The organism is Streptantibioticus silvisoli (assembly GCF_027947535.2).
Classification (GTDB): domain Bacteria; phylum Actinomycetota; class Actinomycetes; order Streptomycetales; family Streptomycetaceae; genus Streptantibioticus_C; species Streptantibioticus_C silvisoli.
Genome location: NZ_JAAGKO020000014.1, coordinates 1 through 57257, shown reverse-complemented (window position 1 = coordinate 57257; position 57257 = coordinate 1). Strand labels below are relative to the sequence as shown.

At 71.7% G+C, this 57257-nt stretch carries 48 protein-coding genes (1 of these 48 running past the window's edge); 18 read left to right on the top strand and 30 right to left on the bottom strand.

Features of this window, described 5'->3' with window-relative positions; all coding sequences use genetic code 11:
- Positions 1-485 carry the final stretch of a ParB/RepB/Spo0J family partition protein gene (locus POF43_RS12260; protein ID WP_271322320.1) on the top strand. Its footprint begins 595 nt before the window's first position, so 485 of the gene's 1080 nt are visible here — the last part of the coding sequence; its start codon lies off the left edge, out of view; its stop codon occupies positions 483-485.
- Between the two features lie 13 nt (positions 486-498).
- Here POF43_RS12260 and POF43_RS12255 read toward each other — a convergent pair whose 3' ends face one another.
- The 3 genes from POF43_RS12255 to POF43_RS12245 form a co-directional block, all read right to left on the bottom strand.
- A complete protein-coding gene (locus POF43_RS12255; RefSeq protein ID WP_271322319.1) occupies positions 499-1902 on the bottom strand; it encodes an MmgE/PrpD family protein in 1404 nt (467 codons plus the stop codon).
- Positions 1899-2723, bottom strand: coding sequence for a cyclase family protein (locus POF43_RS12250; RefSeq protein WP_271322318.1), 825 nt, complete (start codon positions 2721-2723; stop codon positions 1899-1901). The genes POF43_RS12255 and POF43_RS12250 overlap by 4 nt, the downstream gene beginning before the upstream one ends.
- Positions 2724-2784: 61 nt before the next feature.
- Positions 2785-3558 carry a thioesterase II family protein gene (locus tag POF43_RS12245; RefSeq protein WP_271322317.1) on the bottom strand — a complete coding sequence of 258 codons (774 nt, stop codon included), beginning with the start codon at positions 3556-3558 and terminating at the stop codon, positions 2785-2787.
- A 745-nt stretch (positions 3559-4303) separates the two neighbouring features.
- Between POF43_RS12245 and POF43_RS12240 the strand changes: the two genes are divergently transcribed.
- On the top strand, positions 4304-4774 hold the full coding sequence (locus POF43_RS12240) for a nuclear transport factor 2 family protein (RefSeq protein WP_271322316.1): 471 nt from the start codon (positions 4304-4306) through the stop codon (positions 4772-4774).
- Between the two features lie 327 nt (positions 4775-5101).
- Here the strand turns inward: POF43_RS12240 and POF43_RS12235 are convergent, their stop codons facing one another.
- Positions 5102-7324 (bottom strand): WD40 repeat domain-containing protein, encoded by a 2223-nt coding sequence (locus POF43_RS12235; RefSeq protein ID WP_271322315.1) that lies wholly within the window; start codon positions 7322-7324, stop codon positions 5102-5104.
- Between the two features lie 203 nt (positions 7325-7527).
- Between POF43_RS12235 and POF43_RS12230 the strand changes: the two genes are divergently transcribed.
- Both POF43_RS12230 and POF43_RS12225 read left to right on the top strand, forming a co-directional pair.
- A complete protein-coding gene (locus POF43_RS12230) occupies positions 7528-7773 on the top strand; it encodes an antitoxin MazE7 (protein WP_271322314.1) in 246 nt (81 codons plus the stop codon).
- Positions 7774-7775: 2 nt separating this feature from the next.
- Positions 7776-8165, top strand: coding sequence for a toxin Doc (locus tag POF43_RS12225; protein WP_271312200.1), 390 nt, complete (start codon positions 7776-7778; stop codon positions 8163-8165).
- Positions 8166-8179: 14 nt separating this feature from the next.
- Here POF43_RS12225 and POF43_RS12220 read toward each other — a convergent pair whose 3' ends face one another.
- On the bottom strand, positions 8180-8731 hold the full coding sequence (locus POF43_RS12220; RefSeq protein WP_271322313.1) for a hypothetical protein: 552 nt from the start codon (positions 8729-8731) through the stop codon (positions 8180-8182).
- Between the two features lie 740 nt (positions 8732-9471).
- Here POF43_RS12220 and POF43_RS12215 point away from each other — a divergent pair.
- The gene (locus POF43_RS12215) at positions 9472-9762 is read left to right on the top strand and encodes a hypothetical protein (RefSeq protein WP_271322312.1); all 291 of its coding nucleotides are present in this window, start codon (positions 9472-9474) and stop codon (positions 9760-9762) included.
- 168 nt (positions 9763-9930) lie between these two features.
- Here the strand turns inward: POF43_RS12215 and POF43_RS12210 are convergent, their stop codons facing one another.
- The 4 genes from POF43_RS12210 to POF43_RS12195 form a co-directional block, all read right to left on the bottom strand.
- The gene (locus tag POF43_RS12210) at positions 9931-10722 is read right to left on the bottom strand and encodes an AfsR/SARP family transcriptional regulator (protein ID WP_372515972.1); all 792 of its coding nucleotides are present in this window, start codon (positions 10720-10722) and stop codon (positions 9931-9933) included.
- 634 nt (positions 10723-11356) lie between these two features.
- Entirely contained in the window at positions 11357-11614 is a 258-nt protein-coding gene (locus POF43_RS12205) for an acyl carrier protein (RefSeq protein ID WP_271312196.1), read from the bottom strand.
- Entirely contained in the window at positions 11611-12858 is a 1248-nt protein-coding gene (locus tag POF43_RS12200; protein WP_282704552.1) for a ketosynthase chain-length factor, read from the bottom strand. Before POF43_RS12200 ends, POF43_RS12205 begins: the two co-directional genes overlap by 4 nt.
- The gene (locus tag POF43_RS12195) at positions 12855-14138 is read right to left on the bottom strand and encodes a beta-ketoacyl-[acyl-carrier-protein] synthase family protein (RefSeq protein ID WP_271325959.1); all 1284 of its coding nucleotides are present in this window, start codon (positions 14136-14138) and stop codon (positions 12855-12857) included. Before POF43_RS12195 ends, POF43_RS12200 begins: the two co-directional genes overlap by 4 nt.
- A gap of 533 nt (positions 14139-14671) precedes the next feature.
- Between POF43_RS12195 and POF43_RS12190 the strand changes: the two genes are divergently transcribed.
- Positions 14672-15085, top strand: a complete 414-nt coding sequence (locus POF43_RS12190; RefSeq protein ID WP_271318905.1) for a hypothetical protein — start codon at positions 14672-14674, stop codon at positions 15083-15085.
- A gap of 12 nt (positions 15086-15097) precedes the next feature.
- Here POF43_RS12190 and POF43_RS12185 read toward each other — a convergent pair whose 3' ends face one another.
- Both POF43_RS12185 and POF43_RS12180 read right to left on the bottom strand, forming a co-directional pair.
- Positions 15098-16450, bottom strand: a complete 1353-nt coding sequence (locus POF43_RS12185; RefSeq protein ID WP_282704551.1) for a hypothetical protein — start codon at positions 16448-16450, stop codon at positions 15098-15100.
- Positions 16450-16761, bottom strand: a complete 312-nt coding sequence (locus POF43_RS12180; RefSeq protein ID WP_271318013.1) for a hypothetical protein — start codon at positions 16759-16761, stop codon at positions 16450-16452. The genes POF43_RS12185 and POF43_RS12180 overlap by 1 nt, the downstream gene beginning before the upstream one ends.
- Before the next feature lie 194 nt (positions 16762-16955).
- Between POF43_RS12180 and POF43_RS12175 the strand changes: the two genes are divergently transcribed.
- Positions 16956-17081 (top strand): hypothetical protein, encoded by a 126-nt coding sequence (locus POF43_RS12175; protein WP_271318014.1) that lies wholly within the window; start codon positions 16956-16958, stop codon positions 17079-17081.
- 43 nt (positions 17082-17124) lie between these two features.
- On the opposite strand, the gene POF43_RS12170 is transcribed toward POF43_RS12175, so the two are convergent.
- Positions 17125-18381 carry a DUF3500 domain-containing protein gene (locus tag POF43_RS12170; protein WP_271322491.1) on the bottom strand — a complete coding sequence of 419 codons (1257 nt, stop codon included), beginning with the start codon at positions 18379-18381 and terminating at the stop codon, positions 17125-17127.
- Positions 18382-18907: 526 nt separating this feature from the next.
- Complete coding sequence (locus POF43_RS12165) at positions 18908-19555, bottom strand: NAD(P)-dependent oxidoreductase (protein ID WP_271322490.1); 648 nt, start codon at positions 19553-19555, stop codon at positions 18908-18910.
- A gap of 88 nt (positions 19556-19643) precedes the next feature.
- On the opposite strand from POF43_RS12165, the gene POF43_RS12160 reads away from it, so the two are divergent.
- From POF43_RS12160 to POF43_RS12150, 3 genes are all read left to right on the top strand, one after another.
- Positions 19644-20069, top strand: a complete 426-nt coding sequence (locus tag POF43_RS12160) for a winged helix-turn-helix transcriptional regulator (RefSeq protein WP_271322489.1) — start codon at positions 19644-19646, stop codon at positions 20067-20069.
- Between the two features lie 500 nt (positions 20070-20569).
- Positions 20570-21892: an MFS transporter gene (locus tag POF43_RS12155; protein WP_282704550.1), complete on the top strand. Its 1323-nt coding sequence runs from the start codon at positions 20570-20572 to the stop codon at positions 21890-21892.
- A gap of 79 nt (positions 21893-21971) precedes the next feature.
- Positions 21972-22565: a TetR/AcrR family transcriptional regulator gene (locus POF43_RS12150; protein ID WP_271313168.1), complete on the top strand. Its 594-nt coding sequence runs from the start codon at positions 21972-21974 to the stop codon at positions 22563-22565.
- Between the two features lie 458 nt (positions 22566-23023).
- Here POF43_RS12150 and POF43_RS12145 read toward each other — a convergent pair whose 3' ends face one another.
- The 3 genes from POF43_RS12145 to POF43_RS12135 form a co-directional block, all read right to left on the bottom strand.
- Complete coding sequence (locus POF43_RS12145) at positions 23024-23398, bottom strand: hypothetical protein (protein WP_271313169.1); 375 nt, start codon at positions 23396-23398, stop codon at positions 23024-23026.
- 344 nt (positions 23399-23742) lie between these two features.
- Positions 23743-24669, bottom strand: a complete 927-nt coding sequence (locus tag POF43_RS12140) for an NmrA family NAD(P)-binding protein (protein ID WP_271322487.1) — start codon at positions 24667-24669, stop codon at positions 23743-23745.
- Between the two features lie 574 nt (positions 24670-25243).
- Positions 25244-29458 carry a GH92 family glycosyl hydrolase gene (locus POF43_RS12135; RefSeq protein ID WP_271322486.1) on the bottom strand — a complete coding sequence of 1405 codons (4215 nt, stop codon included), beginning with the start codon at positions 29456-29458 and terminating at the stop codon, positions 25244-25246.
- A gap of 773 nt (positions 29459-30231) precedes the next feature.
- Between POF43_RS12135 and POF43_RS12130 the strand changes: the two genes are divergently transcribed.
- On the top strand, positions 30232-30942 hold the full coding sequence (locus POF43_RS12130; RefSeq protein ID WP_271322485.1) for a GNAT family N-acetyltransferase: 711 nt from the start codon (positions 30232-30234) through the stop codon (positions 30940-30942).
- A 330-nt stretch (positions 30943-31272) separates the two neighbouring features.
- On the opposite strand, the gene POF43_RS12125 is transcribed toward POF43_RS12130, so the two are convergent.
- The 4 genes from POF43_RS12125 to POF43_RS12110 all read right to left on the bottom strand — a co-directional run bounded on the left by POF43_RS12125 (position 31273) and on the right by POF43_RS12110 (position 34913).
- On the bottom strand, positions 31273-32109 hold the full coding sequence (locus tag POF43_RS12125) for a WD40 repeat domain-containing protein (RefSeq protein ID WP_271322484.1): 837 nt from the start codon (positions 32107-32109) through the stop codon (positions 31273-31275).
- A gap of 556 nt (positions 32110-32665) precedes the next feature.
- A complete protein-coding gene (locus tag POF43_RS12120) occupies positions 32666-32935 on the bottom strand; it encodes a hypothetical protein (RefSeq protein WP_271322483.1) in 270 nt (89 codons plus the stop codon).
- Positions 32936-32949: 14 nt separating this feature from the next.
- Positions 32950-33273, bottom strand: coding sequence for a hypothetical protein (locus POF43_RS12115; RefSeq protein ID WP_271313175.1), 324 nt, complete (start codon positions 33271-33273; stop codon positions 32950-32952).
- Between the two features lie 758 nt (positions 33274-34031).
- A complete protein-coding gene (locus tag POF43_RS12110) occupies positions 34032-34913 on the bottom strand; it encodes an SDR family oxidoreductase (protein ID WP_271322482.1) in 882 nt (293 codons plus the stop codon).
- A gap of 167 nt (positions 34914-35080) precedes the next feature.
- Between POF43_RS12110 and POF43_RS12105 the strand changes: the two genes are divergently transcribed.
- Positions 35081-35686 carry a TetR/AcrR family transcriptional regulator gene (locus tag POF43_RS12105; RefSeq protein ID WP_271322481.1) on the top strand — a complete coding sequence of 202 codons (606 nt, stop codon included), beginning with the start codon at positions 35081-35083 and terminating at the stop codon, positions 35684-35686.
- A 581-nt stretch (positions 35687-36267) separates the two neighbouring features.
- On the top strand, positions 36268-36927 hold the full coding sequence (locus tag POF43_RS12100) for a glycoside hydrolase family 16 protein (RefSeq protein WP_271322480.1): 660 nt from the start codon (positions 36268-36270) through the stop codon (positions 36925-36927).
- A 260-nt stretch (positions 36928-37187) separates the two neighbouring features.
- Here POF43_RS12100 and POF43_RS12095 read toward each other — a convergent pair whose 3' ends face one another.
- On the bottom strand, positions 37188-38246 hold the full coding sequence (locus tag POF43_RS12095) for a sigma-70 family RNA polymerase sigma factor (RefSeq protein ID WP_271322479.1): 1059 nt from the start codon (positions 38244-38246) through the stop codon (positions 37188-37190).
- Positions 38247-38820: 574 nt separating this feature from the next.
- Here POF43_RS12095 and POF43_RS12090 point away from each other — a divergent pair.
- Entirely contained in the window at positions 38821-39486 is a 666-nt protein-coding gene (locus POF43_RS12090) for a maleylpyruvate isomerase family mycothiol-dependent enzyme (RefSeq protein WP_271322478.1), read from the top strand.
- A gap of 589 nt (positions 39487-40075) precedes the next feature.
- Here the strand turns inward: POF43_RS12090 and POF43_RS12085 are convergent.
- A complete protein-coding gene (locus tag POF43_RS12085; RefSeq protein WP_271324828.1) occupies positions 40076-40534 on the bottom strand; it encodes a hypothetical protein in 459 nt (152 codons plus the stop codon).
- 285 nt (positions 40535-40819) lie between these two features.
- Between POF43_RS12085 and POF43_RS12080 the strand changes: the two genes are divergently transcribed.
- Positions 40820-41716, top strand: coding sequence for an aminoglycoside phosphotransferase family protein (locus POF43_RS12080; RefSeq protein ID WP_271324829.1), 897 nt, complete (start codon positions 40820-40822; stop codon positions 41714-41716).
- A gap of 293 nt (positions 41717-42009) precedes the next feature.
- Here POF43_RS12080 and pip read toward each other — a convergent pair whose 3' ends face one another.
- From pip to POF43_RS12065, 3 genes are all read right to left on the bottom strand, one after another.
- Positions 42010-42969: a prolyl aminopeptidase gene (gene pip / locus POF43_RS12075; RefSeq protein WP_271324830.1), complete on the bottom strand. Its 960-nt coding sequence runs from the start codon at positions 42967-42969 to the stop codon at positions 42010-42012.
- A gap of 139 nt (positions 42970-43108) precedes the next feature.
- Positions 43109-44074, bottom strand: coding sequence for an aldo/keto reductase (locus POF43_RS12070; RefSeq protein WP_303657937.1), 966 nt, complete (start codon positions 44072-44074; stop codon positions 43109-43111).
- Positions 44075-44297: 223 nt separating this feature from the next.
- Entirely contained in the window at positions 44298-44945 is a 648-nt protein-coding gene (locus POF43_RS12065; RefSeq protein WP_271324831.1) for a TetR/AcrR family transcriptional regulator, read from the bottom strand.
- Between the two features lie 120 nt (positions 44946-45065).
- Here POF43_RS12065 and POF43_RS12060 point away from each other — a divergent pair, with 120 nt between their 5' ends.
- Positions 45066-45758, top strand: coding sequence for a hypothetical protein (locus tag POF43_RS12060; RefSeq protein ID WP_271324832.1), 693 nt, complete (start codon positions 45066-45068; stop codon positions 45756-45758).
- Between the two features lie 572 nt (positions 45759-46330).
- Here the strand turns inward: POF43_RS12060 and POF43_RS12055 are convergent.
- Both POF43_RS12055 and POF43_RS12050 read right to left on the bottom strand, forming a co-directional pair.
- Positions 46331-46999: a class I SAM-dependent methyltransferase gene (locus POF43_RS12055; protein WP_271325116.1), complete on the bottom strand. Its 669-nt coding sequence runs from the start codon at positions 46997-46999 to the stop codon at positions 46331-46333.
- Positions 47000-47132: 133 nt separating this feature from the next.
- On the bottom strand, positions 47133-47573 hold the full coding sequence (locus tag POF43_RS12050) for a UCP032817 domain-containing protein (protein ID WP_271325117.1): 441 nt from the start codon (positions 47571-47573) through the stop codon (positions 47133-47135).
- 195 nt (positions 47574-47768) lie between these two features.
- Here POF43_RS12050 and POF43_RS12045 point away from each other — a divergent pair, with 195 nt between their 5' ends.
- On the top strand, positions 47769-49058 hold the full coding sequence (locus POF43_RS12045) for a helix-turn-helix domain-containing protein (RefSeq protein WP_271325118.1): 1290 nt from the start codon (positions 47769-47771) through the stop codon (positions 49056-49058).
- 169 nt (positions 49059-49227) lie between these two features.
- On the opposite strand, the gene POF43_RS12040 is transcribed toward POF43_RS12045, so the two are convergent.
- The 3 genes from POF43_RS12040 to POF43_RS12030 all read right to left on the bottom strand — a co-directional run bounded on the left by POF43_RS12040 (position 49228) and on the right by POF43_RS12030 (position 55474).
- A complete protein-coding gene (locus POF43_RS12040; protein ID WP_282704549.1) occupies positions 49228-53109 on the bottom strand; it encodes an nSTAND1 domain-containing NTPase in 3882 nt (1293 codons plus the stop codon).
- 977 nt (positions 53110-54086) lie between these two features.
- Positions 54087-55169: a Gfo/Idh/MocA family oxidoreductase gene (locus POF43_RS12035; RefSeq protein WP_271324700.1), complete on the bottom strand. Its 1083-nt coding sequence runs from the start codon at positions 55167-55169 to the stop codon at positions 54087-54089.
- Entirely contained in the window at positions 55166-55474 is a 309-nt protein-coding gene (locus POF43_RS12030; RefSeq protein WP_271324699.1) for a hypothetical protein, read from the bottom strand. Before POF43_RS12030 ends, POF43_RS12035 begins: the two co-directional genes overlap by 4 nt.
- A 1132-nt stretch (positions 55475-56606) precedes the next feature.
- Here POF43_RS12030 and POF43_RS12025 point away from each other — a divergent pair.
- The gene (locus POF43_RS12025) at positions 56607-57140 is read left to right on the top strand and encodes a hypothetical protein (RefSeq protein WP_271324698.1); all 534 of its coding nucleotides are present in this window, start codon (positions 56607-56609) and stop codon (positions 57138-57140) included.
- Positions 57141-57257 lie beyond the last annotated feature (117 nt).

Here is a 57257-nt window from a genome sequence, read left to right as displayed (position 1 = left end):
TGCGGGCCGGCCGGCTGCTCGCCGAGCGCCCGACCGCGTCGGCGCGGGAGATCGCGCGCCAGGCAGGAGTCTCGCCGAACACCGTGCTCGACGTGCGGCGCCGGCTCGCCGAGGGCCGGGAACCGGTGCCGGTCCAGGCCCGAGGCGGCGAGGCCGGTGCGCCGGCGGCCCCTCGCCCGACCGGGCCCGGCGACCTGGAGAAGGTCACCACGGCCGTGCTGGCCGGTCTGATGGCGGATCCCTCGATCCGGCTCAACGACCGCGGGCGGTTCCTGATCCGCTGGATGCGGGCCAACCGGGAGGCGCTCAGCACCCGGTCCGACGTCGCCTGCGCGATCCCCGACCACTGGTTGGTCCCGGTGGCCAAACTGGCCCGGGCGTATTCGCTGTTCTGGCAGGAGCTGGCCCGGGAACTGGAACACCGGTCGGCAAAACCGCCCGTCCGGAGCGCGGACCCGGTCCTCGGACCACCCGGCCTGCCGTAGTTGTCCGGCGGGATCAAAGCGCCGAACGCAGCAGCCCGGTGATCGTCGCCGGCCCGGTGTCCGAAGCCAGCCCGGTCACCAGGGCGGCGAGTTCACCGGCCACCGCGTCGTCCACCGCGCGCCGCGCGTTCATACGGAACTTGGCCGTCAGGTCCGCGGCGGACAACGGATTCTCCGGGCCGCCCAGGTTGTGCCGGACCCGTTCCTCGAGCACGGCGCCGTCGGTGAGCCGCACGGTGAGCACGGCCGGGAACTGGTGCGGGAAGATCCGTGTGCACTCCGGGTCGGCCACCGGGGTCACCCGCGCGGCCAGCGCGAGGCGTACCGGATCGGCCACCGCGGTGTCGGTGAAGTCGGTGTGGGACAGGCCGAGGCCGCCACCGCCGAGCAACGCGGCGGCCACCGTGTACGGCCCGCTGAACGCGCCGTGGTAGCCGGACAGCGGCCGGCGTTTGTTCTCGAGCGGCTCGGCGATGGTGCGCAGCACCGGTTCGGGCACGCCGAGGGTGAGTTCGGTGATGGTGGCGGGGTTGACCCCGCGCCGCCGGATCCGCAACGCGGCCTCCACCCCGGCGTGGGTGAAGTGGTTGCAGGGATAGGGCTTGACGAAGATCCGGTCGCTCTCCCATCGCTCGCCGAGGTCCCGGGTCACCGCTTCGAGGTCGAACCGGTCGCCGCAGAACGCGCGCAGCAGGCCGAACCGGCCCTCCAGCACGGTCGGCGGCCCGGTGATCCCGTTCGCGGCGAGCGCCGCGGCCACCACCCCGGCGTGCGCCGCCCAGCCGCAGTGGATCCGTTTGACCGTGCCGCCGGTCCGGTTGGCCTCGATGACCCCGGACCCCATACTGCACGCGATGCCGATGGCCGAGGTCAGCCGAGCGGCGCTCAGTCCGCGCAACATCCCGGCCGCGACGGCGGCGCCGACCGTGCCGCAGATCGCGGTGGCGTGCTGGCCGCGGTCGAAGAACACCGAGTTCGCGTTCTCCTTGTCGTAGCCGGCCATGCCCAGCCGGCAGGTCACCTCGACCCCGACGGCCACGGCGTCGCAGAAGGCGGGCCCGGACGCGTCGGTCTGCTCCGCGACGGCCAGCGCCGCCGGCACGACCGCGGCCGACGGGTGCAGCACCGAGGGCAGGTGTGTGTCGTCGAAGTCCAGGCAGTGCGCGAGCGTGCCGTTGACCAGTGCGGCCGACGGCGCGGGCATGCGGGCGGCCGAGCCGATCGCGGTGGCCTGCGGCGAACCGCCCCACTCCCCCACGGTGGCCGCGACGACCTCGGCCGGCCGCTGCGAAAGCGCGGCGAGGCAGTTGCCGAGCAGGTCCAGGACCCGGCCGGCGACGTCGCTTCGCCGGGCGGCGGGCAGTCCGTCCTTCGCGACGCGTCCGGCCAGCGCGCCCAGCCGTTCGGCCGGGGTCACGCGCCCACCACGGCGATCGGCCGGATCGGGGAACCGGTGCCACCGACGATGCGCAACGGTGAGACCACGAGGGGAAACTCCGTGAGACCGGACGCGGCGATCTCTTCCAGGTTGAGGTGTTCCATCAGGTAGATGCCGTGCTCGACCAGCAGCAGGCGGTGCACCGGCAGCGTCCGGTGGCCTTCGCCCGGCGGGATCCGCTCGTAGGCCGTCGTGTCGGCGCCGGTGGCCACGATGCCCTGCGCGGCCAGCCATTCGGCCGCGTCCTCGGTCACGCCGGGAACGCCGGTGGCGTGACCCAGGTAGGTCTGCGGGCTCGCGAAGTGGGCTGCCCATCCGGTCCGCACCAGCGCGACGTCGCCGGGGCGGGGCAGGGCGCCGGCGTGCTCGGCGGCCTCCAGCAGGTCCTCCCGCGTGACGCCGTAGCCGGGCTCGAGCACGTCCACCCCGAGCACGGCGGCGACGTCCAGCAGCACCGCCCGCGTGACGAGCGGCGGGATCTGCTCGGCGCCGAGTTCGGTGAACGCACCGCCGCGCTGGGCCTTCTCCGCGTCCACGCCGCCGTGCAGCCTGCCGTCCTGGCTGACGTGCGACAGCGCGTCGATGTGCGTGCCCACGTGCCCGCCGGTGACGATCACCTCGCTGCTGGCCGAGCCGCCGTCCGGCCGGCGCAGGTCCCCGTGCCGGCGCGCCAGCGCCATCCGGAAACCCGGGTGGTTCGGGGAGCAGGGCATGCCGGTGAACAGCGGCTGTCCCAGCTCGATCGTGCGCACGCCCTTGGCCAGCACGGCCAGCAGCGCGCTGGTTCGCGCGTCCGTCATGGATCAACTCCCGGGATCTGCACGGCGGCCGGCCGCGGTCGCACGCCGGCTGCGAGCGTGCTCAGCGGATGGGTTCGGCTCCCTGCCCGCCCAGTCGGCGCGCCAGGAGGTCGATCACTTCTCTGCTGTGGTCGACAAGGTAGAAGTGACCGCCGCCGAACACCTCCAGCTCCGTCGGCCCGGTGGTGTGCTCCGCCCAGGCCCGCGCCTCGTCCAGGGTGACGCGAGGGTCCTCGTCGCCGACGAGCACCGTCACCGGGCAGTCGAGGCGCGTATCGGGATCGTGCCGATAGCGTTCGATGGCGCGATAGTCGCCGCGCACGGCCGGGAGGATCAGGGCGAGCACTTCCGGATCGGTCAGCATGGACTGGTTGGGCCCGCCGAGGCCCTGCAGTTCCGCCACGATCTGCGCGTCGGTGCCCCGGTGCACCTGCTCGTCGCGGTACCGGGAGGGCGCGCGCCGGCCCGAGGCGAACAACCGCACAGGCGCGGGCAGCCCCGCTTCCCGCATCCGCAGCGCCACCTCGTAGGCGAGCACCGCGCCCATGCTGTGGCCGAACAACGCCAGCGGCCGGTCGGCGAGCTGCCGCAGCGCCGCGAAAACGCGGTCCGCGTACTCGGGCACGTTGTCGATGCCCGGTTCGTTCCGCCGGGCTTGGCGGCCTGGATACTGCACGGCCATCACCTCGACGCCGGGACCGAACGCCTTGGCCAGCGGGAAGAAGAAGCTCGCCGAGCCACCGGCGTGCGGCAGGCAGACCAGGCGCACCGCCGCGCTCGGGGCCGGGTTGAACGTCGACACCCAGTTCTGGAAATACGCAGCCGAACCCGTCACGTCGAATTGCCCCTTCGATACGGCGTGTTGTGTTGTTTCGCCGCACCGCGAGACTAGGCCGCGACAGTGGCGGCAGGGCATCCTTCGGTATGGTAGTTCCGGCTCTGTCACCACTGACCGGGAGCGGTCGGGTGATCGCCGCCACGGCCACCCGGCCCGGCGCAGGACGGAAAGCCGCCGTTGCCCGGCTCCGGGACCAGCACCGGGGCGCGGCCGTCGGACCCAACCTGCCGCGGAGGGCGATCGGCCCGTCCGGCCAACGGATCCGGATTCCCCTCGGCACACGGCCGGATGCGTGAACGGCCCCTTGCGTGGTCGACAAGCCACTGGTTTAGTGACAACCGGTTGTCACCCGGCCATCACCGAGCGCACCTCGTCGCCAAGGTCGCGGCGCCGGCGGTGTCCGACTCGGGGGGTCGTCGGCGCCCTGTGCACGTCCGGTGCGCGAAGCCGGACCAACGCGTGCTGGCCGTGACCGGCGACGCGCGCCGGATGGACCCGGTCGGCCGCAAGGTCCTGTCCACCCGGCAAGCACGTCACGCGGCCGGTTGATCAACCGGACCGGGCCGGCGGCCGGAGCGGCGTGGTGGGACGTCGGCAACGCCAGGCCGGCGGCCGATCGCGCAGGCGCGTCGGTGACCGCGAAGTCCTTGCGGGCACGGGACGTCTAGCCGATGGCGCAGGCGTCCCTGGCGCCGGTCCCGGTCCCACCCCGGTAGCCACCTGACAACTTACGGAGACATCCATGTCCCAGCAGGCCAACGAAGCGATGGCCGAACGCCTCATCGACCTGTACAACACCGACGTGCACGCCATGATCGACCAGTGCTACCCGGACGACCTCCGGATCAAGGTCAACGGTGTCCTCGCCATCACCGACCGCGACAAGTTCCACACAGTGGAATCCGAGGTCCTCGGCATCGCGCCCGACCGCCGGGCCGCGATCACCCGGCTGCTGCACACCGGCGACGACACCGTCACCGTCGAAGGCACCTGTACCTTCACCGACACCGAATCCGGCTCGATCCGCCGCACCTATTGGTGCTCGATCTGGACCATCACCGACGACCTCGTCACCGCCGACAGCACCTACCTCGACGCCTCCGTGTGGACCGCGAACGGGTCCGGATCCACGCACTCGCCGGGCGCGGGCCGCACCCGCCACAGCGATTCTCCCGGCCCGACAGCCGCGCCCACCTCTCCTCCGGCCCCTTGAGCGTCTTCACACCCGTCACGTCGCTGTCGCATCAGCTGATCCGTGCTCGGCACGGCGGGGTCACAGTGCGCCGCGCGGCGCGGGCGGCCCGAGGACGTCGGTCGGCTACAGGTCCGGCCGGGAACGGGACGTGCCGGCGCTGCTGCCCGAAGTCCGGCTGCACGGGGACCCGGTGACCGTCAACGAGCGGGGAGAGAGCCGGACCCGCCGCCCCGCCAACGTGCTGCGCCGCGACTGGGCCGCGGCGTTCGCCGGCGCTCACGGCCGCGGACCGGGACGGGTTGTCGGGGAGCACGCCGCCCGGCGGCGCGGCCGGTGCCGCAGGGGTCAGCGCAGCTGGAGGTAGACCCAGCCGCCGTCGGTGTCGAGGTTGGTGTCGTCGTCGGTCGTTCTGGCGTAGGAGACCCGTATGCGCAAGCTCGTCGGGCCGCTCCAGCTTCCGGTGCCCAGGGTGAACCGGTGGGTGCTGGACGCGGACAGCTCCGCGGCGGAGGTGCCGGACACCATGAGCCAGGCGCCCTGCTCCCACTCCTGCACGGTGCAGGACACCTGCTCGCCGGGCTTGGCGGGGGTGACCGCGGCCGTGAGGCCGATGGGGGAGCCGACATGGTAGAGACGGTAGGTGTGGCCGTTGATCGTGGTCGCGCCGTAGGAGCCGGTCAGGGTCTCGGTGATGCCGACGTACACGGGGGCGTTGCGGTCGGCGGTGGCCGGTGCGTAGCGGTAGTCGCCGGGGAACCGGGCGCTGAAGGTGGAGCTGTGCGGCAGGTGGTAGCGGACGGTGAGGTCGCCGTGCGCGTCGACGGTGCCGGAGTGGATCAAGGTGGTGGCGCCGCCGTAGGGGTGGGCGTAGATCTCGACGGAGCGGCCGTTGTACGTGGTGCCCAGGTGTGCGGTGACCGTGGCCGTGGAGCCGTTGGCGTAGCTGGAGCGGTCGGTGGTGATCGACAGCTGCGGCGTGAGGCGGGAGACCTGGACGGTCGCCGTTCCGGCGGCCGGGTTCCGGCCGGCGTCGCCGGCGAAGGAGGCGGTGTAGGTGGTCGGTCCGCCGGTCGGCACGGTGTCGGTCACGCTGAACGTGCCGTCCACGCCGACCTTCGCGTCGGGCAGGGGGTAGCCGTCGGGGTGGGCGAGGTTGGTCTTGATGACGTGCACGACGCTGCCGGCCGCGTAGGGCGGGTGGTCGAGGGTGCCGGTGAGGTGGACCGCGGCGCCGCGTGCGGCGGTCCGGGGTGCGGTGAGCGTGACGCGGGGCGTGGACGGGCCGACCGTGACGGTGTCCTGCCCGGTGGAGCCGGTGTGCGCCGGGTCGCCGTCGTAGGTGACGGCGTACTGCCAGGCGCCGGGCAGCGGGACGTCGTCGCTGAGGGTGAACGCCAGGCAGTGAAAGCCGTTGTCGTCCTCGGAGCCGGTCGCGGTGAGGGCGGGCAGGGTGGTGCCCGGGTCACCGGGGCCCGTCCGGACGACGTGGACGCTCTCGCCGACGCCGAAGGCGTTGACACCGCAGACGGAGACGGGGAGCGTGATGGCCCGGTCGGTGGCCGGGGCGGTGGCGGGAGCACCGAACGACACGTAGGTGTCGCCGAGTTCGGGACCGTCGAGGGTCTCCAGGTGCGGCCCGCCGTCGTCGTAGAAGCGGTAGACCGCGCTGTCGTCCGGTGCCCAGGCCAGGGCCGTCGTCCCCTGGCCCGGGTAGCGGCGCAGTTCTTCCGGGGTGACCGGGCCCGCGGTGTGGACGGCGGTGTCGTCGGCGGTGTAGGCGAGCGTCCCGTCGGCGGCGAGGGCGAACCTGCTGTCGTCCCCGGCGGGAAAGGTGGGGTAGTACCTGCCGTCCCTGCTCAGGTCGCTCAGGTCGAGCACGCCGTCGCCGGCGGAGAACACGTGCTTACCGTCCGGGGCGATCTCCAGCGGGCCCGGGTCGCCGGGCGCCGAGGCGGTGAGCCGGGGAACGCCCGTGCTGATGTCGTAGACGGCCGCCTCCGGGGAGCCGTCGGGCGCGGCGGAGGTCACGAGGGTGCCGGGGGCGGCGGGCGAGGTCTGCGGATCCTGCGCGCCGGCCACCGGGGTCAGGACGGCCGGTGACGCGGTGCCACCGGGGGCGGGGTCGAGCGAACCGATGCCGCCGCCGTCCGCCCCCGTGTAGGTGAACCACACCCGGCCGCCCGACACCGCGACCGCGGTGGGCGCCGTGCCGGTGCCGGTGGCGTACAGCGCGGTCCGGGTCAGCGTGGCGGTGTCGACCGCGGCGATCCGGCCGTCGTCGCCGCGCGCCACGTAGACGGTCGAGCCGTCTGCGGACAGTGCGATGCCGCCGGTGCCGGGTTCGGGGAGCGTGGCCAGTTCGGCGCCGGTCAGGTCGGTGACCAGCAGGTCGCCGTCCTGCCGCAGGAAGAGGTGGCCGGCGGCGTCGTCCACCAGGGCCTGTGTGACGGACGTTCCGGGCAGTGCCGTGCTGTCGGCGGCACTGGCCTGCGCGGTCGGCAGGCCGGCTGTGACGATGCCGGCGACGAGTGTGACCGCGCTCGCGAGCGCGGCCCGGCGGATGGCCATGGGTCCCCCTGGATGCGGACGCGTGGCGCCCGTCTCCCCCGGACCGCCCGCGGCTCCCCAGCCGCTCACGCGTGACTGCGCGGACCTTAACACGTGCGATATGGGACGTTGTTGCCTGCGCGCAGACGAACGGGGGGCTCCGCCCACCGGCGGACCGCCCTCCAGGTATTCACGAAGGTACCCGTTCGTGCATACTGGGGGGCATGGCTGACACCACCGTGAAGGTTGACTCCGAGACGCGTGACCGACTGGCCGCCCTGGCCGAGGCGAACGGGCAGAGCCTGCGCGCCTACCTGGCCACCCTTGCCATGGAGGAGCAGAACCAGCTGCGGCTCCGGCACGCCACCACGTACTTCCGTGACGCGGTCGGCCGGCCGGGCCTGGCCGACGCGTTCGCCGAGGCGTTCCCCGACGACGCGCCGGCCGGTACCGGGCGGACGGCGGCCTGACCGTGGAACTGCACGTCGACGTCCGCTGGCTGCTCGACCGCCAGGAGGACCTCCTCGGCAACCAGCTCGGCGTCCGGGACTACAGCGGGCTGGTCGCCGCCGTGGCGCGGCACCGGGTGAACACCCCGAAGCTCGGCGACGAGCCCGACGCGTACTGGCGCGCCGCAGCCCTCCTGGAGCAGCTGGTCCTGCTGCGCCCCCTGCCGGCGCGGAACGCGTACTACGCGTACGGCGTGGCGGTCGCCTACATCCGGGCCTGCGGACAGGAGATCGACGGTGACTTCGAACCCTGGCGAGGGCTGATCACCGACATCCGCACGCTGAGCCTGACGGTCTACGACGTGGCGGAACGGCTGCGCAAGATGATCCCCGGTCCGGCGACGGGCCCGTAGGCGCCCCCGGCGGGTCAGGAGACCGAGAAGGGACCCGTGGTGGCCGTGCAGTGGATCTGGCCGGCGGCCTGGGTGTAGCAGCCGGCGCCGGGGGTGGCGGTCGTGTTCGGCGGGGCGAAGAACAGCACGTTGTTGTTGATGCCCCAGGCCGGCCCGGTGTACAGCACGACCGTGCCGGTGGTCGAGTTGGTGTAGGCCGTGTCGTCGTACGAGCTGCCCGGGTAGTAGGCGATGCTCTGGCCCCAGACGTACACCGCGCTGGCGCCCTGCATGCGCAGGGAGAGGTCACAGCTGGCCACGCCGGTCCAGGACGCGCCGTGCAGCGGGGGGTTGGGGGCGCCGATGCCGGTGGGCGTGTAGACCCGGCAGGTGTACACGTGGCCGGTGGTGTTGTCGGTGAACGTCGTGACGGCCGTGCCCGGCGGGTCGTCGGCCGGTGTCACGTGCTGGGGAGCCGCCTGCCGGGGAGCCGCCTCGGAGACCCCGGCGGTGCCCGCCAAGAGCATGGCGGCGGCGCCGAGCACGGCGGCGGAACTGATGATCCTACGGCGGAGCGAACGCTGCATGGCGCGGATTCTCCTTCGGCAGGGACGACTGACCAGCCTGTGGACCGTTCCCAGGGGCTCTTGGATCGATCCAACGGCCCTCGGCGCAGCATCCTGCTTCCGCTGCTGCGGGAGTGTCAAAGGTGCCCCGCTCGGCAACCGCTGGTATCGGCCATCCCCCTGGCCCGCAGCCAGGCGCATGGGCGTCGCGGTGGCGTCGGTCGCCCATCCGGGCTCGTCCGCCACGGCGGGTGCCACGGCGCGTGCCCCGGAAGCGGACGGCGTGCCGTCGGCGTCGGGACGCCGGCCGTGCGGCCGCGGTCGTGCAGGCCGCCGGCCGCCGGTTCGGCGATGCCGGGGGACCCGTCGTGTCAGGGGGGGTGAACGGCGGCCCGCGAGCAATGCCCTCCGCAGCGGCGTCACTCGCACCGGCCACCCCGGTCCGCTTGACCGTGGCGGAGTCCTCCCTGAGCCCGCGGACCGCGTCCGCCAGGACCCGGCGCCGGCGCAGGTCCACCCCCGGTCGCATGCGCCGGTGCACGCCCGCGCGGCCGGCGCGGGTCGTCGTGATCAGCCCCGCCGCGCGTAGCGCCGCGGGCTTGCGCGGGCCCCAGCAGGCTGTTCGAGGACTGCGTCGCCGCGTCGCGGTCGCGACCGCAGGACCTGATCGGCCCGGCGTCCGGGGCTGACGCGTGGCGCGGTGTCCGCCGGACGCGTTGCTGCCTCGTTGGGATCACTGCTTCCCTGCGGTAGAAGGGCCGTTGCGCCGTCAGAACGGACTGGGTGAGGATTTGCGCAAGCTGTGGGCCGGTTACGCGGTCAGTGCCGCGGGCAGCGCGGTCGGCTCGGGGGCGCTGCCGTTGATCGCGCTGCCGACCCTGCACGCCTCGACGTTCCGGGTGTCGCTCCTGGCGGGGCTGTCGGCGGTCGCCAGTGCGGCGATCGCGCTGCCGCTCGGTGTGCGGGTCGGGTACCGCCACAAGCGTCCGGTGATGATGACCGCGGAGCCGGCGGCCGTCACTCCCGGGCCCGAGGCGGCGGCACGGGACTGACGTCGGCGCCGCGTTCCGCCCCATTGAGCCAGACTCCGTTCTCGCGGACGGAGCCGGTGCGGGCATGCGACACCCGCACGAGAACCTCCGGCGTAACACCCGCACGGGGGTGCCCGTCGTGGCACCCCTTTCGGTGACCGCAGACCGGCGCAATACCCGCACCGGTGGTCAGGAGACGGCGATCAGTCTGCCGGGGGTGGCTGCTGTGCCGGTGGGTTCGCTGTCGAGGGCGGGGTCGCAGACGAGTAGCGCGAGGTGCAGGTCGCGCAGGCGTGAGGAGGGGTCCAGGCCGAGTTCGTTGATGAGTGCGGCGCGAAGGCGCTGGTAGACGCCGAGGGCTTGTGCTGTGCGGCCCGAGCGGTGCAGGGCGAGCATCAGGTGGGCGTGGAGGTTTTCGTTGAGGGGAAACTCCACGACGAGTGAGGACAGTTCGCCGATGGCCTGGTGGTGGCGGCCCAGGCGCAGGTCGGCTTCGATGCGTTGTTCCAGGGCCACCAGGCGGCTCTCGCGCAGCCGTACCGTTTCGGCCTCCAGCAGTGGGCCGGGGGCGATGTCGACCAGGACGTCGTCGCGCCACAGGGCGAGTGCCTCGCTGAGGGTGTCGGCGGCCTTCTCGTTCTCCCCGCGGGCCAGGGCCTGCCGGCCCTGGACGCACAGCTGGTCGAAGCGGCGCAGGTCCATCGCGTCGCCGGACAGGTGGAGGCGGTATCCGCCGGGCCAGGTCGACAGCACCCGCTTGGCCTCCACCATCCCGCCGGGCAGGACCTTCGCCAGGAGCTTCCGCAGCAGCAGGATGTACGTCTGCAGGGTCGTGGCCGCGCTCGGCGGCGGCTGTTCGCCCCACAGCTCCCTCATCAGCGCCGGGGTGGAGACCACGTGGTTGGCGTGGAGCACCAACAGGGCCAGCACCTTCCGCGGCTTGGGAGCCGTGGGAACGGTCGAGCGGCCGTTGACTTTCACATCGAGCGTCCCAAGAACCCTGGCTATCACTACGCCCCCTGAATCGGATAATCCGTCGGCCACAGTCGCCGAATTCCCAAGTTGAGCACGATCGCGAAATGATTCAGCACGCCCGAGAACGGGACACCAACTCACGAATATATTTACCCCGCACACATATTCGGGGGGAATTTGTTTTCGGCGTTCCGTGTTCACGCCATTTCATACCCCGGAAGCACCGGGCCGAACCCGAAGATAGCACGTTTTTTTGATTTCAAGACCCCCTGAGCACTCGTCACGCGATATCACACACGGTAGTCAATTCCCGGCCGCGAACAACACCCCTACGACACCCCAGCACCCGCACACCGACCACCCGACGACAAGCCGGCCGGCCTCTCCCGGGCACACCGGCGACCCGACGACAGCCCGGTAACGGGCAACCACCGGGGCGCCGGTGGTGGGGGCGCCGGGCGATCACCGGTACGCAGGCGGTCCGGCTGCGGCCCCACCCACGAACCGCCTGCGGATCACACGCGCTCGCGTGCGGAGCGACTGCAGACCGCCTGCCTACGGACCGCGGGACCGCACCCGACCGCGCGGGGCCGGTTCCGCCAGCGGTTCCGCCGCCGGTCCCGGCCCCGCAGGGGTCCGTTCAGACCCCGGCCGCCAATGACGTGTTGACCGCTTCCAGGAACCTGCGGGGGGTGTCGGCCTCGGCCAGCGTCTCGTCGCCGAGGTCGATGCCGTAGGTGCGCTGGACGCGGCCCGCGGTCTCCAGCAGGGCCAGCGAGTCGTAGCCCAGATCGGCGAAGGGCGTATCGCCGATCTCACCGCCGAGGTCGACGGCCTCGTCCTCCCCGGCGCTGGCGCGCAGGATCTCCACGAACTCCTCCATGGTCAGTTGCTTCACGGTGTGGTCCCCTCCTGGATGGCTCCCGCGCCGCGGAGCACCACGGCGCTGTTGAACCCGCCCTGGCCCCGGGCCAGAACGAGTGCGGTACGTACCTGGTGCGGCCGGGCCCGCCCGGTGACCAGGTCGATACGGTGACCGGCCGCGGCAGCCGCGACCGGTCCGGCCGGCGGCAGCAGCCCGTCGCGCATGGCCAGCAGCGCGGTGACCACGTCCAGCGGCCCACTGCCCGCCCCCAGCCGCCCGGTCATCGCCTTGGGCGCGCAGACCGGCACACCGCCGTCCCCGAACAGCCCGCGGATCACCTCGGCCTCCTGCGCGTCCGCCACCGGCGAACCGGCCGCATCGGCGAAAACCGCGTCCACCTGCCCGGGGGTGATCCCGGCGTCGTCCAGGGCGAGTTCGGCGGCCCGGCGCAACGCCGGCGGGCGGCCGCTGCCCGGCGGCGGATCGAACGTGGCGGCGTGCCCGGCGACCGTCCCGTACCCGGTAACGCCCCGGGCCGCGGCACGGTCCGCGTCCTCCATCACCACGATCGCACCGCCCTCACCCGGCAGATGACCGCGCGCACCGGCCGCGAACGGCAGGTACCCGGCGCCAGGATCCGCCGCGGTACTGACCTGACCGGTCGCCAGGTGAGCAACCCAGCCCCACGGACACAACGTGCTCTCCACCGCACCGCTGACCATCGCCGCAGTGCCGTTTCGGATCATCCGCCGCGCCTGGCCCAGCGCGTCCAGCCCGCCGGCCCCGTCGGAGACCAGCACCCCGCACGGACCACGCATACCGTTGCGGATCGAGATCTGCCCGGTATTGACGGCGTAGAACCAGGCGAACGACTGATACGCGCTGACGTGCTGCGGGCCCTTCGCCCACAAGTTCTGCAACTCGCGCTGCCCGAACTCGTAACCCCCGGCCGCACTGGAGGTGACCACCCCCACGTCATAACCATCGTCCGCCCGCACCAGCCCCGCCTCGGCCAGCGCCCAGTCCGCCGCCACCAGCGCCATCCGCGTCACCCGGTCCGTCTGCGGCAGCAACCGCCCCGGCAGACAACCCGCCGGATCGAACTCCTCATCCCGCACCTCACCGGCCAGCACCGCCGGATAACCCCCCGGATCGAACCGCGTCACCCGCCGGATACCACTGACCCCACCCAACGCGGCCGCCCAGAACTCCTCCGTACCAACCCCGTTCGGCGCCACCACCCCCAGCCCCGTCACCACCACCTCAGGAGTCCTCATGCCGTCCTCCCCCCGGGCCGGGTGAGCACCATCGCGCTCTGGAAGCCGCCGAACCCGCTGCCCACGCTGAGTACCGCGTCCACCTGCTTGTGGCGGGCGACCAGGGGGATGTAGTCGAGGTCGCAGTCGGGATCGGGTTCGTTGAGGTTGGCGGTCGGCGGCAGCACGCCGTGCTGGATCGCCAGCGCGCAGCAGGCGATCTCCAGCGCCCCGATCGCCCCCAGCGAGTGGCCGATCATCGACTTGATCGAACTCATCGGCACCGCGTACGCGTGCTCGCCCAGCGCCCGCTTGACCGCCGCCGTCTCGTGCCGGTCGTTCTGCTTCGTGCCCGAGCCGTGCGCGTTGACGTACCCGATATCGGCCGGCACGGTCCCGGCCTGCGCCATCGCCGCCCCGATCGCCTCGGCCATCTCCGCGCCATCGGCCCGCAACCCCGTCATGTGGTACGCGTTGCCGCGGTTGGCGTACCCGGCGATCTCCGCGTACACGAACGCCCCGCGCCGCCGTGCCGCCGTGTACTCCTCCAGCACCAGAACCGCCGCACCCTCGCCCAGCACGAACCCGTTACGGGTCCGGTCGAACGGCCGGGAAGCATGCTCGGGATCGTCATTACGCGGCGTCGTCGCCTTGATCGCGTCGAAGCACGCCACCGTGATCGGCGAGATCGGCGCCTCCGTCCCCCCGGCCACCACCGCATCCACCCGGCCCTCACGAACCAACTCCGCCGCATACCCGAGCGCGTCCAGGCCCGAGGTACAGCCATCGGAGACCACCGTGACCGGGCCCTGCGCCCCCACCGCCCAGGCAACCTCCGCCGCCAGCGAACTCGGCACGAACTGCCCGTACAGATGAGGCGAGGTGTACGCGTGATCGACCAGCCACTCCCGGCCCCGGTCACTCACGACCGCGTACTCGCGCTCCAGACTCATCGAGCACCCCACCGCACTCCCGATCACCACCCCCACCCGATCCTCGGCGATCCCGGCATCCACCAACCCGCAATCGCCCACCGCTTCCCGCGCCGCGACGACCGCCATCTGTGCCGCCCGATCCATGCGCCGTACCTCACGCAGCGACAGCCCGTGATCAACCGGATCGAAATCAGCCTCTGCCGCAACACGCGAACGATACCCACTCGCATCGAAAAGCGTTATCTCCCGCACCGCCGGCCGACCCGAAGAAACAAGCTCCCAAAACGCTTTCGCATCACTCCCTCCCGGAGCCACCACCCCTATACCCGTTATCACAACCCTCCGCACCACCCCACCCCCAATCATCCGACACCGAAATTAACCAATCACCGATCCCTATAAACCGGCACACCCGAGACTCCCGGCACCACCTAGAGAACACCTCGAAAACCACTGGAGACAAACGGAACCCCCACCCACAAAACAAACCACAACCCCGGCGCCGCCCCCAACAAAAACCACCAGGCGTAAACCCCCACCACCCCGGCCCAGCACCCCGCCACCGACCCTGACCCCGACACCCGCACGGCCCGTCCCCGACACCCGCCCGGCCCCGGTACCCGCACGGGGGATGACGCCGCCCGCTAAGAGCCCACCGGGCCCGCGCACTCAACCGAGGACTCATCGACTCACCGGCACCCACGAGGCCGCGCCGGCGAGGCACGTGGTTCTCGACCGAGGCGAGTCGTCTCATGCGGTGCTCCCAACGCCCGAAGTAGCGTCAGGCGCCCTTGGCCAGGCGCCCGTTGACGTCTCCTGCGTGCTGCGTCGGCCCGGCGACCGGCGTGCGCCCTCGACTCGGTGGGGTTCGGGGAGCAGCAGGCTCTAGGGTGACGGGCATGCTGAAGCTGAGGCGGCCGGTGGTCTTGGGGGTTGCAGTGCTGGTGATCGCGGCGGCGGGGTACGGGGGGTATTACGTGTCGCCGTACGGGCGGCACGACCGGGAGGCAGCTTCCTACGAGCAGCAGTTCCGGCAGCGGGTGGTGTCGCTGGGCGGGGTGACGGTCGTCCACTCCGGCCATCAGGTGAGCGACAACCAGTGGGGCGAGGGTGGGGAGTGTTCGCTGATCGCGACGCTGGAGATACGCACCGGCCTGTCCGAGCAGGCCTTCACGGCGCGGTTGCGGAAGGTACTGGCGGCGCATCCGGATGAGTACGTGCATGAGGACGTCGCGGCGGTGGGTGGTGGGGCGTTGCGGGTCCAGGCTGCCACGCTCATCGATGGTGGCAGCCTGGATCTGCGCTGCGGCTGAGCCCGTCGACGGTCAGCCGACCGGTGGGGTCGGTGCCGGTCCGGGGGCGGGCGAGGGGATTCCGGGGACGGCGGGACCGGTTCCGGTGCCGGTGGTGGTGACGCCGGGCGGGGTGTAGAGCGGGGAGAGGTCGAAGCTGGTGCCCGCGGGCGTTTGGGCGGCGATCTCGTTGAGCGCCTGCTGACGCTGCGAGTTGGTGAGGGCGGCCCACGCGCCGGCGTCGTGCAGGCGGGGCTGGAGGGTCTCCCAGTGTTCGGCGCGGGGGCGGATGGCGCCACCGCGGACGGCGGTGTCGTCGCCGTACCGGGCGTTGGCGTCACGCATCTGCGGGTCATCGGCCGCGTAGAGCAGGAACAGCTGCTTGTCGGTGACGGCGCCGTGCTGGTCGGACTTCATCTGCCGCAGGTAGTGGGCGCTGAGCCGGATGTCCTCGCCGGGATTCTGCTCGATGTACTTCGTCAGTCGGGCGTCGTCGAGGTCGTCGAGGTAGGTGCCGTCGACGGTGAACGCGGCCCGGTCGCGGGCGATGACCTGCCGGGCGGTGGGGATCTTCATGTGGGTGATGCCCAGGGACTTGTCCGGTTTGACGGTCTGTTCCAGGGCCCAGTCGAAGAGGTGGCCGGCGAGGGCTTGGGGTCCACCGAGGCCGGGGTCGCTGTTCTGGTACCACTGCTGTTCCTGCCAGACGATCGACATCAGCAGTTGCTGGCTGATGCCGGTCTCCTGCGAGGCCTGGCGGACCGCGTCGAGCTGGGTGGCGGAGATGTTCAACGGGTGCAGACCGTCCGGTCCCTGGTTCAGGCGCAGGGCGATGCCCAGCGGGCTGTCCGCCTCGTGGGCCAGGGCCTGGGCGACCAGGTCCGGGGAGGTGATGGTCGTCAGGGCGGTGATGGTGCGCATCTCGTCGGCGGCCGTGCTGTCCGCGCGGGTCGCCGCGGCCAACGCGTCGGCGATCAGGCCGGCGGCATGGGTGACCTGGTCGTGGACCGCGTCTTGATCGTGGCCACTGGCGTGGCCGGTGACCTCGCCGTCGCCGGCCACGGTCAGGCCGTGGGCGGCGGCGTGGTCCAGCGCCGCGTGCAGCGTTCGCTGGGCGTCGCTGACGGCGTCGGCGAGGGTGTCGTAGGTCTTGGCCAGGCCGTGCAAGGCGTCGCCGGCCGCCTCGTAGTCACCGGCGTGCTGAACGAACCGGGCGCGGGCGGCGCGGCCGGCGTCGCTGACCCAGCACATCTTCAGCGTGGCGGCGACATCGTCGCGCGCGTAGGAGGCCACCGCCCGGCAGTGCTTCGCCGCCGCGATGGCATCGTCGGCCGCGTCCCGCCACGCCTGCGGCTTCGCGTCCCGCAGATCCTCGACGCTGAGCATCAGGCGCCCTCCAGCCACGTCGCCTGCCGGCGCATCCCGTCGACGACATCCCCGTCGGTGCTGACGAAGTCGTCCATGGCCCGCGTCAGTTCCGCAGCCGCCGTATCGGTCTGCTCGCCGAGGGTGTGCAGGCACGACTGCCACGCCTGCACACACGCGTCGCTCGCTGCCCCGGAGGCGAACCCCGGATGCGCCCGCCCGGCCGCTGCGGCGTTCGTCATCTGCTCGCGGTGCGCAGTGCCGGCCTTGTCCTCGCCGAACTTCACCGCCGCGCCGCGTATCGCCACCGGCTCCACATACACGTCGTCCACCAGCTACCCCCCGTGCCTCGCGACGGCACCCTGCCGCCCACCGCGAAATACCCGGCCCCAACGACCCGAACCGGCCGTGGCCGGTCAAACCGTGGGCCTGGTCGAAGAAGCCGCGCGGGATGGATGCGGTGAGCGGAAGGCCGAGGGTTGCTGTTCCAGTGGCCCGACGGCCGGAATCCGCAGCCAAGGGATCGATGACACGGATGCTGGGCCTGCGACGCAACGTCCTGGGCCCTGCCCCGCTCTGCCTGCGGGGCGCCGTCGACGCGGAGGGAGTACCGGCGAAATCGGTGGCCAGGCAGATCGAACTGCCGCCCTGACCGGCAGCGCCGCTCGGCACGGTCCGGGGCGGGCACGTGGTGGTCAGCGTCCGGTACGTTGCTGTGGATGGTGGCGGGTCAGGTGCCGGCGCAGCAGGTCGCGTCCGTAGTCGCCGCCGTTGGGGGTGCGCACGATGGTGTGGACGTGGAACGGTTCGGGCTGGTCGTTGTCGAGGAAGACGCCTTGGTGGCAGTCGTATTCGATCAGGACGACGGGGCTGTGGATGCGGTAGTAGAAGGCGTCGTCGTCGCCGCTCCCGCCGATCCAGGCGATGTGCGTGTCGCCGAGGTGCCGCTCGACGCGTTCCATGAACGCGGCGGCGGGACCGTCCGGGAGTCGCCGCGCGTAGGTGTTCACCAAGCGGAGCAGCGACTCCCATTGCCGGTGGGAGAGTTCGCCGGCCGGCAGTCCCGCGTAGGGGATGACGCGGTTGTCCTGGGCGGCGCCGCCCAGGTGCCTGCCGTTGACCGGGTCGGCGAGTTCGGCGGGCAGGTCCGGTGTCCGGATCGACGTGTGGAGAACGGCTCGACGTGCCTGTTCGGGGCGCAGGCCGCGCCGCAGGTCGAGTCCGGCCGTCCGCTGCTCGTCGAACAGGCGCAGGCCCTTGTGGGTACCGCGGTCGGCCACGGTGGGCTCGGCGCCGATGAAGGTCGGGGTGAGGACCATCTGGCGGCCGACCACGAAGCAGTGCACGTCGAGGTGGTGGCCCCACAGTTGCCATCCCCACGGCTGCGTTGTCGAGGGGGTGCCGAACAGGGCGATGGAGTAACGGTATTCGGTGAGGGTGTCGCGGTACTGGCCGATCAGCTCGCCGAGCGCGGCGTTGAGTTTCATCGCCGTCCGAGCGTCGCAGAAGCCGGTGGCGGACAAGGACGCCTCGAGGATCGCGAGCGCGCGCTCGCGCTGCGCGGGTTCGAGGTCCTCCAGGGACAGGCCGTGCGGATCCCAGTTCGGGAAGGCGTTGATCCACATACGCCATTCGTCCGCGTCCACGGCGAACAGGACGTCTTCGCGCTGCGTGGGAGTGAGGCAGTCGAGGAAGGCGGTCGCCGCCCTGCTCGCGGGTCCGGGATTCCAGCCGGTGTCCTCGATGGCGAACAGGTCGGGTACGACGTGCCCGTCCGTCGTGATGCCGACCAGCGGCTCCTTCGCCCTCGCCAGTACGGGCGGGAACGCCTCCCGCACCACCTCCCGGAGATGTGGGGGCAGGGCCGCGAGATCCACCCGGGCGTCCTGGATCGGCAGCCCGAGGACGGGTCCGAACCCCCGGTAGTGCGTCGTTTCATCTTCAGCATCCATGACGGAACGTGCCTTCCTTGCATTGGTGCGCCAGTCGGTCGGGCCCTGGCGCGGGCAGCGACGGCTGTGGTGAGGGCGGCGGCGACCGGGGTTGTCGGCCGTCCGATCAGGCGGGTGCGGTCGCCGCCGCCGGTGCGGGGGCCCCGCCGGTGCGGTCGCCGCCGGCGCGGTCGCCGCCGCGTCGAATGCCCTGGCCGGCGTCGACGAGCAGGCGCGCGACGGGTCGGGGAGGCCCGTTCGGCGAGGGCTCGGACTCAGGCGAGGACGGGGCGGGGATGCGGATGCGGACGTTCCTGCACCGCGCGTCAGCTCCGGGGTACCCGCAGCGGTGGACGGGTTCCGGGGCGCTTCGTCCCGCGCGGCCTGCGGTGCCCCGGTGAGCGCGGTTTCGCCCTGCTCGCCGGGCGCCGGGAACCACTCGAACACGTCACGATCAGTCCAGCAGGCCCCTCCCGATCGCCCGGGCCGCCCGCGTCATCACACGCTTGGAGCGCCGGACAGCGAAGGGAATCCCGCTGGGACCACCTCAGTGGCCGAGGTTGACCTGTGCCCTGTGGTGGTCGCCCTTCTCGACCAGGTCGACGAACCCGAGGGCGTAGTCCGCGGCGGAGATCGCCCCGCCGTCCTCGGGCTGGACCGCGACGTCGTCGCCGAGTCGGTAGCGGCCGAGTCGTTCGCCGGGCATACGTGCGCCGAACCGGAGCGCCGGGCTCACGAAGACCCAGTCGAGCGTCGCGGGCGTGGCCGGGAGGTCCTCGATGATGAGCGCCGCGCCGGCCCGGATCTCGTCGTGGAGCTCCGCGGGGATGTGGCTGAGGTCGGTGACGAAACGATCCGCCCCGGGGGCGGGACGCAGCGACGAGTAGCCGCCGACGACGTACAGCGGGACGCCTGCGGCATCGGCCAGCCGTGCGATGGTCCGATAGACGTCGCGGAAGGTGTCGGCCAGCGGGCCGCGCGGGGCGAGCGCGCCCACGACGACGTCCGCGCCCCCGATGGCTGCCGACAGCGTGGCTTCGTCCGTGGCGTCGCCTTGGACATGGGCCACGTTCGGGATGGGCGCCTCGGGGAGCGAGCGGCTCAGGGCGGTGACCCGGTGGCCCCGGGCAGCGGCCTCCAGGGCGATGGCCGAGCCGGCGTAACCGGTGCCGCCGATGACGGTGATGCGGGACATGGGGTGCCTTTCCACGGGACGGATGGCGCCGAACGGCGCGATGCGATTACCGTATGAGCGCTGCTCTCCAACGGGAAGAAGGCACTTTGTGGTAACCACTCAGGCCGAGTCGAGCGGGGCGGTGCTCCGCGGCAGCCCCTACCGCGCGGACTGCCCGACACGCCGCATCCTGGATCGCATCGGGGACCGTTGGACGGTGCTCATCGTGGGCGTCCTCTGGGACGGCACCGCCCGCTTCTCGGAGTTGCGCCGACGCGTCGAGGGCATCTCGCAGAAGATGCTCACCCAGACTCTCCGCGGGCTCGAACGCGACGGGCTCGTGCACCGCACCGTCCACCCCGAAGTCCCGGTCCGCGTCGAGTACACGCTCACCGAGGCGGGCCGCACCCTGCGCGAGCCGCTGCGCGCGCTGGAGGAATGGTCCATCGCGCACCTCGGCGACGTGTCAGCCTCACAGGACGCCTACGACCGCGCGGATCAACCTCCCCCCGACTCCACGGATCGCGACAAGTAGCGCAGGCGCCTCCCCGGCCCGGAACGGTTCGGTGAGCACCGCCGCGGTATCAGCGGGTCTCGCGCCCGGCTCCGCACCGCCTGCCCGCTCCCGGCCGCGGCGGACGTACGACGCTCGCGGATACGACCGAGGAAGGAGCGAAGACGCCCCCGGCCGCCCAGGGGCGCCCTTCCGCATTCGTCGCGCCGGTACGCGGCAGCTCAGCCATGGCGGCCCGCACCGGTCGCAATCGTCCGCACGAGCCTGATCATCGACTCCCCAGGGTCAGGCCACAGGCGGTCAGTGAGCGCAGGACGGGCTGTCCTGTGGAGTCGTCGTGCCGGAGCGCGGTGGTCGGCGCGAGGATGCGCCGGCCTCAAGGGTCCGAAGCCCGCCGTGAGCCCGCGAGCCCGCCCCGAGCGGCGCTCACCCCATCCCGCTTGACCTGAGTAGACCTGTCTGTCTATTCTGATTTCCCGATTAGACAGACCGGTCTACTCATCCTTCGAACGGGAATGGTCATGACGAATCTCTCGGTCGTCCCGGGGTCCACACCGGCGCGCACCCCTGATGCGGCGCCCTCCGACGCCGCATCCACTTCCGGGTCCGACGTCGCCGCGGCACCCGTGCGTGGCCGACGGCTGCCGCCGAACGTGGCGCTGTACGTACTCGCCTCGATCACCATCTCGTTCCTGGCGTCCTCCAGCGCGCCGACCCCGCTCTACGCGGTCTACCAGGCCGAATGGGGCTTCGACCCGATCACCACCACCGTGGTCTTCGGGGTCTACGCGGTGGCCGTGCTGTTCGGGCTGCTCACCTTGGGCAAGCTCTCCGACCACGTCGGCAGGCGGCCGGTGCTGCTGGCCGCGCTGGCGGTGCAGGCCACCTCGATGATCGTGTTCGCCACCGCCGACGGCGTGCCGGGGCTGATGGTCGGCCGAATCGTCCAGGGACTGGCGACCGGCGCCGCGCTCGGCGCGATCGGGGCGGGGATGATGGACATCGACCGGCCGCGCGGCACCATCACCAACGCGGTCGTCCCGGGCATCGGCACGGCGAGCGGCGCGCTGGTCTCCGGCCTCGTCGTCCAGTTCCTGCCCGCCCCCACGCGTCTGGTCTACCTCGGGCTGCTGGCGGTCTTCGTCCTCCAGGCCGTCGCCGTCGCGCTGCTGGCGGAGACGGTGACACGCAAGCCGGGGGCGCTGGCCAGCCTGGCGCCGGAGATCAAGCTGCCGCGCGCCGTACGCCGACCGATGCTGGTGGCCGCGCCGGTGCTGTTCGCCGTCTGGGCGCTGGCCGGGCTGTACGGGTCGCTCGGCCCGTCCCTCGCACGGCAGTTGACCGGTTCGAGTTCCGAAGTCATCGGCGGGCTGATCCTGTTCGTACTCGCCGGGGTGGCCGCCGTCTCGGTGCTGATCCTGCGGAAGGCGGCGACCCGGACGGTGATGCTCACCGGCATCCTCGCGCTGATCGCCGGGGTGACCCTCACCCTCGTCTCGATCCGCGACTCCTCCCCCACCGGCTTCTTCGTCGGCACCGCCATCGCGGGCGTCGGCTTCGGCAGCGGGTTCCAGGGCGGCATCCGCACGGTGATGCCGCTGGCCCGGCCGCACGAGAGTTCCGGGGTGCTGTCGCTGCTCTTCGTCGTCTCCTACCTGGGCATGGGAGTACCCACCGTGATCGCCGGGTTCCTCGTCGTCCACGCGGGCGGACTGACCACCACCGCGCAGGAGTACGGCGTCGCCTTGATCGTTCTCGCGGCGTTCGCGCTGCTCGGGCTGCTGCGCGGCGGCCGGGACCGGGCGGCGGTCCTGCCGGGCGAGCAGGTCGACGGCAACGTCTGAGGGCGCTCCGGCGGGGACTCGGCCGGAGGAGCGCGACCGGGGCATAATGTAGACAGATCTGTCCAAAGGAGTGGCCGTCATGGCGAGTGTCCGGAGCGCAGCGAAGCCGTCGGCGCGTGAGCGCCTGCTCGCCGCCGCGAACGAGCTGTTCTACGCCGAGGGCGTGCAGAGCGTCGGGATCGACCGCGTCATCGAGCACGCGGGCGTGGCCAAGGCGTCGCTGTACAACACCTTCGGCGGCAAGGAGCAGCTCGTCCGGGCGTACCTCGACATCCGGCAGGCGGGCACCGCCGACCGGATCACCCGGGCCGTCGCAGAGCGCGACACGCCCCGCGAGCAGATGCTGGCGGTCTTCGAGTCCCAGGGGCGGCAGTTCGACCGGCCCGACTTCCACGGCTGCGCCTTCATCCGCACCGGCGCCGAGGCCAACCCCGGCGGGCTGGTCCAGGAAGCGGCGGACGCCTTCCGCGGCTGGATGCGCGAACTCTTCACCCGCCTCGCCGCCGAGGCCGGCGCCGCCGACCCCGGCACCCTGGGCCACCAGCTCCAGCTCCTCTACGACGGCGCCGGCATCTCCGCCCTGATGGACCACGACTCCACGGCGGCCGCGGCCTCCCACGCCGCGGCGGCCGCCCTGATCGCGGCGGCGACGGGCGCGTCCGCCGAGGCATGAGCGGCGCTCGGCACGTACGCGGGGCGGGACCGCGAGCGTGAACCACGCGGCGCGCGGGGGTTGCTGACGCGGCGCCGGTAGAGCGGCGGCCGGGACTGACGCACCGGGCAGCCGGCTCCGGCCGGGCCCGTTCCGTGGACGGTACGCCGCAGCCCGCTCGGCCGATGTCCGTCCACTGGTCTACCGACGCGGCACCACCGGGTCGCGTCCGGCGGATCTGGGCGAGCCACTGAACGTCAAGGCGGGGCAGGGGCAGGGGCACGGGACAGCACGGCCAAGCACCGCACGCCGTCGCCATCAAGGGTCCCTGTCTGACCCCCAACAGCCCCGGCCGAGCCCGGACCGCGCCCTGTCGGCCCGACGGTCCGACGGGCCGGTGCCGCCGCGGTGCGACAGGGGCGCGACAGGTGCGGCGACGGACGCGGTGTGACCGGCACGGCGGCAAGGGCGCCGGACGATCAGGGGCTGTAGGTGCAGCCGCCGGCGTTGATTTTGGTGCCGGAGACGGCGACGGTCTGGCAGGTGGCGACCTCGTTGTCGAGGGTGAGCGGCAGGTACTGCGGGGGCTGGCCGGGGCGCAGGATCGTGACCACGATGGTGACCTGGCTGATGCTGAAGGTGTAGGGACCACCGTTGTCCACCCACCCGGGACACGCCGTGGTGGAGGTGGTCATCGCGGTGGAGCGGTTGTCGGCCGAGCCGACGGCGGCCTCCTGGGCGGACGAGCAGCTGACGGCCGTCGCGGCGCTCGCGGCGGGTGCGGCGAGCACGGTGACGCCTGCGGCGAGGCCCAGGGCGATGGCGGCAGCGGCGGCGCGGCGTGAGCGTCTCATGGTCTTGACTCCCTGGTCGTGCGGGAGGCGCTGGTCGGCCTCCGTCGCCGACCAGTCTTGCGGCGCGGGCGTTCCGGCGGCCAGGGGTCCAAGGTCAACTGCCGCCGGAGTGCCCATCGCTGTTCCGGTTGCTGTTCCGGTGCGGTCTTCGGCCCGCGGCGGCACGGAGACGGGCGCGGGTCGTGGTCACCGTCCGGGTGCGACGCCTGGTCTGCCCGGTCCCGGGCTGTCGCCGGCAGACCTTCCGGGGCAGTGCGGCACGAGCAATCCAGCGATCCGCACTGTCCCCGCTGCCCGGAGCGGCTCCCGAAGCAGTGCCTGTGCCGCGATTCCTCAGGGGGTGGTCATCGCGTCCATCCGGTACGGCGCAGCCAGTCCTGGAAGGTCATCACGCCGGGGTGCAGGCGGCGTAGGAGGTTGATGTCGCGGTCGCGGGTGTAGAGGTCACGGTCGGCGAAGAACTGGAACATCGCCGCGTAGTCGTGGCCGAAGTCGGGGACGGCGGCGTTCAGTTCGTCGTGCGACATCGGGACGTAGGTGCTGGGGGTGCCCGTGACCTTGGTGAAGGCAGCGGCGATCTCGTCGCCGGTGAGGCTGTCGCCGATCACCGCGAGGTCGCGGGCGCCCCAGGACTGCCAGTTGTCGAACATGTGGCCGGCGAACCAGGCGATGTCGTCGAGGGCGACGAGCGGGTAGCGGGCGGTGCCGAGGGGGAGCTTGAAGGTCAGGCCGCCGCGGCCGTCGGGGCGGGGGGTGAGCCGGTCCCGCAGGTTCTCGAAGTACGGCGCCGTGGTCAGCACCGACACGTGGTGCGTGTACCAGCCGTCGGTGTCCTTGCGGAGCATCTCCTCCGACCGCATCAGGTGGATGTGGGCGGTGACGGCGGCTTTGCTGTCGAAGTGCGGGACGGGGTGGCCGGTCAGGGTCACCGCGCTGTCCAGCGAGGACCAGATGAAACGCTCCACGCCGGCCCGCTCCGCGGCGGCCAGCAGGCGCAGCCCTTCCCGGTACTCCCCCACGGCGCTGCCCGTGGCGAAGAAGTCCGTGTTGGCGAACACGCGGTCGGCCTGCCCCATCAGGGCCTCGAGGGCCGCCGGGTCGGAGCGGACCAGTCGCACGCGGCCGGGTGCGGTCGCGGCGAGTTCGGTGGCGTGGGCGGACTCCGGATGACGGGTGGGAACGGTGATGGTGGCGTCGGTGGTGGCCAGCAGGTGCTGGACCACGTGGCGGCCCATGGCTCCGGTGCCGCCGACGACGAGGACGTGGGTCATGGTGTTCTCCCCTGGTGTGTCAGACGTGTTCGGCCACCTGGGTGCGGGTGGCTGCCCGGACGTCGCCGGACTCACGGTGTGGTCGAAAATCCGGCCGGCCGGGGCCGCGAGGGGCGGTCGACCTCCGAGGTGAGCATGAACTGCCGGGCGCAGGACACCCGGGCCGGGGCCGCGAGCATCCGGTGCGGTAGCTCACGGTGCAGGTCGCGGCAGGCGTACGGCCCGGCCGCGGCGGTGTGGACGCCGGAGCGGTCGCTGGACGTGAGGGAGGCCGGAGGACCGTGAGCGGTGGACAGAGCTGCGGGAGGCCGTGGTCGGCGGTTCGGCGGTTCGGCGGTGGTCGGCCTCGCCGAGCGGGTCGGCCGGGTGCCTCGAACCGGTGGCACGCGGGCTCGTCCACCCCGTCGGGCGAACGCCGGTGACGCGGCGAAGGGCGCCGGCGCGGCGGCGGATGCTGGTCCGCCCGGCATCGGCACCGGGCAGCGCGGGCACCGCGTGCGGTCCTGCCGGCCGGACACGACAGGAGCCCGCCCGCCGACAGGATCGCCGGCGGGCGGGCTCGGTGGCTGACGGGTCAGCCGGTGGTCAGGGCGAAGACGTGCATGGCGCTGTTCGCGACCGTGGCGCTGACGTCCGGGAAGGTGACCGAGGCCACCGTCCTGGTCGGGTCGATCGGAACGGTGGTGGCGTACACGTACATCGTGATCGCCTGGGACCCGGCGCCGCTCGCGTTGCGGTAGCTCATCGTGGCGACCGCCGTCTCGTCCGGCCCCGCGCTTCCGGCCCAGTCACTGGAGGACACGGTCCGGGTCGTCGACGTGCCGTCGGTGTAGGTGACGGTGACCGGTCCGGACGTCGAGCCGTTCGAGGACGACTCCAGCAGGCCGAGCTTGCTCGCCCCGGCCGTTCCGTTGACCAGGATCGTCTGTCCGGCGGCCAGGATGTCGTCGTTCTTGCACGAGGCGGCCTTGGGCCAGGTGTACGTGAGCCCGTCGCTGGTGACCGTGCCGCCGGGTGTCAGACCGGCCGCCGACAGGGCCTGCGCCGAGTAGCTGTACCCGAGGCCGTCGAAGTCAGCGCACGACGTGTCGCTGTCGTCGGTGATGCCGACGTTGTCGTAGTAGTCGGCCGGGTCGGCGGTCGGCGTGATCTGCAGTTCGGGACTGTCGGAGACGTCACCGGAGTTGTCGACCACGCCGACCGAGGCGGGGGTACCCGCCCAGACCTGGAACTTGTTGTCCGTCCCGCTGGGGGTCGGCACGGTGAAGGTGACGGCCGTGTCGCTCCAACTGTCGACGGTGAACGTCGCCGTGTTGCCCGGCGAGCCCCAGCTCGTCCCGTTGTCGCTGAAGGCCACGTAGCCGTTGCCCTGCGAGGAGCCGAAGCCGGAACCGTGGATCGTCACCTGCTCGCCGGCCTTGGCGCTGCCGGTGCTGAGCGAGGTGGCGACCGGGCCGGTCGCCGCGGTGGTGGAGGTGCCGACGGAGAAGATGTGCTCCTGTCCGCCGCCCGTGCCGCTCGGCAGGGTGACGCCGGTGAGCGTCTTGGCGGAGTCGACCGGCAGCGCCGTGTAGAAGATGTCGGTGGCCACCGACTGCTGGCCGCCCGTGCACGAAGGGCAGTTGCGGTAGGTCGTCGTGGCCGCGACCTTGTTGCCGTACGACGGCTTGCTGCTGCCGGCGTTCAGCGTCCAGTCGCTGAGCCCCAGGTAGTAGGTGGCGGTGCTGCCGTCGGAGTAGTGCAGCGTGGCGGGTCCGGACACCGGGCCGCCGGTCGCGGAGCCGAGGAACGCCAGCCTCTGCGTTCCGGCCGGCGCGTTCAGCGTGAGCGTCTGCCCGTCGGGGACGGTGTTGTCCGGGAGTCCGCCGGCCGGCAGCGGCCAGGTGAAGGTCACCCCGTCCACCGTGACGTCCTTCCCGGCGGTGAACCCGTCCGCGGCCAGGGCGGCCGCGGAGTAGCTGTCGCCGTCGCCGTCGATGTCCGCGGCGGCCTCGTCGCTGCTGTCCGAGATGCCCACGCTGTCGAACGTCGACAACAGGCTGCCGGGAGCGGCGACCAGGACGGTCTGGTTCAGCTTCTGCGTGGCGCCGGTGCTCTTCGTGGTCAAGGTGACGGGCGCGCTGTAGAAGTTCTGCGTGGTGTCCGCGCCCGCCGAGACCGTCAGCTTCGTGGTGGCCGTGGCGTGCGGCGGGACCTCGATCGTGGCCGAACCCGGCGTGATCGTGACCCCGGCCGGCGCCGCGATGCTCATCGCGACCTTCTGCGGCTTGTCGGTGGCGTTGTCGGCCCCGACCGTGATCGTGCCGGACTTGCCCGGCGCGACCATCGCGGTCTGGTCGGTCAGGTAGCCCACCGTGGCCGTGGTGCCGGCGGTGTCGGACGGCGGGGCGTCGTGCCGCGAGGTGCCCCAGCTGGTCGGCTTCGCGCTCAGCGTCCAGTCGAGGTTCGCGCCCTTGCTCAGCTTGGTGTAGCTGGTGGCCAGCTTCTGGTCCGGCACGCCGTTGATCCGCAGCGACTTGGCGTAGTACTCGGTGTTGGCGCCCGGCGCGTTGATGGTGATCGTCCTGCCGTTGGGCAGGGAGACCTGCTCGTGCGCGAACCCGGGCGTGCTCAGCAGCAGGGTGTCGCTGCCCGGGTTCTCCGGGTAGAGGCCGAGCTGCTGCCAGATGTCGGTGGCGCTCATCGCGCCGAGGTCGTCGTTGTTGGCCAGGCCGCTGGGACCGGGCTGGTAGACGGTGGTCTCGATGGTGTGGATGGCCGTCTGCGCCGCGGCCGGGTCGCCGGCGTAGTAGGGCGCGTACTGCTCACCGAGGTCGAACTCGTTGGCGATCTCGGCGTAGACGCCGCTCGCGTTCGGCTGGGAGAGGTACTTCTCCAGCGCGGGCACGACCTTGGAGGGGCCGCCGAGCAGGTTGAACAGGGTCGGGTAGTCGTTGGGCACCTCCCACAGGTACTCGTAGGCGTCGCCCTCGACGTAGTCCGGCTCGTTGTCCTGCTGGGTGGTCTCGGTGATGCCCGGCTCGAACTGGCCGTTCGCGTAACGCGCGTTCAGCAGGCCGTTGTTCGGGTCGAAGGTGTTCTCCCAGTTGTTGGCGCGCGCCTTGAGCATGGCGGCGTCGCTGTTGTCGCCGAGCGACTTCGCGAAGTCGGACAGCGCGAAGTCCGCGATGTCGTCCTCCAGTTGGGTGGCGATGACACCGTGCGCGTTGCAGCAGCCGTAGGACCCGTCCTCGGGCAGGTAGCCGTACTTCTGCTCAAGGGCCTCGCCGGGCCGCGCGTCGTTGACGGTGGTGGCTTCCTTGACCATGTCGGCCAGCGCCTGCTTGGTGTCGAACCCGTGGGCGCCGAAGGCGTAGTAGTCGGAGAGGATCGCGTCCTCGGGGTCGCCGACCATCACGTAGTTGTTGTCCTGGAGGTAGCCCCACTGCTGGAAGAGGCTGTCCTCCGCGTAGTAGTTGACCTGCGACTGCGCCTGGTCGGAGGCGGCCGACGGGTCGAGCATCGCCTGGAGTTGGGCGGTGGTGTGGTAGATGTCCCACCCGGAGTACATGCCGTACTGGTTCTTCTGCCCCGCGGCCAGCGAGTGCACCTTGTCGTCGGAGCCCATGAACTGGCCGTTGACGTCGCTGGTGACGTTGGGGTCGATGAAGTCCTTGTACAGCATGCTGTAGAACTGCTGGGTCTTGGCGTAGGTGTCGCCCGAGACCTTGATCCTGCCGAGCAGTCCGTTCCAGGTCCTGCGGGCCGCGGCCTCGACCGTCGCGAAGTTCCAACCGGCGTTGTCGGTCTGCCAGTTGAGCCGGGCGTTGGCGGCGCTCACGTAGGAGATGCCGACCTTGGCCTGTACGACCGGGTTCGACGTGATGTCGAAGCCGACGTAGACGGCGGACGGGCTGGTCTTGCCGGAGGCCGTGATCACCTGGGACGAGGCGAACGGCTGGTCGAACTTGATGTCGAAGTAGACCGTGTACAGCTGGGACTGTCCGTCGTTCTCCGACTCGCCGCAGAAGTCGCCGGTGGTGACCGAGCCGGTGACCTCGTCGTTCCCGACGACCTGCGCGGTGTCGGCGGTGACGGTCGTCTGGCTGTCCTGGAGCTTGATGTCGAAGCCCGCGTCACTGCCCTTGGGGAAGGTGAACCGGCCCATCGAGCTGTGCTCGGCCGCGGTGAACTCCGAAGTGACCGGGTGGTCCGACCCGTTGCTCTGCGCGGAGTAGTAACCCGCCTGTGCCGTCTCGCCGGTGTGGCTGAAGGCGGTGGTCACGCTGTTCGGGTCGCTCCCGGAGGGGAGGGCCGAGGTGACGGGCAGGATCGGCACGTCGCCCGCGGCACCGCAGCCCGGCCCGGAAACGTGGTCGAGGCTGTATCCGGTGAGCGAGGTGTCGGTGTAGCTGTAACCGCCGCCCGCGTTGCGGTCGGGCAGTGTGTCGGGGGACCACTGCACCATCCCGTAGGGCACTTCGGCGCCCGGGAAGGTGTTGCCGCCGCCGGTGGTCCAGGTGCGGGTGTCCACCAGGGACGCCAGGTCCGTGACGGGCCGGTCCAGGGTGCCGGTGTTCCTGGCGCCGGCCGGGAGCGCGGCCTTGGCGACGGGCTTCTGGCAGTCGGCGAGATGGCCGGTGCCGGTCACCGTGCAGGTGCCGCCCGGCTTTCCGGCGGCCGGTGCCTTCCCCGCGGTGCGGGAAGCGCCGGCGGAGGCGCTCGGGCTCGGCGACGCACTGGCGCCGGGGTTGGGGGATGCGCTGACGCTCGGGCTCACCGGGCTCGCCTGGGCGAATCCGGTGAGCATGAGGGTACTTGCCGCAGTCAGCACGGTCAGGGCCGGCCAGCGGCCGATCCCCTGCCGTTGTCTCCGCTTCACCGATGGGCTCCTCGACAGATCCGGCGTCACCATCACGACGCGGTGCCGAGGACGTCCGGAGGCGCCCCTGTTCACCAGGTGGATGACAACGATGTCAGAATTTTTATGGTCATCGTGGCCCGTTGTCACATGTCCGTCAAGACTTGGGACGCGTCGAGTTTCGTCAACAACGCCTCTTGCCCCTGGCCGAGTCGGCGTTCCGGAACGGGAACGGCTTCCGCCGCCGATCCCGACCCGTCCCGCGCGCAGCGGCAGACCGGCGCCGGGCGAAGACGCCCCGGGGCGGCACCGCCGCGTTGCCGCCGGTCGGGGCGGGGACGGTCGGCGGGCCGGACGGAGCGGCATGGGCGCTGCCTGGCAGCGGTGGCGGGGTCGGCGGCGCGTCAGCCCGGGGCCTCGCCCAGGGCCGGACACCTGGGCCGCCTGGTCACGCGGGCGGTCGCGCAGGGAAAGACGTACGGCGCCCCGGCGGCGCGACGGGCCGAGGGCGTTCGGACTCCCGGAGACCGTACGCGTCGGCGAAGACCCGCAGTCGTACCGCCTCCGGATATACGGGCAGCTGGACGAACCCGCGACCGGCGCGGGCGACATCTCCCAGGAGGAAGTTCACGGGACAAGCTCAGGCTTTCGGCAACCCGCCCTCCCCCGTCACGCGCAGGCGTGTGGTGCTCGCTCGGAGGGCCTGGGGAAAGATGGCACTCATGGTGACTGTCGCGGACTGCGAACGGGTGCAGACGAATTGGTTCCGGACCCGGGCGGAGACGCTGGGCGGCAGGGTCTGGCGTGATGACGGACTGCTGTGGACGGACGGCCCGGACGGGCTGAACCTGATGTTTCCCTCGAAACTCACCGAGGCGGCAGTCCGTCGAGGTGTCGACCACGCCCGTGATCTGGGCCGCGACATCATCGGGGCATGGCTCGATGTGGACGTGGACGCGAGTGCGCTCGCGCGGGCCGGATTCACCAGAGGCTGGTCGCCGTGGTGGATGACCGCACGGCTTGCCGACGTCCCACCACCTCGTGACGACCGCGTCCGTCTTGAGTACGACAGCCTGGACTACGAGCAGTACGACCCGTGTTACCGGGACCAGTTCGCCCTCGCCCGCGCTCAACCGGACCGCTGCTGGTACGCCGCCGCGCACACCCGGAGAACGGGCCGCTTCGCCGGCCGCGCCTGGTCGTTCCGCGACGAACAGCTCGCCGGCGTCTTCGACATGGCGGTCTGGCCGCGCTTCCGGCGCCACGGCCTGGGAACCGCCCTTCTGACCACCGTGTGCACCGCGGCCCGACAGCGGGGCGCGACCGACGCCGTCCTCAACGCGACACCCCAGGGGAAGCTGCTCTACAGCACCTGCGGCTTCACCCAGATCGGCGAAGGCATCACCTGGTGGCACCACATGGACGGCTCCTGAGCTCGTTCTTTGTCCAGCGGGATCTGCCGGGGCTGCCGATGGTCCGGGGAGTCTCGGGGCGTTGACGGTCCGCTCCGCCTCCGCGGTGCCGAGGCGAAGCGTGGAGCGGCGGGGGAGCCTCGCCGAACGCCTCCGAGACGCCTTTCCCGTGCTCGGGACCGATGCCGGGCGGACCGCAACTCGTCGTCGTCACGCAGTCGTTGACGCACTCCGCGGAACGGGGAGAGCACGCGGAACCCGTCCTCGGCCTACCGCCCCGGCGTCCGGACCGGCCTGACCGCCCGCGCCTCCCCGGCCTCCCCGCACCTCCCGTACGGCAGTCGCAGCATGTCAGGAGCAGCGCAGGCTCGCGCAGATGGTCGAGCTGATCGCCTGCGCGTCGGGCAGGTCGACGCTCCACACGTCGGCGCGGCCGTCGTCGGTGCCCGCGGCAAGGGTCGTGCCGTGAGGGCCGAACGCCACCGCGCTCACGTACGCGCTGTCCACCGCGAGGCTGTCGCGCAGTTCTCCCGACGCCACGTCCAGCAACTGCACGTCGCCGCTCAGGACACCGCTCGCGTCGGCTCCGTCGGCGACGGCCACGGCGAGGGTCCTCCCGTCGGGACTGAACGTCATCGCGCTCATGTATCCGCCCTCGGCCACCAGGGTCTTCCGCAGCCTTCCGGAAGCCGTGTCCCACAGCAGGACGTCGCCCTGGCTGTCGCCGGTGGCGAGGGTCGTGCCGTCCGGGCTGAACGCGATCGCGCTCACGCTTCCGGCGCCCACCGTGAACGAGACACGCGTCGCCCCCGACGCCACACTCCACAGGCGGACGTCACCGTCACCGTCACCGGCGGCGACGGTTTCGCCGTCCGGGCTGAACGCCAGTGTGTCCACGCTCCCGGAGCCCAGCTTGAGCGCGGCACGCGACGTCCCCGACCCCGTTTTCCACAGACGGACCTGACCATCGCTCGCACCGGCGGCGACGGTTTTCCCGTCCGGGCTGAACGTCATGGCGCTCACGTCGTGGGCGCCCACCGCGAGCGAGGAACGCCGTGCCCCCGACCGCGCGTCCCACAAGCGGGCGCTTCCCCGGCCACTGGCGCCGATGCCCACTCCGCCATCGGTGATGTTGGCGGTGGTGGTCGCCAGCGTCCCGCCGTCCTGGCCGAACGCCACGGAGCTCACGTATCCGGCGCCCGCCGCGAACGTCGTGCGGAGTCTCCCGTTGCCGGTGTCCCACAGGCGTATGGCGCCCGTGACGGCGGAGGGGCTCGTACGTCAGGTTAGGGGTCGCGCCGGGAGAGCGGCAACGGGACGCATTGGCACGGCCGTTGCGCGCCCGTTGCCAGGGCGGGTCCGGAACGACACCGGGGCGGGGTCGGGGTCCGGTCGTGATCGGCCCGGCCCATGACGTAGAACACGGTCGAGCGTCCCAGCCATGCGGTGAGTCTCGCCAGCCGTTCCGCGTCGGCCGGCATGGCACTCAACCCCTCGCCGGCCGCTGGGCATGGGGTGGAGTGCGCTGGGAGCCCTTCGGGTGTCGATCCCACGTCGTGGCTCCTCGACCAGATCGGCACCGGGCACGGATGTCTTCTGCGGCTCCGCATCCATTCCCGGCCACGAGTACGGCCGTCCTGGCCGTACTCGTGTGCGCGACTTCAGACATCGACAGGTGCGCCCGGCCTACCGGATGAAACAGCGTGAACTCCGGGGTTTTGGAGCCCTGAGGTCTCCCGTGAGCTCACTGGACGCTGTAGTAGTTGCGCCAGGCATCGACCAACAACTGCCGGACGGCCTGCGGTGCTGCCCTTGCTGCCGCGTTGAACGTTCCTGTGACCCCGTAGTAGTAATACCGGCGGTCGTTGGTGGCCATGTGGTCGTCACCAGGGCTGTCCACATGGCGGCTCATGTGCAGCTGCGCGAAAGCAGCGACCCCGGTGCACACGTAGTAGACCCAGTCGCCGGTGAGGTTCTCCATCGCTCCGGTGATCTTCCAGTCCGACATGGTCATCTTCAGCCCCCAGGTCAGCGCTCTTTGATGGTGATATCGCCCGTGTCACTGACGGTCATGCTGTAGTCCTGCGGGCTGTGGTGGATCTGGGCCAGCACGAACTCGCCGGAGCCGTCGTCCCACTCGGCCTTGACCTTCCAGTCGTCGTCCCAGAGGATGCACCGGCCCCGGCCCGTCTGAACGCTCAGCGGCCGTTCCTTGTGCTGAGAGATCCAGGCGTAGACGTCCCCGTCATAGGACCTGGGTTTGACGGACCGGCTGTCACCCGCGTGCTCCTGGTTGACGAACGACACGTAGGAATTGGACTGGTTGTCGCATCCCCTGATTCCTGTGGTCACTTCGGGTCTCCTCTCGACAAGATTTCCGTGCGCATGCATGAGACTGCGGCGGAATCCCGCTCGCAAATCGACTGTCGCACCCGAAATGCCCCCGACCAAGTGATCAGATTTTACTCCACCCCATATGGTGAAATCCGCTGCCGAATCCGAGAGTACGGCTCTTCTTCGACGAGCGTGATCATGTCGCGAGGCCGTCCGGCTTCGTCCCGAGGGGCATCACATCTCCGACGCCGGCGCACGTGCTTTCCCTGAGCAACATCCCGTGCATTCACCTGACGCCCCCTCCGTTCTCGGGTCCACGGCCGGGGATTGCGTTGCTTTTGGGGAGCTGAACAACGTTGCGGCGCGCGTCGCACGTCGTGGCCAAGGACCGGGCGACGGCGCTGCGCGAGGCCGGCGTCACGTCCGGTGCCCTGGACGCCGGCCGCCTCACCGGCCGCGCAGACCAGCGTGCCGTCGCCCCCTTCGAAGGGGTCCGTCTTCAAGACGGTCGGCATGGGCCGTGAAGACCTGACCGGACCGAAGCGGCGTACGCCGCGTGGCAACGCGATTCCTGACGGAGTCGAGGGCGAGCACCGACACGGGGGTGGCGGGGCCCCGTGCTCAACGCGTGCGGGGCAGCGGGGGCCGGCTGTCGGGTCGCGTGCCGAGATCCGCCTCCTCCTCTCCCGGCGCCGGGCAGTCACTGACACGGTGGGCGTTGAGCGTCCCGATGCTCGTGCGGTCAGGTGGTCGTCCCGCCTGCCGCCCGGCGGTGGTCAGCTGAAGTAGTGGCCCTGTTCGATGTCCTCGATGAGGCCGGGGTGGGTGGGCTTCCAGGCCAGGAGATCCTGGGTGATGGTGCTGGAGGCGGGCATGTCGGTGCTGAGCAGGCGTATGAGCATTCCGCCGAATTCTTCGGCCGGCAGGGAGCGGGCGGGCAGGTTCAGGTGGCGGCCGATGGCCTCGGCGATCTCCCGGACGGGTACGCCTTCGTCGCCGACAGCGTTCAGCACCGCGCCGGCAGGAGCCCGCTCGACGGCCAGCCGGTAGAGACGCGCGGCGTCCTTGACGTGGACGGCGGGCCAGCGGCCGGCCCCGTCGCCGAGGTAGCCGCACACGCCCTTGGCCCGGGCCGCGGCGATGAGTTGGGGGATGAAGCCGTGGCGTTCTCCCCGGCCGTGCACGGAGCGGGGCAGCATGACGAGGCTGGTGCGTACGCCCCTGTCCGCGGCCGCGAGCGCTGCCCGCATGTTGGTGATGCGGGCCGCGACGGGCCCGGCGGCGATGAGCTCGTCGCGTTCGGTGGCAACCCGGCCGGGCGTGACCAGCGTGGCACCGGAGACGACCAGGGGCTTGCCGGAGCCGGCGAGGCCGGCGGTGAACGCCTCGATGGCCGCGGCATCGGTCCGCGTCGCGGCCTCGGTCACGCTGGGCACGACGAAGGCCAGATGGATGACGCCGTCACTGTCGAGAGCCCCGGCGCGCAGCACGCCGGTGTCGTTCAGGTCGCCGCGCAGCACCTCGGCGCCCAGGTCGGCGACCGCTGTGGCGGAGGCGTCCGAGCGGGCCAGTCCGAGGACCTGGTGGCCGGCGCCGATGAGTTCGGGGACGACGGCCGAGCCGATCCAGCCGGAAGCGCCGGTGACGAAGATGCGCATGGAGATTCTCCTTGGTCGTGCCTGAGGTGCCGAAGACACACGGCACCCAGGCTGCGGCCGGAGCACTGATGCGATCCGGTCGCATCAACTCTAACACCGGCATGCGACGCCGTCGCATCACTGTTTCGCCCGGCATGCGATCCGGTCGCCTCGCCTATGCTGTGGGGATGAGCAGATGGGCGCCGGACGCGCGCGAGCGCCTGGAGACCGCGGCGCTGGACCTGTTCGCGCAGAACGGGTACGAGGAGACGACCGTCGCGCAGATCGCGGATCGCGCCGGCCTGAACCGCGCCACGTTCTTCCGGCACTTCGCCGACAAGCGGGAAGTCCTGTTCGGCGGCGAGGACAAGCTGGCCGGACTGTTCGCCGACGGCATCCGCACCGCCGCACCGGACGCCACCCCCACCGAGTGCCTTCGGGCGGCGTTCGCGGCCGCCGAGGTCGCGATGACCTCCCAGCAGCGGACCAAGGCGGCGAAGCGCGTGCTGGTCGTCGCGGCGAACAGCGAAGCGCAGGAGCGGGGACTGCTCAAGCACGCCCGCATCGCCGGGTCCATCAGCGCCGCCCTGCGCGAACGCGGCACGGACGAGCTGACGGCCCGGCTGACGGCGGAGGTGGGAATGCTCGCGTTCTCCGTCGCCGTTGAGCGCTGGATGAGGTCGGATCAGGACGAACCGTTCCCGGTGCACGCCGCAGCGGCCCTGAGCGACTTGCAGGCGCGCACCGCCGAGCTCGACTCCCCGCCCCGCCGGTCGGTCCGACCCGGGCTCTGACCCGGGTTCGGCGGAACGCGAACGACCGGCCCGCCCGCGCCCGGGCATCCTCACCGATGGCGACCTCACCGGGCCCGGGACGCCGCCGGCATCGCTCGGCGCGGCAGCCAGCGACCGCCGGCACGGCCGATGGGCCGCATGCCGTGACCGCCCATTTCCGGTACCGCGCCAACGTCAACGCCCGCCATGAAACAGGGCACCTGGGGCACGCGCCGGGCACCTCGCCGTAGCGGCCGCGCATCGGCTGCGCCGCCCTTCGGATGGGGTTCGGACCGTTCTCCACGGCGCGCCCGTGCGAGCGGCGTTCGTGCTGACGTCCCGTCGGCACCCGGTCGGCGTCCTGTCAGTGCCTGATCGAAATGCGGGGCCCTACGACCGCTCCGCCTTCACTGTCGAAACCCAGGATGTCACCTTCGCCGCGACATCTTGTCATGTCCTGAACACACTTCTATAGTCCGGCATTGACCATAGGAACGCTCCCGCCCCCACTCGTTTCGAGCACTGGAGCTCCGATGTCATCAACCTTCCTGCGCCCAGGACGGCTCGCAGGTGTTCTCCTGGCCGCCCTCATGACGCTCGTCATGACACAGTCGACCGCGCACGCCAGTTCCTGGGGCACGCCCCAGGCCGTCAACTCCTGGAACATCATCAACCAGAGGTGGACGGACAACAACGAGCTGGAGACCTACACGCCCAACTGCGTCTGGTACGAGGGCAGCACGCTGGTGATCAAGACCTACAACGCGGGCAACGGCGTGTACTACTCCGGCCGCGTCGAGTCGCAGGCCGTCTACGGCTACGGCACCTACAGCTTCACCGCGAACATGCCCAGCGGGCAGGGACTGCTGCCGGCGGTGTGGGCCGCGGCCCTGAACCCGTGGCTGCCCGAGATGGACGGAGCGGAGATCGTCGGCTCCAACCCCGACACCGTCTACCAGACCTTCCACGACGACAGCAACGGCCAGACCCAGTTCGCCACGAGCAACCCGGGCGGCTGGTCCAACAACTTCCACACCTACTCGTTCACCTGGTGGCCCGACCACATCGACTTCGACGTGGACGGGGTCTACGAGGGCACCAAGTGGTACACGACCGCTCCCGGAGTGGGCATGCACTTCATCGTCGACACCGCCGTCGGCGGGGACTGGCCGGGAACCCCGGACGCCTCCACGTGGGCCACGGCCGACGGGGCCCGCTACCTCAAGGTCTCCGCGATCGAGTACACCCCGTACAACCCGTAGAAGCCCTGCGCGGGCGGCGCACCCCGCGGCGGCGCCGGGCGGTACCCCACCCCCCGGCGCCGCTGCGAGGGTGCGCTTTCGGGTGAGGGACCGCGGAAACGCGCCCGGCGGCGGGCTGGCAGGACGGCGCTTGCTCGGACGCGTCACGACGACCTCGGCGTTGGGGCCTCGGTTGTTCGTCACGGACTGCGCAATCCGCCGAAGATTCGTCGCGCAGCCAGCGCCTGACGGATGATCGCGGCAGGGTTCGGGCGGGACGGTCAGGGGAGCGAGGCGGGCAGCCCGAAGGGCGCGAAGCCGTCGGGGCCGAGGAACGAGGTGATCTCGGCGATGTGCTCGCCGCGCAGGGTCAGCACCGTGATCGACCAGGCGGCGTGCGGTCCGGCGGCGTCGTCGCCGAGGTAGAACGCCACGGTCGGCTGGCCGTTCGCGCTGGTCACGCGGTGGCGCCAGCTCGGGCAACGGGTCATGGGGACCTGCACGGCGAAGTCGGTGACCGCCTCGATGCCGCGGTACCAGTTCGGCAGTGGCGGCATCGACCAGGTGACGTCCTCGGTGAGCAGCGCGACCAGGGCGTCGGCGTCACCCCGTTCCAGGGAGGTGGCGAACCGGGTGGCGATCTCCCGCACCCGGGCGTCGCCGATCCGGCGCAGCGTCCGCTGCTGGGTGCGCGGGGGAACCCGGTGCGCGACGATCTTGCGGGCTCGCGCCAGCGCGGAGTTCACCGACGTGGTCGAGGTGGCCATCATGGTGGCGATCTCGGCGGCCGAGAAACCGAGGACCTCGAACAGCAGCAGCGCCGCCCGCTGGTTGCCCGGCAGGTGCTGCAGAGCGGCGACGAAGGCGAGTTCGACCGCCTCACGCTGCTCGTAGCGCGCGTCCGGGCCGGCCGGGTCGCCGGCGAGGCCGGCATCGGGGTAGGGGGCCAGCCAGGCGACGTCGGTCAGCGGGGCGTTGCCGTCGAGCACGGCACGGTCGCTGGACGGGCCGAGGTCGGCGGGCAGTGCCCGCCTGCCCCGGGCTTCGACGATGTCCAGGGACGTGCGGGTGGCCACCGTGTACAGCCAGGTGCGCACCGCGCTTCGTCCCTCGAAGCGCGCCAGCCCTCGCCACGCCCGCAGCAAGGCGTCCTGCAGGGCGTCGTCGGCGTCGTGGGCCGAGCCGAGCATGCGGTAGCAGTGGGCGTGCAACTCACGGCGCAACGGCTCCACGAGTCGGGTGAACGCCGCCTCGTCCCCGGCGCGCGCCCGCGCCAGGTCGGCCTCGTCGGCGCCCTGTGCCACCGCGTCCGCCAACTGGCCGGAAAGATTTTCCTCCACGAGCGACGATTGTGCCTCACAGCCGGAGTCCCACCTTCGACCGAACTCGACGTTCCCCTGGTACGAAGGACTCCTCATGACGCCGACCGGACACCACCGCCCGCCCGCGTGGTCGGACCTCGCCGCACCCTGCGCCCGCCTGGTCCGGCATCCCCGCTCCGGGCGCCCCACGAGCACGACGCTTCCACCGCGAGATGTCGGCCGGTGCTCAACGCTCTCCGTGAGACCTACGCGCCCGCCGGCGACGCGGACGGTCCGACGGGCGGGATCGGCCGGTCCGGTTCCGCCGGCCTGCGCACCGGGATTTCCCGGCACCGACCGCCGTTGACGACGTCAACGGCGGACCGTCCCCGTACGCCTGCCCATGCCCGCCCAGGCTTGGGCGCAGGCACTCGGCGGCACGGGTGTCATGGAGCCGGCTGAGATCCGCGTCAACCGGGGTCGCCGCCTCCGCCGACCCCGCCGGCAGCCTCATCGGACGGCTCAGCCGCTGACGGCCGGCGACGCCCGGAAGCCCATCACCCCGCTGCCCGGGCCGCAGCGGGTCGCACCCCACAACAGGAGACCGACCGACATGACCGGACCAGCACCGAAGCCAGACCGCGCCCGCGCGACCGACGTCTGGCCGCTCGTCCACGCCGAGCGAGCCGCCCTGACCGCCGATCTCGCGGACCTGACCGACGAGCGCTGGGCGACGCCGTCGCTGTGCACCGGACTGACCGTGCGCGAGGTGCTCGCCCACCTCACGGCCGGGGCGAGCCTGAACCCCGTGCGGTGGCTGGCGGGCGTGATCCGCTGCCGGTTCGACTTCGACAAGCAGGTGGCCATGCGGCTGGCCGAGCAGTTGGGCGCGACCCCGGCCGAGACGCTCGACAGGTTCCACCGAGTCGCCACGAGCACGACCAAACCCCCCGTCCCGACCGTGGCGATGCTCGGCGAAACGATCGCCCACGGCGAGGACATCCGGCGGCCACTGGGCATCCGCCGCGACTACCCGATCGAAACGGTCACGCGGGTGGCCCAGTACTACCAGGGCTCCGACCTGCCCGTCCTCACCAAGAAGCGCAGCACCGGCCTGCGACTCGCCGCGACCGACGGCCCCTTCACCACCGGCTCCGGACCGCTCGTGTCCGGCACCACGCTGGCGCTGACCATGGCGATGGCCGGACGCACGGCGTACTGCGACGAACTCCAGGGCGACGGGGTGGCGGCCCTACGGGAGCGTTGCACGGCCCGCTGAGTCAGCACCGCACCCATGCGCCGGGACGCGGGCGGCGTACGCACGCGAGCCGGGAGGCCGGAACGGAATCCGCCGACTGGCAGCCGGAGGATCTCGTCACGCCCCCACCTCGGTTGCCTGGCGGCCGCGTCGAGGCCCGGCGCCGGGGGGCGGGGCGGGGCGCCGGGGGCGGGTTGGTCAGCGGGTTCGTAAGGGTCTGATGCGGAGGTCCCCGTCGAACGCTGGTGGCCGGCCGCTGCGGCTGCTGCGGGCGAACCGGCTGCGGCTTCGGTCGGCACGCCGGCGAATCGCGTGGGATGTTGTGGCGTCGTTGCCAAGTCCGGATCGCCTGGGAGTTGCATCCTTGTCCTCCAGGGCGTGCCCCGGTTCGCTCCTGGACCGGCCGGGACCGAACCGGGGCACGCATTTCGCCGCCACGACAGCGGCGAACCCGGTGCAGTCGTTGACGTTCCCACGGGTGACGACGGAAGCCGGCGCCCGACCGCGTCCGCCGCCCCCGCACCGGGCTTGCGACGGTGCGGGGGTCAGGCCGGCACCCGTGCGCCACGCCGGCGGAGCGGTGCGCGGTGAGCCGGACCACCGGCCGGGGCTACGACAGCCGGGTCGCTTCGGCCGTCCCGTAGGTCGGGGCGGTCTCATCAAAGAGAGCGGTGCCCTCGAACGCGGCGCTGACCGTGGCAGCGCCGGAGACGAAATCGGCGTCGTGCGAGGTCAGCCCGGAGCCGGTGCGACCGGGGATGAAGACGGTGGCGGTGTTGCTCCGGTCCGATGTGCAGCTCACGAAGAACCCGCCGCTGCCCGACACGCCACTGTCGTAGGGGCCCTGTTGCACGCTGACCAGGACCTGGGCCGGAACCGGCCCTTGGTCGGACGGGCATACGGCGGTGAGCTTGATCTTCGCCACGCCGTTGACCACGGTGGCGCTGTCGACGGTCAGGCTCGCGGCAGCGGACGCGGGGGCGGCCGGGGCCAGGAGGGTCAGGGGAAGCACGAGCAGAGCGGACGCACCGGCACGCCGCAGCACGCGACCGGACCATGACAAAGCCATGAAGCTTTCCTCACTCTCGGACAACAACGGTCATACATAGGCATATCGAATGACCGGGGTGATCGGGTGGCGCCACACCCGCCGTGTCACCTGTTGACCGCACGGCGGCTCGCGGAGCCCGGGCGGCGCTCCTGCCGGGAGCGTTGTCCCGTACTGAGCTTGAACGCGTCGCGTCCGCTCCGTGCAACGCTGGCGGCGAATCGGGCCAGGGGCATCGCAGGGAACAGCCAGGTGTTCCAGAGGGCGGGAGCCGCTTCGCCTGCCGCTTCGGTACTGTGGCTTCGCATGACCCACGCCGCGATCGAGATCACCGCAGACCTGGTCCGCGACCTGCTGCTGGAGCAACATCCAGACCTCGCAGGGCTGGCCGTCCGCGAGGTGCCGGGCGGCTGGGGCAATCAAATGTGGCGTCTCGGGGACGAGTTGGCCGTGCGCATGCAGCGCATGGACACCACCCCGGAACTCCAGCTCAAGGAGCGGCGGTGGCTACCCGTGCTGGCGCCGCGGCTGCCGCTCCCGGTGCCGGTCCCGGTGCGATTCGGCGAACCGTCCGAGCGTTTCCCCAAGCACTGGACCGTGATGACGTGGGTTCCCGGTGAGCCGCTGGACCACGGCGCGATCAGCCGCGGCGCCCACGCGGCCGACACGCTGGCGGGCTTCCTCCGGGCACTCCATGTGGAGGCGCCCGCCGAGGCACCGATCGCCACGGACCGCGGCGCTCATCCCAGGAACTGCACGGACGGCTTCGAGCACTTCTTCCAGGCCGTCGCCTGCGACGACATCGCCGCCGACGTCCGGGCCGTCTGGGACGACGCCGTTGCGGCCCACGCGTGGCAGGGCCCGCCGGTGTGGGTGCACGGCGACCTCCATCCCGCCAACGTCGTCGTTGCGGACGGAACGCTCTCGGGCATCGTCGACTTCGGTGACATGTGCGCCGGCGATCCGGCGTGGGACCTCGCCGCCGCCTGGGTCCTGCTGCCCGCGGGCAGCGCCGCACGGTTCTTCGCCACGTACGCGCAGGCGGACGAGGCGGCGATCCGGCGTGCCCGCGGGCTGGCCGCCATGAAGAGCCTCTTTCTGATGCTCATGGGGCAGAACGGGGACCGGGGCCTTCCCGGCGGCAAGCCGCACTGGGGACCCGCTGGGCGGGCGGCACTTGATCGCGTTCTGCAAGGCGTTTGATGCGGGCACGGGACGAGATGCCGCGCTCAGGGGCTGCACGGACGGACGTTCCGTGGCCGTGGCGAATCCGACGGCGCCGGCCTGAGCTTGCGGTGGGCCACTCAGCTGGAGGGCCGTTCACCGGACGTCGTTGGCGTCGACGAGTCCGCTGACGCCCTCCATGTCGGCGCTGATGCAGGTCCGCATGTCGCACCTTCCGCGTGAGTCGGTCGCCTGTGGGGACTCCGACAGGGGTTGGCCGGGTTCGGGTTCGGGTTCGGGTTCGCGTTCGGGTTGCGCCCCGGCCCGTGGAGTCAGCGGTTCTTGAACTCCTCGATGGCGTCGCGGACCACCTGGCCGGCCGCGTCGCTGCCGGCGTGCCCGGCGTCCTCGATGATGTGCAGCCGCGCGTCCGGCCATGCCTTCGCCAGCTCCCACGCCGTCCGGACCGGGCAGCCCATGTCATGCCGGCCGTGGACGATCACCCCCGGGATGCCGGCCAGCCGGTGGGCGTTGCGGATCAGCTGGTCCTCCGTCAGCCAGGCACCGTTGCTGAAGATGTGCGCGCAGATCCGTACGAAGGAGATCCGCGCGTCGACCTCGCGGTCGCTGTACATGCCGGGCACGCCGTTGGGCTCGCCGGTGATGACCGCGTCCTCCCAGGCGAGCCAGTCGGCGGCGGCCTTCTCGCGGACCGCGCGGTCGGGGTTCTCCATCAGCCGCGCGTAGGCCGCGAGCAGGTCGCCGTCCCGCTCGTCGACGGGGACGCCGTCGCGGAACCGGTCCCACGCCTCGGGGCGGAACCGTCCGGCGCCCCGGTAGAGCCAGTCGATCTCGGAGCGGCGGGTCGTCATCACGGCCTGGATGACGATCTCGCTGACCCGCTCGGGGTACTGCTCGGCGTAGGCCAGCACGAGCGTCGGGCCCCAGGAGGCGCCGTTGAGCAGCCACTTGTCGATGCCGAGGTGTTCGCGCAGCCGCTCCATGTCGTCGATCAGGTGCCGCGTGGTGTTCAGGCTCATGTCGGCGGCCGGGTCGCTCGCGGGCGGGGTGCTGCGCCCGCAGTTGCGCTGGTCGTAGCGGATGACCCGGTAGGCCGCGGGGTCCCAGGACCGGGTCGGCCGCCGCATCGCGCCGCCGCCCGGGCCGCCGTGGACGACCAGGGCGGGCTTGCCCTCGGGGTTGCCGAGCTGCTCGTAGTAGACGCGGTTGCCGTCCCCGGTGTCGAGGAACCCGGAGTCGTAGGGAACTGTCGGGGGGTAGAAATCGACCATGACGGCCGATCCTAGGGGCAGACCCCGGCCGGCCGAACCGAATTGACCGGCTGCGGCGTCCGGCTGCGGCGTCCGGCCGCGGCACCCCGGTGGTCCGGGTGCCGCGGCGCCCGAGCGGCAGGCTTCCGGGCCGCGCCGGTCAGCGTTCGAGGGCGCGCATGCCAGCCTCGTCGTGCGTGTCGCCGGACGCGGGGGTGAGGTTGTCCAGCCGCTCGATCTGGCCGGGGGTCAGTTCCACGGCGTCGGCGGCCGCGTTCTCCTCGACGCGTTCGACGCGCTTGGTGCCGGGGATCGGGGCGATGTGGTCGCCCCGGCCGAGCAGCCAGGCCAGGGCGACCTGCGCCGGGGTGACACCCGCCTCGTCGGCGACGGCCCGGACCTCGTCGGCGCTGCGCAGGTTCCGCTGGAAGTTCTCGCCGGTGAAGCGGGGGTTCTTCCGGCGGAAGTCGGTGGCGTCGAAGTCGTCGGTGGAGCGGATCGTCCCGGTGAGGAATCCGCGGCCCAGCGGCGAGAAGGGCACGAAGCCGATGTTCAGCTCCCGCAGCACGGGCAGCACCCGCGCCTCCGGGTCCCTGGTCCACAGCGAGTACTCCGACTGGACCGCGGTCACCGGGTGGACGGCGTGCGCCCGGCGGATCGTCTCCGGGCCGGCCTCCGACAGGCCGATGTGGCGGATCTTGCCCGCGGCGACCAGCTCGGCCAGTGCGCCGACGGTCTCCTCGATCGGCACCTGCCGGTCGACACGGTGCTGGTAGTACAGGTCGATGCGGTCGGTGCCCAGCCGCTTCAGTGAGCCCTCGACGGCCACGCGGATGCTGGCCGGGCTGCTGTCGAGCTGCCCGGAGGGCCGCCCGGTGTGCGAGATGAAGCCGAACTTCGTCGCCAGCACCACCTCGTCGCGGCGGCCCTTCAGCGCCCGGCCGACCAGCTCCTCGTTGACGTAGGGCCCGTAGACCTCGGCGGTGTCGAGGAACGTGACCCCGAGTTCCAGGGCCCGGTGGACCGCGCGGACGGACCCGGCGTCGTCCTGGCCCGCGCCGCTGTATCCGTGGGACATGCCCATCGCACCCAGCCCGATTCGCGATACCCGCAGGTCACCGAGCATGACGTTGCGCACAGTACTTCTCCTCTCCTCGCGGGACACCGTCCCGCTGCGGCCGGCTCTTCCCCCGCCCCACTCTTCCGTACCCGCGGGCCGGGGAAGTCCACGGCGGGGCCGCCGTGATCCCACCCTCCCGCGCATCCCGGACGTTCAGGTATGGACGCGGCCCATCTGCTCGCCCCACCTGCCCGCACGGCACATCACCCCCTCCAACGGTGAAGGCCGCTCAGCGGTGTGCGTCGCGGTGGCGGTCGGGTGTGGAGAGGTAGGCGATCGCCATGTCGCTGAGTTCGTCCGCGTAGCGGCGCCTGGCCGTTTCGCCGGTGACGGGGTCGGGGCGCACGGAGTTGTGGAAGCAGGCGCCGAGGATGGCGCGGGCCACGGTGTCCAGCGCCGCCCGGGGGGTGGAGCGCCGGACCTGGTCGGCGTAGGGGGCCGCCGCTTCGAGCAGGAGGCGGTGGATCTCGGTGATGGTGCGGGCGCCGCGGTCCAGCGACCTGGTTCCCCGCACGCGCAGCAGCTCGGGGAACAGACCGCTGTCGGCGAAGGACTCCAGCAGGGCGTGCGCGTAGGCGTCCATGACGCCGGAGAGCGACGGCCCGGCCGCGCGCAGTCGCTCGGCGACGTACTCCTCACGGCGCTCCAGCATCCGCTCGGCCAGGGCGGTGATCAGCTGCTCCTTGTCCTCGAAGCGGCGGTAGATCGTGCCGACCGAGACGCCCGCGCGTTCCGCGACGCCGGTCATCGTCATCTCCTCCAGGCCGGCCGAGGAGGCGATCTCCTCAGCCGCCCGCAGTACGCGGGCCAGTGTCGCGGCGCTGCGTGCCTGCCGGGGTTCCCGGTAGTGCGGTGGGCGGTCCTGCTCGTCCGGCATGGCCCGCATCGTAGTAGCGGAGGTCTCAGCGGGTTCCTTTGACAAGTGCCGCGCTCCTCTGAGTACTCTCAAAATGTAAATATGAATTCGCATTTACATACTACCCGGAGGTTCGACCCCATGACCACCACCCAGACTTCCCCGCCCGTGACCGTGACCCTCGAGTCCGGGCCCAGCGGCTCCGGGAGCATCGACGACTTCGAGCTGTTCTATGCCCGGCGCGCCCTGGACCGCTTCCGGACGCGACTGGGCCGCCAGGGCCTGCTCGACCTGCTGGCAGCGGACATCGAGGAGGGGAACAACTTCCTGAGGGACAGCGCCCGCGCCTCCGACGGCCGCTTCACGGCGGGCACGACGGTGCTCTCGACCCGGGGCCTGACCTCGGCGGCGTTCCTGGCCTGGATGGACAAGGCGTTCGCCGGCGACGAGCACGCCCTCCTCGCCGCGCACCCCGAGCACTACGTGATGGGCACCGATGCCATCGGAGCGCGGGTGGTGGAGAACATCGGCCCCCACGTCTGCTCCTTCTACATGGGCGGCTGGGGAACGGACGCGATGGCATGGGCCGTGGACGCGGACGAGCTCCTGCCGGAGTCCGAGTTTCCGCACAGGATGTCCTCGAACCTCTTCCTCGCCGACGGCACCGTCGTCGGGCGGGCGCTGATCCAGTTCGGTGACACCGCCGACGGCTTCACGGCGAGTCTGTCGGTCTACTTCCCCGCCGCGGCGCCGGACGACGTCCTGGAGCACCATCTGCGGCACTACGCCGTCGAGTTCAGGAACTGGATCGTCGCGGCGGCGGCCCACGCCTGAGGCCTTCGGCCGGACGCCGGATACCGGATACCGGACGCCGGACAGCTTCGACTTCCGTGAGCCGTACGGCCCGGCGCCCGGTCGGCAGCCTCATGACTGCCGACCGCGTCAGGGCGACACCGACCGGCCACTCCCCCGGCTCGCCCCCTCCCCCGGATCGTCCGCGCCCCGCTCTCCCGCGCCGGCACCGGTCTCGTCCACGGTCCGGCCGGCACCGGCAAGATCCTCGCCGTCGAGACGGCACGCGGAGCCCACGAGGCGCTCGCCCTGGTGTCCCGGGCTGGGGTGCACGGGCGTGGGCGTGCGCGCGTGCGCGCGCGTGCTTGCGTACTTACGTGCGCGGGTGCGCGTGCTTACGTGCGCGGGTGCGCGTGCTTACGTGCGCGGGTGCGCGTGCTTACGTGCGCGGGTGCGCGTGCTTACGTGCGCGGGTGCGCGTGCGCGCGTGACTTCGTGTGTACGCCTGCGTTGCGCCGGTGGGCGGGCCTGCGGGCGTGAACGTCATCACCGCGCAACCGATCACCCGCCACCGCCGCACCGCGGATCGCGGTAGCCGCTTCGGTGACGTGCGGTTACCCGGCGCGGCGGGCGCGCACCATGAGGGTTCCGACGTCGTCGGGGTCGGGGGCGGGGAGGATCGTGGCGTCGATGTCGGTGAAGCCGGTCCGTTTGAGGAGGTCGGCCCACCACTGGGGGCTGTACGCCCACCGCAGGAGGGTGAGCTTTCGACCCGCCAGGCCGTTGCCGTACATCGGCTGGGGGCCGTAGTAGTCCTCGATCGGCTCGGCCTGGGAGAAGGCGAGGACGCCACCGGGTTCGAGGCGCTCCGCGACGAGCGGGATCAAGTCGTCTGGGTCGGTGAACCAGACCGCGCCCCAGATGGAGAAGATCGCATCGTAGGTCGCCGGGCTGGACGTGAGGTAGTCGCACGCTTCGGCATGGGCGAAAGTCAGGCCGGGGGTGCCGCCCCACCAGTTGCGGGCGCGGGCGATCTGAGCGGTGGAGAAGTCCAGTGCGGTCACCGCCACACCGCTGCGCGCCAGGTACACGGCCTCGCCGCCTTCGGCACAGCCGAGTTCCAGCGCGGTACGGGGAGCGCCGAGGAACTCGGCTCCCGGACCGTGCCCGTCGTACTGGGTCCACGCGAACCTGTCGACCTCGGGCGCCGGTTGATCGCCTTCACCGCGGTGAGGCTTGTAGCTGTCCCAGTATTCGGGCAGGTTGGTCGACTCACGGGGCATGCGTTCCTCCGGAAGGGGTGGCGAGCTGGATGGTATCCACCCAGCTCGCCTGCGACAGAGGAATCGCGACATTTCACAGAGGCACCGGCGAGGCTCGGGCCGGTGGGCCCGAAGCTCGCCGGTACGGGCGAAGTCAGTGGCAGTTCTCGCCGGGGCGACACGGACCGCACTTGCCGTAGTCCCGTTCCCACAGCTTCCAGTCGACGAGGAAGCCGTTGTCGGCGATGATCCGCGCGGTCCGTTCGACGGAGCCGTCGTACTTGAACGCGATCTCGGGGATGTGCTCCAGGAACTTGCCGTCGAAGTGCTCCTGACACCACTCGCGGTAGTTCTTCGTGTCCAGGATGAAGACGTGCACGGCGGTGTCGACCAGTCGCCCGCAGCACATCTCCAGCCCCTGGCCCCACTTGTCGATGGCGGTGACCAGGTAGGAGACAGCGGCGGCGAAGAGCCGGTCGGCCATCACCTCGTCGAACGGGTGGTCGCGCATGAGGAGTTGGATCTCGCGGTCCCACACGTCGGGCCTGACGTAGTTCCGCGGGTCACGGACCGTCGTTTCCAGCGCTGTTGCCATGAGTGTCCTCCGTGGTGTGGGCCCCTTGCCGGGAGGCTGGGCCGTGAATCCAGGAAACCGCCCGGACCGGCATGTTCAGTGATCGATTGCCGTATTCCGCTCGTCATGTGCACATCGCGCATATCGGGTGGGCGACTCGTTGATCAGCACGTATTGTGGATAGACAGTCTGCTGGCTCCAGGCGGGGGAGGCCTGATGAGCACTGATCTGCTGTGGAGCACGCGTCAGGTCCGTACGTTCGTCGACTGTCGTGATCCCGGTGGACTCATCCGGATCGGGCGTCAGGTCCGCGGGTGGCGTCAGGCGGATCTGGGCGCGCGCATCGGCTGTTCCGCTTCCACGATCTCCCGTCTGGAGCAGCACGGCCGGCAGGCCGACCTCGCCTTGTTACGGCATGCCGCCCGGGAGGTGGGGGTACCGACAAATGTCCTAGCGGCGTCCTTGGGGTTGGGCGTCCCTCCAGCCACTACAGTTGCGCGGGAGGAATCGCGCCGTGCCGAGGAGGACCCGATGCGCCGCCGAACACTGCTCGCCGCCACCGGGCTCACCGTGCCCGCCGCACTCCTGTCAAGCATGCAGGATGCTTTGGCCAGCATGCCCGACCCCACCGGCTCCCACCTCCCCGTCGACGTGCGGCTCGCCACCGCACGGCAGCATTTCGACGCCGGCCACAACACCCGGCTGCTCCAGTTGCTGCCCGGCCTGCTGGCCGACGCTCAATACGCGGCCCGCAGTCGACACGAAACAGCCCTTGCCAGCCTGTCGGCGACCTACAGTCTCGCTTCCCAGATTTTGACGAAGATCGGCCGATACGACCAATCCCGGCTGGCTGCCGACCGTGCCACGGTGTACGCGGAGCTGTCCGGCTCGCCGCTCGTGGCCGCAGCGGCCGCACGCGAACTGAGCATCGTGCTGCGCCATCAGAACCAGCCCGCTGCGGCTCAGCGGCACATTCTGGACGCTGTCGCGCGGATGGAAGCCACCGGACTGCGTACGGACGCACAGGCGTCGGCCTACGCACAGATGCTGTGCACCACCTCCTACACAGCGGCGGTGGCCGGCGATCGAGATCAGGCGCTGGCCATGATCCATGAGGCGACGCGGGCCGCCCGCGGCCTTCCCGATGAGGCGCCGACAGGTCGGCTCTTCCCCCTGACTCCGGCCGCTGTGGACCTCTACGCGGTCGGCGTGCACTGGGCGCTCGGCGATGCCGGTACTGCCCTTGAGACCGGCCGCCGGCTCCACGAGGACCAGTTCAGGACGGCCGAACGGAAAGGGCGAATGCACACCGACCTCGGTCGGGCCTGGTGGCAGCGTGGCAAGCCGGAGCAGACTGCTGCCGAACTGCTCGCTGCTGCGCGCGTCTCCCCCAGCGAGGTCCGGGATCGTCCGACGATCCGACAGATCGTCACCGACCTGCACTCCCGGCATCCCCGGACCCCGGGCGTACGCGAGTTGGTCGCCGTCACGCGCGTCGCGGTCTGATCCACTCCGGCGACGATGACGGATCGGCTCCGCGCCCGGCGGGTCGACCACCCCGGTGGCCCGCAGCCGGTCGGCCGGGCCCGCGGGCGGCGCGGCGGGGTCCGCCACAACGAGGACAGGCAGCAAGCGGGCGACGGCCTACCGCCCAACTCCCCCGCACCGGCCCCGGTCAGTAACCGGAACCGCATGTCCGGTGATAGGGGACGGTGGTGATGTCCTCCTGCCACTGGGAGAAGGAGAGACCCACCCCGCCGAGGCGGGCGCACAGCTGGGCGACCATGGACGACGGGCTGAGGTCGATCGTCTGCAACGGGGTGTGCAGGCCCTGGGCGTACAGCACGTCGCCCTGCGGGGCGAAGGCCAGGGCCCGGATCGCGTCACCGGTGGTCGGGAACGCGCTGCCCAGCAGTTTCCAGTCGGTCGTGTCCCAGACGGACACGGTGCCGTCGGGGTCGGTGACCGCCAGCAGGCGCCCCTGGGCCGAGAAGGCCATGACGCGGTCCTGATCCGCACCGGAGGCGGAATCGCCGCGTTGCAGCCGCCTGAGAGCTACTTGGGGCTCCCCGTCGTACACGGTGAGCCGACCGGACGCGTCGTCGACGGCGAGGAACCGGCCGTCCGGGCTGAAGGCGGTCACCGCTCCGCTGTCGGTATCGGCGTAGACGCCGGCGACGTCCGGGCTGAAGGAGACGTTGAGCGGTGTGAATTCCGCGCCGGTACCGGGAGCAGGCGGTCCGCCTGTGACGATCAGCTGATTGTCCTGTGAACCGAACACCACGTCCTGCTTCCCGCTCGGCACGGGCATGCTCCACGGCCCCTTTCCCGCCGGCGTGTTCCGAGCGGACAGGTCGTACAACTCGACGTCGTGGCGGGGCCCGTTGGTCACCAGGAGCGCCAGACGCTGCCCGGAGGTGTCGAGGGCGAACCCGGAAACGGTGCCGGGCGGGAGGCCGACGGTCGTGACGAGGCGGCCGTCGGAGACGTTCCGGATCGCCACGGCGTCGGGAGGGCCGTGACCGGTCGCCCGCGTAGAGGTGGTATAGGCGAGCCGGCTTCCGTCCGCGCTGAACACCAGAGGTGAGGCGGCCGTCTGCGCGGTCCCGACGGCTTTCGGCGGAACCACGTCCGGCACGTACCGGGTCCTCGGCCGGCCGCCGCCCCGCGGTGCGGTCGTCAGACGCGCGGTTGTGCTCCCCGCCGGCAACACGGCGCGCGCCCCGTCCGCGCTGAGGGCTACGGCGGCGTACCCACGGGGGTCCCAGGTGGTGGAGACCGCGGTGCCCAGGTCGATGGTCCGCACGTGCCACGACTGTCCCGGCGTGCCGTCGTCCGCGGAGGTCGTCAGATAGCGGAGGGTGTGCTGCGACGTGTCGAGGACCGGCTGGCGTACCGGGGAGCCGTCCAGCTCGATGTGCCGGACCGGCCGGCCGGGATCGCTCACCCGCCACAGTGTCGCCGCGCCGGCGCCGGCGGTGAGGAGGAAACGCCCGTCGTCGCTGTAGACGACCGTGGTGGCGAGGCCCGTGCCGGGGTCCGCCGGGGACGGCCTCATCGTCGGCAGTGCGCGGCCGTCGGTGCTCCAGCGGCGGAGGGCGCCGTGGCCGTCCGGCAGGGCCAGGGACCGACCGTCGGGGGCGAAGGCCGGGGCGGGGCCGGGGTCGGCGGCGGACACCGCTCGGGGGCAGGCGGTGCCGGCCCCGTCACCGGTGAGGGTGACCGCACGGTGGCCCGCCACGTTCCACAGGGCCGGCCGGCCGTCGTCGCGGCACCAGGCGATGTAGTGGGCGCCAGCGCTGACCGCGACCGGCCGGTCGTAGGTGGACGCGGCGGGGGTAGCGGCGAGGAGGCGGGGGCCGGCGGTGCTCCACAGTTCGGCCCGGGTGCCCGACGGGCCGCGGCCCATGACGGCGACGGCGTCTCCGGAGGGGTCGAACTGCGGCACGCCGGTCGACGACCCGAACGGCTTGCCCTGCCGCCGCCGTGACGTGGTCCTCCACAGTTGCAGCGCGCCACCGGGCGTCTGGCCGACGAGTTCGGAGCCGTTGTCGCCGACCGCGAGGAGACCCGGGGAGGGGACGGACGGACCGCCGATCGTGTCGCCCTGCGGTTGCGGGCCGCCGGGGCCGGTCAAGTCCCAGGTCCGTACGCCCTGCGCCCCGGCGCTGAGCACGGTGGTGCCCTGCCGGACGAGGAACGGCGGCCCGGCGGTCGTGTCCCGGGGGACCGCGAAGTCGTCCTGCTGCGGTTGCGTCGCGGCCTCGGCGAGTGCGGACCAGGTCGACGAAGTGCCGGCGAGGTCGTACGCGGCCACGGCCAGCCGCATCGCCTGCCGCGGGTCGGAGTCGCGCAGCGCGCCGGCGCGTCCCAGAGCCTGGCTCACCGCGGCGTACCGCAGACTGTTGCGGGCCGATATGACGGTGTCCTGCCAGAGAAGCGGTCCCCCGAGAAGGGCGGTCGCGACGAGGACGCACATTGAGGTGATCAGTACGCGTATGCGCCGGGCGGTTCGTGCCCCGTGGCGTTGATCCGACTCACCCGACTCGTAGCTGGCGTCGAGGAAGGAGCGTTCGCCACGCGTCAGTTCGTCGCGATGATCGGGGTCGGCGAAGGCGGCCCGCGCCGCCGACAGCTGGGAGCCGCGGTAGAGCGCCCCGGGATCGTGGTCCAGTTCGTCCCAGGTACCGGCGTCGGCGCTCAGCCGGCGGTGCAGGCGCAACCGGTCACGTGCGGCGTCGATCCAGCCGCGCAACCTGGGCCAGGCGGTGAGCAGGGCCTCGTGGGCGAGGGTGACGGTCCCCCCGTCCAAGGTGATCAGCCGTGCCCCGGCCAGCCGTTCGACGACTTCGAGGCAACGGGTACGCTCGCCCGCCCGGCAGTCGATCACCAGTTCCTCGCGCGTGGCCGGCCGGCCGGTGTCGGCGGAGCCCTGTCCCGGCGTGACGAGGCGCAGCAGGACGCGCCGGGCGGTCGCCGCCTGCTCGGCGGACAGCCGCCGGTAGACGCTCTCGGCGGTCCGCGCGATGGCTCCCTGCATGCCGCCCGCGCTCTCGTACGCCGCAAGGGTCAACGTGCGGCCCTTGCGGCGCCGCCAGGTCTCCAGCAGCGCGTGGGACATCAGGGGGAGGCCACCGGGCTTGTCCGCCGCGTCGGCGACGATCCGGGCGGTCAGTCCGCGTTCCACGGTCAGGCCGAGCGTGGCGGCCGGTCGCACGACGACGTCCCTCAGCTCGGCCGGTTCCATCGGTCCGACGAGCAGGGTCGCGTGCCGCAGCGCCTCGGCCAGCCGCGGGTGCTCGGCGCAGCGGCCGAAGAAGTCGGCCCGCACGGCGATCACCACGCGCAGCCGGCTGTCCGGCTCGACGGCCGTCATCAGCAGGTCGAGGAAGGCGGACCGCCGACCGGGGTCGCCGCACAGCGTGAAGAGTTCCTCGAACTGGTCGACCAGGACCACCGTGTCGCCGTCGCCCCGGTCCGGGGTCAGCGCCGCCGCGGGGCCGGGGAACGGATGCGGGCCGGGGGTGAGTATCCGGATGGCGGCCGGACGCGGCGGGGCACCGGCGTCACCACCGGTTCGCAGGAGCGGGACGAGCCCGGCGCGCAGCAGGGACGACTTGCCGCTGCCGGACGCCCCGACGAGGGCGACCAGCCGGTGTGCGCGCACGTGGGCCGCGAGGTGGGCGACGAGACGGTCGCGGCCGAAGAACAGGTCGGCGTGCGCCGGCTCGAACCGTCCCAGACCGCGGTAGGGCACCGCGTCCCCGTCGTCCGGCCGCTGCCGCTCTCTGTCCTCGCGGGACGCGTCCTGCCAACGCCGTCGCCATTCCCGCTCGTCCCCACCGCAGGCCCGGACGTAGGCGAGCAGCACCGGCAAGGTCATCAGCCGTTCCCCGGCGGCGGCCTGCGACAGGGTGCTCGCCGCGAACGCCGTGCGGGCGGCCATCGCCCGGTAGGAGGGTCGGCCGGCCTCCTCCCGCAGGACGCGCAGCGCGTGGGCCAACGCCTGCACCGGCCCCTCGGCGGGATCGAGCGGACCCTCGGGACGACCCGGCATCGGTCTGCTCCCCCCTTTCCTTCCGTACATGACATCGAGAGCTGATGGGCTGTCAGGTCAGGAGGCGGGCTCGGAGTGAGGCAATCGCGCCGATACCGGTGAATGCGCACAGATCCGAACTCGGCGCGGCGTCGCTCCCCCTACACCGCGGCACGGCGCCCGCGCCTCCCTCTGCGGCGTTGAACCGACTGTCGGCGCCACGTCTGTTCCCCTCCCGCGCCTCGCTGATCCGGCCGTGCTCGTGGGCCGGATATCGAGTCCATCCGGGGCCGCATTGATTGACAGCCCCCCGGCGCCACCGTGAACAATGCCGTGGCAACATCTCGGTACGCGGCGCGTTCGGCAGATGACCGGGCGTCGTGCCCCACCAACTCGCCGGTGCGTTCCTCGACGCGTTCAATCGACCGCGCCGGTGAGGCCGTGGCCGGCGTTGGCCAGCACGCCGTACGCGCGCGGTCGAGGTCGGAACCCGGAGTCCACGGCCTCTCGGGGCCTCAGCGGGCCCGGCCGCGTCGAAGCGGCGGGGCTGGGAGGCCGCCCGACATGCCTGTGGCCCACCGGGTCGCGGTGGGCCACAGGCAGGGTCGGGATCAGAGCAGACCGAAGTGACCGAGGAAGAGACCGAGGTGGGCGAAAACGTGGACAGCGATCATGATGACTTCTCCTGTGACAATCAGCTATCTGCCCCGGTCCCTGACGGACTGGGAGCGACCCATCATCGGGGTGCTCTGGATATGTGACCCGCCCCTGCCGCACCATGTGCACCGCATTCCACTCTGCACACACCCTTCTGAATCATCATCAGATGATCACTCAATGGCAACCACCGGCGACGGCCCCCCGGTCGGAAGGCCGGACCCGTTCGAGCTCCCGGGTGCCGCCGCCCCCAGCCGCACCCCGCGCAGTACCGGTACCGGCACCGGCACCCGGCACCCGGCACCCGGCACGCACGAGTACGCCGACTCCGGGAACGCGGCTCAGGATCGGCTCCACTGCGGGGTGAGGGCGGTCCCGGGCGACAGCGGCGCCCCGGACAGTTCGAGCGCGGACCGGTAGCGGCCGGCGACCGCGGCCAGGCGCCTGGTGGGGAGGGTGTCGAGCGCGGGCGGGGAATCGCCGTCCGCCGACAGCGCCCACGCGAACATGGTGTGCGGGGCGGAGTCCGACACGATCCGCCAACGGGTTCCGACGGACGAACGGATGGTGACGCGGTGCCGGTCGCGCCCGAGCCCGTGGCCGTCCGGGTCGGTCACGGGGGCGAACTCGACCGTCCAGGAGCCGTGGTCGGTGGACACGTCGAGAACGCGCCGCCGACCGCCCGGCCCCGATGGGAACCGTCGTACCCAACCGGGAGTGTCGCCGCGGCTGTCCGCAGCGGGGGCGTCCACCGTCGAGAACAGTTCCAGTTCGCAATCGTCGGCCAGAACGGTCCGCTCCCACGCGGTGGTCGTACCCCTGTCCGGGCTGCGGAGCAGGCTGGCGGCCGCCGGCCCGCGCAGGTACGCGGTGAGCGTCTGCGGGGCGAGCACATGGCGGAGCAGGGCGAGCATGTGGACCCATTCGTACCCGAACACGCCGTAGCCGTCGCCCATGAAGCGGTCACCCGCGATATCGGGCCGGCGGTCGGTGAAGGCCATCCGGATGCTGCGGACAGGGCTTCTGCCACAGGTACCCTCCGCCGTGGTCCGCGCGTCTGCGGCCACCCGGGCGAAGCGGTACTGGTCGGCCGACATCAGCCGGGCGGCCGGATGCGCCGCTTCCTCAGCGGCGAACGCCTCGATCTCGCCGGGCAGGCAGAGCGGCGTTTCGACCAGGATGCGGGCGGCCGGGTCGCGCCGAAGAATCCGCCGAACGGTGGACAGGTGATCCCTGGTGGGCGTGCACACCGACCACAGGTCGATCGCGCAGACCGCCGGTACGTCCTCCACGTACGGCACATGGGCCGCGACCAGATCGCTGGACACCGGGTCGGCGGTGATCACCGTGACGCCCATCCCGACGAGCAACTGGCGGTGCACGCGGCCGGCGCGTCCCAGTCCGACCACGCAGGCCCGGGTCACGCGGCCTCTCCCCCGCGCGGCACCGCACGGCTCGCAGCGACGCATGTCCGGCAGGAGCGCCGGTGAAGCCCGGAAGGCTGGTTGACTTCGCCGCCGGTCGTCGTCCTGTGCCCACCGGGTCCGCCGGGCACGGTGCGGGCCCGCGGCTCCCGGACCAGGATCAGGACGAGGACCAGGACCAGGACCAGGACCAACGTCCCGGTCAGGTAGGTGTCGTAGCCGCGGCGGGGTACGCGCTCGTACTCCCGGCCGGCGGAGATCGGCACCGTGTGCTCGCTGAACTCCCGAGCGGTCTGAGAATGCACGTTTCACCCTTCTCGTGGTTGCGTGCGCGAGAGCGGACTCGTACGTCGGCCTCGCGCGGAAGTTCGTCAGATGATCAGCCGCCGGCACGCGACAGGCTGCTGCTCACCGGTCAGCTGACACGTCGTTGAGGCCGCCGCCCCGGCGATCCCACCTCTCCTGCGTGCGACCACGGCTGCCGCACCGCCGAGGCGGTCGCCGGGACGGCGCACCGTGCGGGCGTCCGCGTTCTCGGCGGACGAGGCGGGTGCGGACCGGGCCGGGCCCTGGGAGCCCTGACTGTGCTCTGCTGTACGTCACCGATCCTCTGACCGACCACGCCCCCGCGGCAGTCACCGGTTTCCGGTCCCGCAGGCCCGGTCCCGGAGTCACGTGACGTGCGGCGACCAGGGCACGGGCCGCATGAGGCGCACCAGCTGCACGGTCCCGTTTCACCACCTGCTCCGGACCCCACGCCGCGGCTTGGTCGACGTCCCGACAGCGGGAATCACCGCGCCGCGCCCCGGCAACGGCTGATGTCGCGCCGGCAAGGCGGCGGGGGCCGTCACGCCGAACGCCTCGCCCTGCGTAATAGCCGACCCGTGTTCACGACGCGGCGAGCGGTCCGCGGGACCACCCGAGCGTCAGCACCGGCCCGCGGTGCGTTTCGGTACCTGCCCGCGCGGAGTGGCGCGGGCGTTCGGGAACGCGATCGCGTGACTTGGAGGGCTGCCGCGAAACCGCGAGAGTTGTTCCTGCAAGCGAAGAGGAATTGCACCGGTCCACCATGAACAGAACGGTCGGCGGAGGAACCGCTCCGCCGGCGCCGGGGTACCGCAACAGGGGTTCGAAAGACCAACGTGTGTTCGGGCCGACGGCGGGCCTCAATGGGGGGCGTACGCAACCGGGTTCCGCCCACCGGGGAGGGGGAAACCACCGGTGGCCGTGGGGGTGCGCCGGAGTGAGCCGTTCAGCGGCGAACGTTCGCGGTTACGGAATGTTTCGCGGCTTGCGGCCAACCTGCCACCGGTGGAAGGAAAGTGCGGATTTCGGTTCCTCGGGCTTTTTAGACTCGTCGCGCTCCATTGAGGCGAGAGCAACATTCCGCGATGTTCGTCGTGGAATTCCGTGGATGTTTCCTGGGAGGGGAAGTACATGCGTACATCTGTGTTCTCCGTGCTGCGAGGAGGAGCCGTCGTGACGGCGGTGCTCGCGAGTGCCGGACTGGCGTTGCCGCAGGCGGCCGGTGCCGCCACTCCCGCGTCCGCCCCGGCGGCGGCCACCGCGGTCGCGGCCGCTCCGGTGGTCCACCACCTCGCGGCGACCGCTCCGAAGGTCGTCGCCCCGGCGACGAGCTACGGCTGTGCGGGCAGTCAGATCGACACCTACAACGTGAAGCTGTCCAGCGGCGCCGTCTGGGGTGTGGTGCACCTGTACTACGACGCGGCGACGCGGGACAACTGCGCCGTCAACGTCAAGACGACGGCCGGGGGTTACGGCACGTCGACCTGGACGACCGTCGACCTGAGCAGCTCCAGCTCGGGGCAGCACTCCGACGACGGCTACTACACCGAGTACGCCGGCCCGGTGTCGGTCTACGCGCCGAGCGAGTGCGTCGCGATCACCGCCTCGGTCGGCAGCGGCACCTCGGTGGCCAAGCTCAACACCGGCAACGTGCACTGCGGTTGATCCCGTAGAACCCGGGACGTCCAGCTGAAGCCCGGGACGTCCGGTCGGCGTCGGCTGCGTTCGCGGCGGAGGCCGGACGGGTGTCCCGTGCCGCGCCGGGGGGTGCGGCACGGGACC

Coding starts and splice junctions, on each gene's coding strand:
- POF43_RS12200 (WP_282704552.1), bottom strand. CDS start 12,858: ATGAGGACTCCTGAGGTGGTGGTGACGGGGCTGGGGGTGGTGGCGCCG.
- POF43_RS12120 (WP_271322483.1), bottom strand. CDS start 32,935: ATGACCATGTCGGACTGGAAGATCACCGGAGCGATGGAGAACCTCACC.
- pip (WP_271324830.1), bottom strand. CDS start 42,969: ATGGTCGATTTCTACCCCCCGACAGTTCCCTACGACTCCGGGTTCCTC.
- POF43_RS12110 (WP_271322482.1), bottom strand. CDS start 34,913: ATGCGCATCTTCGTCACCGGCGCTTCCGGCTGGATCGGCTCGGCCGTC.
- POF43_RS12240 (WP_271322316.1), top strand. CDS start 4,304: ATGTCCCAGCAGGCCAACGAAGCGATGGCCGAACGCCTCATCGACCTG.
- POF43_RS12145 (WP_271313169.1), bottom strand. CDS start 23,398: ATGAGACGCTCACGCCGCGCCGCCGCTGCCGCCATCGCCCTGGGCCTC.
- POF43_RS12195 (WP_271325959.1), bottom strand. CDS start 14,138: ATGATTGGGGGTGGGGTGGTGCGGAGGGTTGTGATAACGGGTATAGGG.
- POF43_RS12135 (WP_271322486.1), bottom strand. CDS start 29,458: ATGCTCACCGGATTCGCCCAGGCGAGCCCGGTGAGCCCGAGCGTCAGC.
- POF43_RS12100 (WP_271322480.1), top strand. CDS start 36,268: ATGACACAGTCGACCGCGCACGCCAGTTCCTGGGGCACGCCCCAGGCC.
- POF43_RS12165 (WP_271322490.1), bottom strand. CDS start 19,555: ATGTCCCGCATCACCGTCATCGGCGGCACCGGTTACGCCGGCTCGGCC.
- POF43_RS12085 (WP_271324828.1), bottom strand. CDS start 40,534: ATGGCTTTGTCATGGTCCGGTCGCGTGCTGCGGCGTGCCGGTGCGTCC.
- POF43_RS12185 (WP_282704551.1), bottom strand. CDS start 16,450: ATGCTCAGCGTCGAGGATCTGCGGGACGCGAAGCCGCAGGCGTGGCGG.
- POF43_RS12025 (WP_271324698.1), top strand. CDS start 56,607: ATGCGTACATCTGTGTTCTCCGTGCTGCGAGGAGGAGCCGTCGTGACG.
- POF43_RS12130 (WP_271322485.1), top strand. CDS start 30,232: ATGGTGACTGTCGCGGACTGCGAACGGGTGCAGACGAATTGGTTCCGG.
- POF43_RS12050 (WP_271325117.1), bottom strand. CDS start 47,573: ATGGCAACAGCGCTGGAAACGACGGTCCGTGACCCGCGGAACTACGTC.
- POF43_RS12155 (WP_282704550.1), top strand. CDS start 20,570: ATGACGAATCTCTCGGTCGTCCCGGGGTCCACACCGGCGCGCACCCCT.
- POF43_RS12140 (WP_271322487.1), bottom strand. CDS start 24,669: ATGACCCACGTCCTCGTCGTCGGCGGCACCGGAGCCATGGGCCGCCAC.
- POF43_RS12055 (WP_271325116.1), bottom strand. CDS start 46,999: ATGCCCCGTGAGTCGACCAACCTGCCCGAATACTGGGACAGCTACAAG.
- POF43_RS12175 (WP_271318014.1), top strand. CDS start 16,956: ATGACACGGATGCTGGGCCTGCGACGCAACGTCCTGGGCCCTGCCCCG.
- POF43_RS12230 (WP_271322314.1), top strand. CDS start 7,528: ATGGCTGACACCACCGTGAAGGTTGACTCCGAGACGCGTGACCGACTG.
- POF43_RS12190 (WP_271318905.1), top strand. CDS start 14,672: ATGCTGAAGCTGAGGCGGCCGGTGGTCTTGGGGGTTGCAGTGCTGGTG.
- POF43_RS12080 (WP_271324829.1), top strand. CDS start 40,820: ATGACCCACGCCGCGATCGAGATCACCGCAGACCTGGTCCGCGACCTG.
- POF43_RS12040 (WP_282704549.1), bottom strand. CDS start 53,109: ATGCCGGGTCGTCCCGAGGGTCCGCTCGATCCCGCCGAGGGGCCGGTG.
- POF43_RS12065 (WP_271324831.1), bottom strand. CDS start 44,945: ATGCCGGACGAGCAGGACCGCCCACCGCACTACCGGGAACCCCGGCAG.
- POF43_RS12235 (WP_271322315.1), bottom strand. CDS start 7,324: ATGGCCATCCGCCGGGCCGCGCTCGCGAGCGCGGTCACACTCGTCGCC.
- POF43_RS12220 (WP_271322313.1), bottom strand. CDS start 8,731: ATGCAGCGTTCGCTCCGCCGTAGGATCATCAGTTCCGCCGCCGTGCTC.
- POF43_RS12150 (WP_271313168.1), top strand. CDS start 21,972: ATGGCGAGTGTCCGGAGCGCAGCGAAGCCGTCGGCGCGTGAGCGCCTG.
- POF43_RS12170 (WP_271322491.1), bottom strand. CDS start 18,381: ATGGATGCTGAAGATGAAACGACGCACTACCGGGGGTTCGGACCCGTC.
- POF43_RS12060 (WP_271324832.1), top strand. CDS start 45,066: ATGACCACCACCCAGACTTCCCCGCCCGTGACCGTGACCCTCGAGTCC.
- POF43_RS12250 (WP_271322318.1), bottom strand. CDS start 2,723: ATGACGGACGCGCGAACCAGCGCGCTGCTGGCCGTGCTGGCCAAGGGC.
- POF43_RS12105 (WP_271322481.1), top strand. CDS start 35,081: ATGAGCAGATGGGCGCCGGACGCGCGCGAGCGCCTGGAGACCGCGGCG.
- POF43_RS12070 (WP_303657937.1), bottom strand. CDS start 44,074: ATGCTCGGTGACCTGCGGGTATCGCGAATCGGGCTGGGTGCGATGGGC.
- POF43_RS12045 (WP_271325118.1), top strand. CDS start 47,769: ATGAGCACTGATCTGCTGTGGAGCACGCGTCAGGTCCGTACGTTCGTC.
- POF43_RS12090 (WP_271322478.1), top strand. CDS start 38,821: ATGACCGGACCAGCACCGAAGCCAGACCGCGCCCGCGCGACCGACGTC.